Source organism: Paenarthrobacter sp. YIM B13468, from assembly GCF_042788025.1.
In the GTDB taxonomy this organism is placed as follows: domain Bacteria; phylum Actinomycetota; class Actinomycetes; order Actinomycetales; family Micrococcaceae; genus Arthrobacter; species Arthrobacter aromaticivorans.
In genome coordinates this window covers 56523-114193 of record NZ_JBHZPI010000017.1, presented here as the reverse complement: position 1 = coordinate 114193, position 57671 = coordinate 56523, and the positions used below count along the sequence as shown (strand labels likewise).

Genomic DNA, 57671 nt, shown 5'->3' with positions numbered 1-57671 from the left:
CTTGCCCCGTAGCCACAGGGAGATAACTGCCGCTTCGAGGTCGGTCAGCGGCTAAGGCCCTTACAGATGGAATTCCATCTGTAAGGGCCTTTCCTACGTTTCGCGCCAGCTCAAAGGAGGCTTATGCCATGCAACGGTATGGGCGCTCAGAGTCAGCCTGGGAAGCCTGAAATAGGACCCTTCGCAACAGAAGATGGTATCCGGAAATCCCCTCAGTGGACACGGTCCACCTGGTCCGGGATGAGGCTGCCGTCCTCGCGCACCACCGGCCCCTTGCTGCCGTCCGGGTTGGCGTAGGCCTTGGTGGCGCATGGATACGGCTCGCTACGCTGTGGTTTGGGGTCGATGAACATTGGCGTGATGAGCCACTTGCCGTCCTCGTTGTCGTACGCGCGGCACATGATCTCGGCGTTGTTCCGGTTCACCACCAGCCTGGCTTCGGTGGCGTCGGCAACGAAGGTTACGTCCGTGCCGGAGTCACCGGCGGCCAGGATCTGGCGGCGTTCGGCAGGCAGCTGCTCAAAGGCTGAAGGACCCTCGACGCCGAAGATCACCTGATTGGCCCAGCAACGTTTTCCCTCGATGTAGGTCATGACTGAATCTTCGCCGTCGGGTATTCCGCCGCAGCCTTTCAGGTGGGAAGTTTGGATGCCGTCCTCGTATACGCTGCGGACGCCTACGACGTGCCCGGCGTCGATGCCGACCTCGCCAGCCCATGCCTTGACCACCGGCTCTGGCGAAGCGGAGACCACCCAGGTTTCGATGCCGTGAGCCTGAAGGACGCCGATGAGGTCCTTGATCTGTGGGTATATCCGGATGTAACCGTCCACCTGCTGGCTTCCAACGGTCTGCATGCTACCTTGTGCTGCCAGCAGGTTCTCCTGCTTCATCGAGAGAGCGAACTGGCCGAGTTGCTCCTCGGTATATCCAGCAGACAGGGCCGTACCCCAGGCGTAGGCGCCTATGAGGTGGCGGGCATTGAAGCCCTCAAAAGCCGGTTCGCCGGAACGCGTCTTGTCCTCAAGGATGGCGAGGATTTCATCGGCACACTCCGTGTTGATGCTGGTCTTGAGCGGTTGGCCTGCGGGCGTGTCGGTACCGCATGCCGCTGTCAGCGCTCTCGCTGCAGCATCTGTCAGGTAACGGTTTGTGCTCTTCCAATCCTTATTGGCCGGTTGCAGGACTTTGTCGTGCCTGAGCATCCAAAAATTCGTGCCGTAGCCAATGTCGTTCTTTACTACCGTGTTGTCCCAGTCAAAGATCGCCACTGGAGCTTTGTCGCCGCGGGCTGTTCCGGTGCAGCTGCTGTGGGCGTCAATGGTCTTTTGTAATTGCCCACGGACCTCGCTTGGCCATGCCAGTTGAGCGTCAAGTTGGCGGCATTCGGCTGCTGGCTGAGTGTTGGTGGCAGGAGCTGTGGCGCACGACGTTGCCGACATGAGGGTCGCCACTACGGCCGCGGTGGTCGCAAATCGGAAATACTGTTTCCTGCGGGATTCCTTCCTGCGGTTGTTGTCATCCTTGACTAACCCTAACGAAAATGTGGACATGCTTCCCCCGATTCTCAAGATTCTCAATGGTCTGTAAGTAGTCCAAAGTTCTGAGTAAGTGTGTGCCACATCACGAGTACTAGTCAAGAGATAGAGGTGAATTGCTAATAATAAGACCACTCTGATAACGCCGTATTGGCATGTTTTCATGCCATGTAAGGGTCAGGCGTCGACGTAAACCGCCAAGTGCTTGCCGGTCAGCGTCGAGCGGTCGGCCACCAGATCAGCGGGCGTGCCAGAGAAAACGATCTTGCCACCATCGTGTCCGGCGCCCGGTCCGAGGTCGATAATCCAGTCCGCATGTGCCATGACGGCCTGGTGATGTTCGATGACAATGACGGACTTTCCCGACTCGACCAATCGATCCAGCATGCCGAGCAAGTTCTGGACGTCGGCTAGATGGAGCCCCGTGGTCGGCTCGTCCAGGATGTAGATGTCGCCTTTCTCCGACATTTGCGTAGCAAGCTTGAGCCGCTGGCGTTCCCCGCCAGACAGCGTAGTGAGCGGCTGTCCAAGCGTCAGGTAACCGAGCCCGACGTCGGCGAGGCGGTCCAGGATCTTGTGTGCGGCCGGTGTGCGTGCTTCCCCTTCGCCGAAGAAGGTCTCAGCCTCGTTGACAGACATTGCAAGCACCTCTGCAATATTGCGTCCGCCAAGCTTGTACTCCAATACCGAGGCCAGGAAGCGCTTCCCTTCGCATTCCTCACACGTTGATTCCACCGTCGCCATGACGCCCAGATCTGTGTAAATGACGCCGGCGCCGTTGCAGGTGGGGCACGCGCCCTCCGAGTTTGAACTGAAGAGCGCCGGTTTCACATTGTTGGCCTTGGCGAATGCCTTGCGTATGGGTTCAAGGAGCCCGGTGTAAGTTGCAGGATTGCTCCGGCGGGAACCGCGGATGGCACCTTGGTCGATCACCAGGACGCCGTCACGTTTGGCCACCGACCCGTGAATCAGCGAGCTCTTGCCCGATCCGGCCACACCCGTGAGTACACACAGCACGCCCAGTGGAATATCAACGTCCACGTTTTGAAGATTGTTGGTGGAAGCTCCCCGGACCTCAAGGGTGCCGGAAGCTGTCCGTACCTGCTCTTTTATGGATGCGCGATCGTCGAGGTGGCGCCCAGTGATGGTGTCACTCCCCCGCAGCCCGTTCAGATCGCCTTCGAAGCAGACCGTGCCGCCGCCCGTGCCTGCACCAGGACCGAGATCCACGACGTGGTCAGCGATCGCAATCGTTTCGGGCTTGTGCTCGACTACCAGCACGGTGTTGCCTTTATCGCGCAACTGCAGCAGCAACTGGTTCATACGCTCGATGTCATGCGGATGCAGGCCGATAGTTGGCTCGTCGAAGACATAGGTGATGTCCGTCAGGGATGAGCCCAGATGCCGGATCATCTTGGTTCGCTGCGCCTCTCCCCCGGACAAGGTACCGGCAGGCCGATCGAGGGACAGGTATCCGAGTCCTATCTCGGCGAAGGAGTCCAAGAGGTGCTGCAGTCCCTTGAGAAGCGGAGCCACGGAGGGTTCATTGATTTCCCGGATCCATACAGCAAGGTCACTGATCTGCATCGTGCATACATCCGCGATGCTCTTGCCTCTGATCTTGGAAGAACGTGCCTCCGGGCTCAACCTGGTGCCCTCACACTCCGGACAGGTGGTAAAGGTGATAGCCCGCTCCACGAAAGCCCGGATGTGTGGTTGAAGTGCGTCAACGTCCTTGGAGAGCATCGACTTCTGGATTTTTGGGATGACGCCTTCATAGGTGAGGTTGATACCTTCGACCTTGATTTTGGTCGGTTCCCGGTAAAGGAGGTCGTGGAGCTCCTTTTTGGTGAACTTGGCAATTGGCTTATCCATATTGAAGAAGCCTGAACCGCTGAAGATCCGGCCGTACCAGCCATCCATCGTGTACCCGGGAATAGTGAGCGCGCCCTCGTTCAAGGACTTGGTGTCGTCATACAGCGCGGTGAGATCGAAGTCGTTGACTGAGCCCATTCCCTCGCATCGCGAGCACATGCCGCCCAGACGGTTGAAGGTGGCCTTCTCCGTTTTGGTTTTGCCCTCGCCGCGATCGACCGTGATGGCCCCGCTGGCCTTTACGGTTGGCACGTTGAACGAGTACGCGTTCGGCGATCCGATGTGGGGCTGCCCGAGCCGGCTGAAGAGAATACGAAGCATGGCGTTGGCATCAGTCGCAGTACCCACGGTCGAGCGCGGATTTGAGCCCATCCTCTCCTGGTCCACGATGATGGCCGTTGTCAGGCCTTCCAGCATGTCCACGTCCGGCCGCGACAATGAAGGCATGAAGCCCTGAACAAAAGCGCTGTATGTCTCATTGATCATTCGCTGGGACTCTGCTGCGATGGTGCCAAAGACCAACGAACTTTTGCCCGAGCCGGAGACACCCGTGAACACCGTGAGGCGACGTTTAGGGATCTCGACACTGATGTCCTTGAGGTTGTTCTCGCGCGCACCCTGCACCCGTATGAGGTCGTGGGTGTCTGCTACGTGCGACGCAGGAGACTGTGTGTCGGTGCTCGTGGCAATGCTCATGATCTCTCCATCTGTTAGGCGGCAACTGCTGGCCGACATCTGTTGGTCGGTGCTGCCCAACAGTCCCCCGTCGGCACCGCCTGCCCGTACTACCAACCTCGGTCAGTACGTCAAATTCTCGTTCGTCGTCGCGAATGCGGCAACGGTCATTGACCACACTAACGGCCTCTGCCGCAGGCCATTGGGAGGACGCGAAGCCTGAGCGGCTCCAACCATTGTCATCAGCCGCCGACTCGCTAAGAATGAAGCATGCCGGTATACATGAGGTCCCTCGAAACCGCAGTTCCGCCAACCATCCTCGTGCAGTCGCAGGCACGCGACGTCTTCGCAGCTCAACCAGGCCTGACAAGGCTCGGATCGCGGTTGGTATCCACTTGCTTCGACTCAGCTGCAATAGATACCCGATATACCGCGGTGGAAGAGCTGAGCCTCGACGCGCATCCGGAAAATCCACGATTCTTTGACCCCTCGACCAATCAAGTGCTGAGCCCCAGCACCAAAGTCCGGAACGAGATTTTTGCCACGGAGGCCACCAAGCTCTTTATCGAGTCCGGCAAGGCTGCGGTAGCACGCGTGCCGGACATCGACCTCGATGACATTACTCATGTCATCACGGTGTCCTGCACGGGATTCTTCAACCCTGGTCCCGACTACAAGGTCGTCCGGGCGCTGGGACTGAACCCCGCCGTGCAGCGTTACCACCTCGGCTTCATGGGGTGCTATGCCGCGTTTCCAGCCCTGAAGGCAGCCAAGCAGTTCTGCCTGGCAGATCCAGCCGCGGTCGTACTGGTTATCTGTGTGGAACTTTGTTCGCTACACGTGCGTACATCCAACGACCCCGACACCATCATGGGTTCGGCCATCTTCGGTGACGGTGCTGCCGCGGCCATTGTGACGTCCAAGGAACCCCAAGGGCCCGAACCGGTGATCAGGCTGGACCACTTCGAAACGGTCCTCACCCCCGTTGGTGAAGAGGCAATGGCCTGGAATATTGGCGACGAGGGTTTTGAAATGGTCTTGGGTTCCTATGTGCCCCACATCATCGAGGAGCACATCACCGGGGCGTTGGAGCCGTTGCTCGCGAAAGAGCCGCGACTGGCAGAACTCCCCTATCGCGATATAACGCACTGGGCCATTCACCCCGGTGGGCGCAGCATTCTGGACAAGGTCGAATCCAAGCTCGAACTCACCGCAGAGCAACTGGTCCCAGCAAGGGAAACACTCAGGGAATACGGCAACATGAGTAGCGCCACCGTGCTCTTTGTCTTGAAGTACATGCTCGGGCAGCCGGCAAACCAGCGGGAGGAACCAATCTGCTCCATGGCGTTCGGTCCCGGCCTCACGGTGGAGACTGGCCTCTTTACATTGGTCTCTCCCACCCTGTGAGCCCGTGGGGATCCCTGAAAGACAGGGACGTGGATGCCATCGAGGACATGGACCGGCCTGATTGTGACCTCCGGCGCCTGGATCGCAGTTACGCCCGCTTCCCCGCGGTTAACCGACTCCTTTCCGGATGGCACCGGACGTACCGTGATCGCTTCCGTCCACTTCTCGCAGTTCGTGGCACGGCGTCGGTTCTGGACATCGGGTGCGGTGGTGGGGACGTCGCCCGAAGCCTGGCCGGATGGGCCGCCAAGGATGGATATACGCTGAAGGTAACTGCCATAGACCCTGACGAACGGGCATACAATTTTGCGACCCGGGCGCCAGCGATCGAGGGCGTCACCTACCGGCAGGCGCACAGCACCGATCTTGTCGCGGAGGGCAGGAGGTTCGATATCGTCCTCTCGAATCACATCCTCCACCATCTCGATGCTGACCAACTCGCCGGAGTTTTGAAGGACTCAGAAGTACTGTGCCGGAAAGTAGCCCTCCACAATGACCTCAAGCGGAGCAACATCGCATACCTTCTCTTCGCGGCCGGCTTCTGGCCTTTGGGCGTTGGCTCTTTCATCTGCGGTGACGGTTTGGTCTCGATAAGGCGCAGCTTCACTTCCCGGGAGCTCCAGGCGGTGGCCCCGGAAGGATGGAGGGTGGATCCGAACGGACCCTGGCACAACCTGCTCGTCTACGAGCCTGCCGGCAATGGATCCCGGAGATGAGCGCCGGACGTGCTTGACGTCATCATCGTGGGTGCCGGTCCGGTCGGTTTGTTCATGGGTGCCTTGTTGCTCAAACAAGGGCACCAGATCCGAATCCTGGAACGCCGTCTGAACAGGAGCCACCGTTCCAGGGCAATAGGGATTCACCCCCCGGCGCTCACTGAACTGGACCGGGCCGGTCTTTCCGCGCCGTTGTTGGCTTCCGGTGTGCGGATCGAGCGGGGCGTTGCGTACAGCAAAGGCAAAAAGATCGCCGAGCTGCCCTTTACAGGGGACCCGGACTTTCCCTTTATCCTCGCCGTGCCGCAACCAGTGACGGAACAGGCACTGGAGCAAGCGGTTCTGGCGTTGGACTCCGAGGCGATCATCCGCGGCGCAGACGTGCGCGATTTTGCCGACGACGGCGGCACTGTCAGCGTCCGGGCGGCCTCACCTTCCGGAGAACACACCTTCACCAGCCGCCTTTTGGTGGCAGCTGACGGAGCGCACTCGCTGATACGACGACGTCTTCTCCCTGGCGTTCCGGCACGTAGCTATCCGGATAGTTATCTGATGGGAGATTTCATTGATGGGACAGGCCACGGAGACAACGCGGTCCTGTATCTGGAGCCCGAGGGGATCGTAGAGTCCTTCCCCTTGCCTGGGGAAGTTCGCCGGTGGGTGGTGCGGCTTGGAGTCTCGGCCGATGGAGCGACGGCGGCAGACCTGGCTGCCTTGGTCCAAGCCCGGACCGGCGCCGTGCTGGATCCGGAAAGCAACAGCATGCTGAGCGCATTTGACGTCCAGTCCAGGCTTGCGGGCCGTATGATCCATGGCAGAACTGTGTTGTTGGGCGATGCCGCCCATGAGATCAGTCCCATTGGTGGCCAGGGAATGAACCTTGGATGGCTTGATGCTGCTGCCTTGGCACCTCTCATTGATGCCTCCCTCAGGGGACACGCTGTCGGTCGCCAGCTTCAGTTGTTCGAGAAGGACCGACGCCGGGCAGCCGCCCGCGCATCCTTGCAGGCCGGTTTGAACATGGCACTTGGAAGGCCCCTGCCTCCCCCAGTCATGGCAGCCAGGAACTCGGTTTTTACATATGCCTTGGAATTTCCCACTGTCTCAGCGTTGGTGGAGCGGCGATTCACGATGCGCTAGGGTGCGTGTTCATTCAGGACGTTCCTTGTTATTAAGAAAGTTCCCTTGTTCAGGGAGTGTGTAGTAGCAGTCGTAGGTGTCCTGGCTGACAATTAAACCGTCCCGCAGCTCAAATACAGCAGTGCTCCGCGCACGTACGGTTTCGCCGGCGTCCCAATGCGGGAGGTCCAGGAGCAACGTGGCTGACCAGTTCATCTCCACGACTACCCGGTTGCCTTCGCAAGTAGTGCGGGCTACCTCAAATCTCTGGTTCGCCACAATGTTCTTACTGTGATCCGCGCCAGTGAGGGTCTCCTGAAGGGTCCTGACGGACCCGGTCTTGGACAGGGCGTGCGGCCATTCCGTAAGTGTGAAGTCGTGGGCCAGATACGGGCTGATCTCAGCGGCTCCGCCACCGGACTCAACCGTCCTGATAAACCCGAGTACATGGTCCAGGGGGTTGCTTTCGCTCATCCGACGAGCCTAGCTGAACGCGGAGGCCAAAGCCCGGCAAGGGCGAACCCGGAGCAGGGAACGGGCGCGAAGAGGAGCCTTCGCGTTAGGCTCAAGTCATGACGCAGCAACCTCACTCCGAGGCGCCCAGCCCCGCCACCGACTTCAATCCCCTCCAGATCAGGGACGCAGTCCGGCGGCTACTTGAAACAGAGGAACTTCCGCCGATCGTTCAAGCCGGGCACCCCGTCCTCCGGCAACAGGCGGCGCCATATGACGGCCAGCTTGATGGCGCTGAATTGGAGGCGCTCATAGAGCGGATGCGTGAAGTCATGCATGCGGCGCCGGGGGTTGGACTGGCGGCTCCTCAGTTGGGCATTCCGTTGCAGTTGGCAGTCCTTGAAGACAAGTACGAGGTGGATCCGGAGTCGGCAACGGTCCGGCACAGGGAGCCGCTGGAGTTCATGGCTGTCCTCAACCCGCAATATCGTCCTCTGGGAAGCGAGGCAGCGTCCTTCTATGAGGGATGCCTGTCCGTCAGCGGCTATCAAGCGGTGGTCACCAGATACCGAAACGTGGAACTGAGTTACCTCACGCCAGAGGGACGTCCGGTGGAGGAATGGTTCTCAGGGTGGCAGGCACGCATAGTGCAGCACGAAACGGACCACGTGCAGGGAATTCTTTACGTGGACAAGGCAGAACTGCGATCGCTGTCCAGCAACGCGGAACACTCCCTACGGTGGTCCAATCCGGACATTGAGGACGCGCGCCGGACCCTCGGTTTCCTGCACGGCTAGCTGGTCCGTAGCGGGCTTCAGCCCGTCACGCGGTTTGATGCGGTCGGCAGATACCTGGCCCACCAGGCAAGGATGTGCTCGAACCGCTGCTTGCGGTGATGCGGTGTCCCGGAACGCGACAATTCGTGGTCTTCGCCCGGGAAGACGAGTAACGACGTCTCAATTCCCCTCTCCTTGAGGAGCGCGTAGTACCGCTGCCCTTGTTCGAGGGGACACCGAAGATCGTTTTCGCTGTGGATCACCAGGGTCGGTGTCACGACGGAGTCGGCTACGGCCAAGGGGCTCTGTGCCACAAGCTGACCGGGTGTGGCGCCAGCGTACTCGCCGCCAAAAAACCAGCCGATGTCAGAAGTGCCGGCAAAGCTGACAGGGTCCAGGAATCCGCGTTCGACAATTGCCCCTTTGAAACGGTGATCGTGTGCGATGGTCCATGCCGTGAGGTAACCGCCATAGGATCCGCCCATGATGCCCACGCTATCGGCGTCCAAGATTGCATGGGCGGACAAGGCAGCATCCAGGAAGGCGAGTACGTCCTGCATGTCCGCTGTCCCCATTCGCTCCTTGATAACCCGTCCATGGGATTGTCCGTAGCCTGAGGAGCCCCGCGGATTGCACATCACTACCGCGTATCCTGCAGCTGCATAGACTTGCGCTTCGTCAAAGAAGGCTCCCGTGTATTGGGAAAACGGACCTCCATGGATACTCAGCAGGACAGGGTGTGGTCCGGATCCGTCGGGCAGCACCAACCAACCGTTCACGGGGTATCCGTCGTCGGCGATTGCCTGGAAATCCAGCGGCTCACTGACCCTTGAGCTATTCCGTAGTTCCGCAGAGAAGTCTGTCAGCAGGCGCAGTTCACCACGCTCCAGGGAGCCGACGTCGCCAGCGGTGGACGCATCCAGGAAGCTCACGGCAATTTCACCATTGGCAGCAACTGTGGCTCCGGTGACCACGCGGGCGCCATGCACCAGTGGCGTAAGGCTTCCCGCCGCCGTGACATCGAGGAGCTCCACGCTGCCCAATGCTGTGTTCAGGATCAGGACGCTGTCCGGTCCGCTCGGTTCCAGCGGACCTGAGATGTCCATATGCTCGACGTCGGTGAGGGCAGCGGCATCTCCCCCGGCGACGGGCATTGAATAGAGGACGCTGTTGCGCGCGACAAAATCCCGTCCGGTATCGCCTAGGTCTTGTGCGGTGAAGAAGAGCGAGCGGCCATCGGTGGACGCCCGCACGGCCGTGACGGTCTGCAGTTTTGGGTTGTGGGGTTTGATGAGCTCTGGTTCGCCGCCCGATTCGTCAATCCGGTACACGGACGTTACGAGGTCGTCATCATGCCCGTCGTGTAGGGCAGCTATGAAGTAAACGAACCTGCCGTCGGCGGAGAAACACGGCGCCTCATGGTCTGATTCGCCAAACGTCATCTGCCTGGCATCGGGAACCCCGGTTACCTTGGCACCCGGCCGTTCGTGGGCGGCTCTGCCGCGGGGAATGACCACAGGCTCGCCACCTAATTCCGGCACGTCAACCACAAACAGTTGCTGGCGCTGGTCCAGGACGTACCCCACGCCGTTCATCCGGTACTGGTTCACGGCGATAAGCCGGGCGTCTTCGCTGCCGGAAGTAACGCCGTCGACCGTTCCATAGCGGCCCGGTTCCGCAACACGGCTGGTGAAGACCACCCGATGGGAATCCGGAGCCCACGCAAACCCGTTGACCCCGCCGTGCTGATCCGTTACCTGCTGCGGTTCGCCCCCTGCCGACTCCACAACAAACAGTTGCGCTTTTCCCTCTGCATCACTGCGCAGGAAGGCCAAAACCAGGCCGTCAGGCGAGAAAGCCGGGGAAGTGTCCCTGAACCCGCGGGTGATGCGTCGTGGGCGCTTGTTGGTGTCCAGCGGTACGTTCCACAATTGACCAACGTAAGCATCGGCGTCGAAATCAGGCCTGACCACGGATACCACCGCTTTAGTACCGTCCGGATGGATGGCAGGGGCGGAGACGGAGTTCAACAAAGGCAGCTGCTCGGGTTTCACCTTGGTGAGCCTAGCCCCGCCGTCCTGGCGCAGGCACCAGACACTCCGGCCCACCGTAGGATTGAATCCATGTTGTCCGATGCCGTTGCCGCCCTCCGTTGTCCCGTTTGCGAAGGGCGGTTTCAGCTTGTCGAGGATCCGCAGCGGAGGCTCGTTTGCGGCTCCGGGCATGTATTCGACGCCGCGAAGCAAGGTTACTTCAACCTGCTGACAGGTAAGGGCACAGTCTTCGAAGCTGATTCGGCGGAGATGGTGGGAGCCCGGCATCGATTCCTGGACAGCGGACATTACGCTGCTTTGGCCCAGCGAGTCGCCGGCCTGGCAGCCGCATCGCTGCAGCGACCCGGGGCCGTGGTTCTCGACGCCGGCACGGGCACCGGGCACTACCTCCGCCGTGTCCTGGAAAGCACTCCGGCTTCTGCTATAGGTCTGGACATCTCCAAATTCGCAGTCCGCCGCGCTGCACGACTCAACGGGGATGCTGCCAACCTCGTCTGGGACATTTGGCGTCCGTTGCCCGTCGCCGATAACTCGGTGGACGTGGTCCTGGTGGTGTTCGCTCCAAGGAATCCGCCGGAGTTCGCCCGGGTGCTGCGACCCGGTGGAAAGCTGATTGTGGTGACACCGCAGCAAGGACACTTGGCTGAGATCGCTGCCCGCACCGGAATGCTTAGCATTGAGGAAGGCAAAGCCGAGCGTTTGGCTGAATCCCTGGGCGGCTATTTCCACGCGGATTCAACGTACAACCTGGACGTGCCGCTCACCCTCACGGGCCCCGAGCTGGCCGACATCGCCTATATGGGGCCGGCCGGTCACCACATCAAGCCCGAAGAACTCGCACTTCTGGCCGGTGAGGATAGTGCCGTAGCAACCACGGCGAAGTTCCGTATCAGCCTCTTCACAGTGGGTGCTTCGGCTTCCTGACGAGGAACTCGGCGTCGGGCTAGGATGGAGGAACAGCGACTGTGATCCCGTCTTCGACGGGGTCCGGGACCAAGGGGGAATGATGTTTGAATGGCTCGGCGAGAATTGGTGGGCTCTCTGGCTCACGGTCTTCCTCGCGTTCGCGGTGGTGGAGATGCTCACACTCGACCTCTTCTTCATCATGCTCGGCGGCGGCGCGCTGGCAGGGCTCATTGCCGACTTCGCCGGGGCGGATTTCTGGCTCCAGATCGTCATCTTCAGCGTGGTCTCCCTCTTGATGATCGCTTTCGTGCGGCCGGTCGCCTTGAAACACCTGCATAAGGGACCAGCAGAACAGCGGACGAACATCGACCGGCTTATCGGACAGCCCGCCCTCGTCATAGAAGCCGTCACGGGCACCAGCGGCCTGGTAAAGATCGGCGGCGACGTCTGGAGCGCGCGCAGCACCGCCGGAGTCCTCGACGCCGGCGCCACGGTTCAGGTCACCAGGATTGACGGCGCGACGGCGGTAGTAGCCTCGCCTGCCGAAAACAGCCCGCGCTGATTCGCACCGAAAAACCAGAATTCTGCGGATATCGGGCTGGCAACCTGCCCGCAAAAGGCCAAAGCAAGCCACGCAATTGGGGAATCAAGGAGACGCATGGACGGTTTAGGAGGAACAGCGGCAGCAGTTGTGCTGATTGTTCTCGTCATTTTTGTCATCATCGTGTTGGTCCGCTCGGTAAGGATCATCCCGCAGGCACGTGCCGGCGTCGTTGAACGCCTCGGCAAGTACCAGCGCACGCTCAACCCGGGCCTTACCATCCTGATTCCGTTCGTCGACAGGCTCCTGCCGTTGCTCGACCTCCGCGAGCAGGTGGTGTCCTTCCCGCCGCAGCCAGTCATCACCGAGGACAACCTCGTGGTTTCGATCGACACCGTGGTCTACTTCCAGGTAACGGACCCCCGCGCAGCTACCTACGAGATCGCCAACTACATCCAGGCGGTAGAGCAGCTGACCACCACCACGCTTCGTAACGTGGTGGGTGGCCTCAACCTCGAAGAGGCACTAACCTCCCGTGACCAGATCAATGGCCAGCTACGTGGAGTGTTGGACGAGGCCACAGGCCGCTGGGGCATCCGCGTTTCGCGTGTGGAACTGAAGGCTATTGATCCGCCCCACTCCATCCAGGACTCGATGGAAAAGCAGATGCGTGCAGAGCGCGACCGTCGAGCAGCGATCCTGACTGCTGAGGGAACCAAGCAGTCGCAAATCCTTACAGCAGAAGGCCAGCGCCAAGCGGCCATCCTCGCAGCTGAAGGTGATGCGAAGGCCGCCATCCTTCGGGCCGACGGCGAAGCCCAGGCCATTCAGAAAGTCTTTGACGCGATCCACAAGGGCAACCCCGACCAGAAGCTTTTGGCTTACCAGTACCTGCAGACGCTACCCAAGCTCGCTGAGGGCAGTTCCAATAAGCTGTGGATCATCCCCAGCGAAGTTGGCGAGGCCTTGAAGGGCATTGGGAGTGCGCTCGGAGGCGCCAACGGCGACACCGATGCTGCTGGCTTCTTTGGCGGCAGCAACAAGGCTGCGGCCTCGGAGCCGGCAGCCCCGGTGGACTCCACCGCGGCAGCACACTCAAGGCCCATAGAGTAATTCTGTTGTGAGGCAGTTGAGCGGTCAGCCAAATGGCTGGCCGCTCATCGCGTTTTGCACTGCTTTTGGGTACTGACCATCGATCCGCGTATAATGGGATATTTGTCCGGCTGGTTCAGTGTGGATGGAACATTAAAGCTTGGCCAGGCGTTGCAATTAGTGATGCAAGGTGTGCAGAAGTAGTCCGTAGGGACCGTGAACACGGCTTACGGCTAGCGCGGAGTTCAGGCTCCGCGAACAGACAGAGGGAGTAATCATGAGCGATCGCAGCCTGCGGGGTATGCGTCTTGGCGCCCAAAGCATGGAAACCGAGTCCGGCGTTGAACCGGCACCGCGCCAGCGGGTTGAATACCGCTGCGAGGACGGCGAGCAGGTCTTCGTCACCTTCTCTGCTGAAGCCGAGATCCCCCCTGTTTGGGTTTCCAAGACTGGCAAGGAAGCCTTGCTCGTAGACGGCGAGCGTCCCGTGGATGCCAACGAGAAGGCCGTCCGTACCCACTGGGACATGCTCCTGGAACGCCGCAGCCTTCCGGAGCTGGAGCAGATCCTTGAGGATCGTTTGAACATCCTGCGTGAGCGCCGCGGAGAGCGCCGCTCAGCTTAGTCTTCAAACTCAAGCAAAAAGGCCGGACCGGCTCCTTTGGGAACCGGTCCGGCCTTTTGTTGTGGAAGCTATCTTTACTTTGCGAGGGCAGGCTGTTTTCCGGTGAGCTTGGCCCACCGTGCTGCCAGGCCCCATTTGGTGACGTTGATCATGGCTTCCAGCACAATGTTGCCGCTCATCTTCGATGCACCAAGTTCCCGCTCAACAAAGGTGATGGGACGCTCCTCGATACGCAGGCCGAGCTTGGCCACGCGCCAGGCGAGATCAACCTGGAAGCCGTAACCCACTGAATCCACTTCATCCAACTTGAGGGCTTCAAGTGTGCTGCGGCGGAAAGCACGGTAGCCGCCCGTGACGTCCTTGATTTTCAGGCCAAGCATGATGCGGGCATAGGTGCTGCCGATGCGGGAGATTGCCTGGCGGTAGAGAGGCCAGTTCACAACACTGCCTCCCGGTACCCAGCGCGAGCCCATGGCAAGGTCGGCGCCCTCTCTGACCGCTTCAAGGAGGAGGGGAAGCTGCTCGGGCTTGTGGGAGCCATCGGCGTCCATCTCCACCAGAACGTCATACCCGGCGGCGAGGCCCCACTTGAAGCCGGCGATATACGCCGCGCCAAGGCCTTCCTTGCCCTTGCGGTGCAGTACGTGCACTTGCTTGTCCTCGGCGGCTATGCCGTCAGCAAGTTGTCCCGTGCCGTCCGGGCTGTTGTCATCAACCACCAGGACGTCCGACTCAGGCACTGCGGTCCGCAGCCGACCCAATGTCTTGGGGAGCGATTCCAGCTCGTTGTAGGTAGGGATGATCGTCAGGACACGCAAGAAGAGGCCTTTCCTTGATGGAGCGGTCAGTGTGCCGGGCCAGCCTTAAGGCTGGCGTTCTGGCGCAACTCTCCATTATAGGACGATCCTGTGCACTCCTATGGGCAGCTGTGTCCCCGGCCACACGGACTTAAAGCGCTGCGGGCAGGTCCATAGACCCAGGACCAGTGTTGTCCGGACAGGTAATTTGTCGGACGAACTGTTTTCTGGGGCCCTATGGGCCTGCCCACTCGCGTACCGCCACCAGACTACGTCCTGGCCACGACCAGATAGTTACTCCCAGGGGAACCCCAAGCCTTAACGATCTGTTGAGCCTCAATGTTACGGACTTTACAAAAGCTGTCAACCAGGCGTTGACCTGCGCGTTCGTGCATCGTCCCAGTTCAGGCGGCGCATTCGAAGGCAAGGAAATAGTGCCCTCAGACGCGGAGGGATTCGTGCGCGAAGAGCTCCTGGCCTTCCCTCACGGTCTGCAGGCACGCAGGATCAGTGCCGGTATCCAGGGCAGGGAGCAAGGGGGTCCGGGCACGGGGATCGGTGCTCCAGGATTGCACGCGGCTATCGGCCACCTGCACCATGAGTTCCTCAATTTCCCATACTGCGAAGCTGGCTGGCGCACCCGGGACGAGTTGGCCCATGAGAGGGTTCCTGTGCTTGGTGGCCCGCCAGCCCGCCCTGGTGTGGCCAAGGAAAGCCGCGCGGGCTGAAATGCGCTGGTCCGGGTTGCTGTGTTCCAGGCAGGCCCGGATGCTTGACCAGGGGCTGAGCGGTGTCACGGGGCTATCGCTGCCAAAGGTGATCGGAACTCCGCTGGCGTAGAACGCAGCAAACGTGTTCATGGCCTTGCTGCGGCCGCCTAGCCGTTGCTCGTAGAGTCCTCCGGGTCCTCCCCACACAGCATCGAAGGACGGTTGCATGGAGACCGTCACCGAGTATCTGGCCAACTTGTCCACTGCAGCCTGATCGGCAAGCTCAACATGTTCAAAGCGGTGACCTGCTGCGCGGATCCGCTGTTCCCCCACCTCGGCGGCCGCGGCGTCCAATGCCTCAAGCGCAACATCAAGGCCTGCATCACCAATGATGTGGAAACCTGCCTGGACGCCCAGAAGTGAGCATGCAGCAAGGTGCTTGGCGGCCTCATCTACTGAAAGATACAAATTGCCGCGTTGGCCCGGCGCATCGGAATAGTCTTGCCTCAAGGCAGCTGTTCGCGACCCGATGGAACCGTCGATGTTCAGGTCCCCCGCCAAGCCCAGGACCTCGGGGCCCACGCTCTCCAGGATCCTGCGGGCGTGATCTTCCGACGACGCCAGCTCGCCCCAATACGGCAGCACCTGCGGTTTGCCGGTTTGCCTGTTCCAGGACATGGCCATCTGAAGGTCTTCCGGCCCACAAATGTGTGGGGCGGACATTTCAGCCAAGGCAACGTAGCCACTGGAAGCCGCATAATGCAGGGCCTGTTCCTGATACGCACTCCGTTCGGCGTCACTGAAGCGCCGCGCCGCGAGGCGGGCGGCGGTGTGGGCTGTCCTGACTACGCGCCCACTATCCCCCGTGAAGCCGTCCATCCCGGCAAGGCCTGCCGACGCCGCAAGGGAGGATGAAACGAGGGCGGAGTGTACGTCAACACGGGAAAGGTAGACCCGCCTCCCGCCCGAGGCCTGTTCCAGCTGTTCAAGCGTTGGAAGGGTGGGATCCTGCCAGGTTGTTTCATCCCAGCCATGACCAATCACAGTTCCAGTACCACCAGCGGCAGCAACGGCGTCCAGCAGTTCCCGGGCAGAGCGCACGCCCGTCAAGGACAGTCCAGCCAAAGCGAGGCCCGTCTCCGTCAAGTGCGCATGGGAGTCAACAAAGCCCGGCGCCACGAGGGCTCCCCGAAGATCAATGACGTCCATGGTGGAATCCGCGATGGACGTCGCCGCTTGCTCGGAGCCCACCCACGCGACCGTGTCACCGTCCACCACCATGGCGGTAGCGAACGGATCGGCAGCGGTATAGATGGAACCGTTCCGGTAAAGGGTGACCTTACGGACGTTTTCGTTGGGGCGGTCGCCGGCGGACAGGCCTGGCTGGTTCATGCGGTGTGCTCCTTGAGCGTTTGAAGAAGGTCTGGGGGTCTCTAAAACGGTTCCGGGTCAGGCGCAACTGTGGAGGGTCAGGCGGCTGTGGAGGTTCAGGCGACCGTGGAGTAAGCCACGACACCCCGGCGGACCAGATCGATGGATTCTCGGCAGATCCGCGTCAAGCGGGGATCCAGTTGTGGAATTTTGGCGAGTTGGTCCAGGAGGTCAACCACTTGCTTTGCCCAACGGACGAAGTCGCCTGCAGCTAGGTCAGTGCCGCTGAGCACGTCCTGGAGATGGCGGCCCTTGGCCCACTTATACATGGGCCACATGAGGCCCAGCTCCGGTTCGCCGGTCAGCGGAAGTCTGTTCTGTTCCTCGGTGTCCTCAAGTTGCGACCATTCCCGGACGACGATGTCCACCGCCGTTTCCAGTGCAACCGAAGGCATCCTCGGGCGAAGGCCCCGGTCTTCGCGCTTTGCCTGGTACACCAGGGTGCTGGCCAACGAGGCCAGCTCGGCAGCATCGAGATCGTTGATGGCACCACGCCTGATGGACTGTGAAATGAGCAGGTCCTTCTCACCGTAAATGCGCCGCAGCCGCTGCCCGTCCGTGCTGATGGTGACCGTTCCGGCGTCGTTGGTTTCGAGGTAACCGTAGGCGGACAGGACGTCGCATACGCGGTCGAACGTCTTGGCAATCGTGTTGGTCCTGCTTTGGATCTGGCGGATCAGGCCGTCTGTCTCCTTGCGGAGTTTCCACCAACGCTCCCCCCAGCGTGCGTGGTCTTCGCGTTCACTGCATCCATGGCAGGGATGCGCCCTGAGCGCCCTGCGCAGTTCAGTGATCTTCTGTTCCTGGTCCGGGAGCCGGGACCCCAAGCCAAAGTCTTCATGCCTGCTGTTGCGGCGCGACTTGGGCGCGTCGTCGCTAACTGCATGGCGCATGGAGGAGGCGAGGTCACGCCGCGATTTGGGGACCTTGGCATTGAAGGATTTCGGGATCCTGATCCGCGTCACAGGAGAGACCGGGGCATCGACGTCGTGGACGCCGATCCGGCGCAGTTGATTGTCCGAGGTGAGGACCGAAGGCCTGGGCTCGCGGGCGTTGGCATCGGAATCAAGCACGACGGCGTACCCCGCCAGCCTGCCGCTGGAGACGCTGATGACGTCCCCTGGAATGAGCCGCGTCAGCGAGTCCGCGACCCTGGATTTCCGTGCGCGGTGGTAGTCCCGGGCGGCGAACTGCTCAGTATCACTAAGCTCCCGTCGGAGCCTGGCGTATTCCGTGAAGTCGCCCAGATGGCACTCCATGGATTTCGCGTATCCTGCCAACGACTCCTCGCGGCCACGGACTTGCCTCGCCAGCCCAACCACGGAGCGGTCCGCCTGGAACTGCGCGAAGGAGGACTCCAGGATTTCCCGTGCCCGGACCCGGCCAAATTGGGCTATCAAGTTGATGCTCATGTTGTACGTGGGCCTGAAGCTGGAATTCAGCGGGTAGGTTCGACGAGACGCCAAGCCAGCCACGGCAGCTGGATCCGTTCCCGGCTGCCACAGGACTACGGCATGGCCCTCGACGTCGATACCCCGGCGTCCAGCCCTACCGGTGAGCTGTGTGTACTCCCCCGCCGTGATGTTGACGTGGGCTTCGCCGTTGAACTTCTCAAGTTTTTCCAGCACCACGCAGCGCGCGGGCATGTTGACCCCGAGCGCCAGCGTTTCGGTGGCAAAAACTGCCTTGACCAGGCCATCCGCAAAAAGCTTCTCCACTACCTCCTTGAAGGTGGGAAGCATGCCCGCGTGGTGAGCAGCGAAGCCCCGGATGAGGCCGTCACGCCAGCCCCAGAATCCCAAGACATCGAGATCATCGGCAGGGATTTCGTGGCTAGCTTCATCCACCCGCTGCGCAATGATCTGCTGTTCACGCTCTGTAGTGAGCCACAGTCCCGATGCCGCGCACTGGGCCACTGCAGCATCACAACCGGCCCGGGAAAAAATGAACGTAATAGCAGGCAGCAGGCCCTGACGGTTAAGGCTTTCAATAACCTGGGGGCGGCTTGCCTTCCGGACTGGGCTGCGCTGTTCAGTGGACTGCCGCTCATCCCTATAGCGGTCCTGCCGTCGGCGGCTTCGGCCACCGTGGCCGAAGCGGCCGTTGAAGTTCATCCGGCTCTCGGAGCGGGCCATTGCGAGCAGATCGGGGTTCACTTCGAACTCCGGGCCGGTCACTGCCTGCCGGGCAGGAGATGCCACAGAACTCTTAACTGCGATCTTCCGGGATTCTGCTGGCAGAGTGGCCTCATCCACGGCGTCGTCAGTGTCGCTGAGATCCGGAACTTCTGTGTCCGGTATCTGGGGAGCGATTTCGTCGAAAGTGGTGTCACCGGCAAAGAGGTCCACGATTTCACGGCCCACCATGACGTGCTGCCACAGTGGCACGGGCCGGTGCTCGGACACGATGACGTCAGTATCACCGCGAACTGTATCCAGCCAGGCGCCGAACTCTTCGGCATTGGAGACAGTGGCGCTCAGCGAAGCAACCTGCACTTCACTGGGCAAGTGAATGATGACTTCCTCCCAGACGGCTCCGCGGAAGCGGTCTGCGAGGTAGTGGACCTCGTCCATCACGACGAAGCCGAGATCGCCGAGTGTCTCGGAGTCGGCGTAAAGCATATTACGGAGGACTTCGGTGGTCATCACCACAACGGGCGCCTCACCGTTGATGGTTGTATCGCCCGTCAGCAGGCCAACGTTGGCCGAGCCATACTTGGCGGCGAGCTCGGAGAATTTCTGGTTGCTCAGGGCCTTGATGGGTGTTGTGTAGAACGCTTTGAGCCCGCGTTCCAAAGCCAGATAGATGGCAAATTCGCCAACGATCGTCTTTCCCGCACCTGTGGGAGCCGCGACGAGGACGCCGCGGCCCTCCTGCAATGATCTGCACGCCTCACGTTGGAAGTCATCCAATTCGAAGTCCAGCGTCCGGGCAAAGGCACCAAGATACGTCTTGGCCTCAGCTGCCCGGTGAGCGGCCGCCTGGTAGCGGTCTGATGGTGATGGAGACCCGGAAATGGAGGACATGCACCAAGCCTAATGGCCTGAGGTCTAGAGATTCTCCAGATCCGAGGCCGGGGTGGCAATATCTGCCGTGGCTTCGGTCTCAGCAGCACGCTTGATGGCACGGCGCTCTCGCCGGCGGTCGTTCCAGAGACAAACACCGATGGCAGCGAAGAACAGAAGCAGCATGGGCGCCGCCAAGTAGAACATACTCATGGCGTCGGCACCCGGGGCAGCCATGGCCGCAAACAGGCAGACCAGGAAGATCGTGATCCGCCAGCTTTTGACCAGTTGCTTGCCCTTGATGATTCCCGCCAGGTTCAGCCCAACCAGTACCACCGGCACCAGGAAGGCGATTCCAAAAGCCAGAAGAAGCCTGAGGACGAACGCAAGGTAGATTTCGGCACTAATGAAGTTTGAAGCGCCCGTAGGTGTGAAGTCCGTGAGGACACGCACGGCGTTGGGCAACACCAGCCATGCCAGCAGGACGCCGCCGATAAACAGCGGAACGGCAGCTGCTACAAACGATAGAGCCAACCTGCGCTCCTTCTTGTGCAGGCCCGGGACTATGAATGCCCACAGCTGGTAAATCCAGACAGGACTGGAAAGGATCACGCCAAGGAATACCGAGACCTGGACCATGAGGTCGAATGAGCTGGCTACGCCATCAAAGTTGAGGCTGGCAGCGCGGCCCTCTTTTTGATTGAGGTCCTTGATCGGCTTGATCAGAGCTTCCAAGAGGGGCTGATAGACGATGAAGCCCAGCACCGTCCCAAGAATAACGCCGATGGCAGCCTTGAAGAGCCGGTTCTTGAGCTCCTTAAGATGGTCAAGGAGCGCCATCCGGGCTTCGGGGTTGGCCTTGCGCCCCTTCGTCTCTACCACTTCTACTTAGACGCGGTTGGAGGGCGGAACGTCGGTCTCGCCGTTGTTCTTGGCCTTTACGTCCGGGTGGTCTACAACCCTGCCTTCGACGGCGTCAGAGGGGTCCTGGGTTTCCTTCTTTTCCGAGGAACCGTCCTTTTTCATTTCCCGGACTTCAGACTTGAAGATACGCATCGACTGGCCAATGCTGCGCGCCATGGACGGCAGCTTCGGTGCAGCGAAAAGCACCAGAGCCAGGACGATGATGATGATGAGATGCCAGCCTTCGAGCCTCATATGGGGAGGTCCTTTCCTTTTGGATACATCCTACGTCTATCTGAATTCAATGTCGTGCAGGGATTGGGGCTGACCCCGCTCTGCTTTGCGCTGAACGCGCTTCTGGCGACGAACTTCCTGGCGGAAGGCTTTGGCCGTCAGGTAATCATGACGCATCTGCTCCGGCGAGGCAAAAATTGCGGATCCCGGCTCGGGTCGGCGTTCCGGCGCCTCAACATCGGAGGTTTCTACGGCAGGAGGGACATGGCTGAAACGTTGACCAGCGTCCCCTAACTCGTGAACAGTGGCCATGAATTTCCTGAACAGCCGAAAACCCAAGGTCACATGAAGGAGCAACGACAGTGCTATGAGCGCGATCCACAGCAGGATCCAAAACCACCAAGGCATCTGAGTAGTCTAGCCAGCCATGTTGTCCGAGGAGGAAATGGCACCGTCGTATTGGTCAAGCGCCGCCGTGAGCCACGCCTGGACTTCCTGGCGCAGCTCCCCAGGGTCCAGCACCCGCACCGTCCCTCCATGTTGGGACACAAACATTGGTAACCACTCCGCATTTCCAAAGCGCACCTCAGCGAGCAGTCCGCCGTCGGGCAATTCCGCCGTGCGTTCGGCGTAGTAGTCATCAGCCAGGCCAGCGCCCTGCCGGGTCAACTCAAGCACCACCAGGACGTCGTCGTCACTGGGGGTGAAGAGCCTTGCCGGAAAGTCTGCATCAGCAGTTGCTGTTCCGGAGACTGGACGGCCATTGGGTTCCAGGGATTGCACGCGGTCCAGCCGGAAATTCCGGAGTCCTGACTTGCTATGGCAGTAGGCCTCGAAGTACCAGGTGTTGTCCAGGGAGTACAGCCGGAGGGGATCCACGTCGCGCTCTGTTACTTCATCCCTTTGGGGGGAAAGGTAGCTCAGGTGCAGTTGTTTGCCGTCCCTGATGGCGTGCGTAATGGTGGCGAACGCCTCCGATTGCTCGGGTGCCACGGACTGGCCTGCAACTGCACCAGCCAGGCGTCCGGCCTGTCCTGCTGCGCCCGTCAATTTGATGGTCACAGACTCCAAGGCGCTGCCCGGTTCGTCTTCGGGCAAACCTGCAAGCGCAGGTAGATCGCCGAGCATCGACAATCCAGTCAGCAGCGCGGCTGCTTCGTCCTCGCTGAAGCGAACCGGACGGTTCAGGTCCAAATGTTCCGTGATGTACACATGGTCGTTTTCCCATTGGATGTCCAGGAGATCATCCGGGTAGCCTTCGGGCAGCCCGGAACAGATCAGGATTTTTAGGTCGTCGATAAGTGCTTTGCGGCTGATGCCGAAGCGATCGGCTACCTCCTGTACGTGCAGGCCCTGATGGTGGACCAGGAAGGGCACTAATTGCAGCATGCGCGTGAGTTGGTCTTCGGAGGTGCGTTTCCTGGGTCGCTGCGCGCGCGCAGCTTCTGGAAATTCCACTTCGATGGCCGGAGACGCATTGAACTCCGCAGCGCTTTTGAGTCGGCGTACGACGGCGGCACGCAGCCCGGCGGGTTCAACTACTTTGACGTGGGGGCCATACGAGGCTAGTTCCTCGGCGAACTGCTCGGGATCCCGGAAGTCCACCACCAGCCTGTCCCGGCCGCCCAATTCCTTCTCAGCCGGTTCCTTCCCGGCACCGCTGGAACCAGCACGTTTGCGCAGGGCTAGAAGGCGTCCGGCGTCTACGTCCATGACAGCTTGCTGCAGGGGAAGTTCGTTCAGCGAATCCAACTCCGCCCGGGCATTGAACCCGGCTGGTGGCTCGAAGGAACTGCCCGGCATGACCGAGACGGCAGTGGTCATGCGTGACAACCTGAAAATCCTCTTGGCTGCCCTCCCCCGGTCAAATCCCACGAGGTACCACTGCCCAAACCGGCTCCCCAGGCCCCACGGCTCCACCTCGCGCACTTCCTCTCGGCCGGTGCTTCCGGCGAGGTACCCGAAGCGGACCGCATGCCGGGCGTGCATGGCTGCAACGACGTCGTCGAAGGCTTGTCCGGCTGGCTTAATCCTCGGCTGGACGCCGGCAGGCAGGTCGACGTCGGTAAATCCGCCTGCGGCCTGCAGTTTGCGGACGGCATTGACTGCGGCGTTGCCGAGAGCAGCGCGCTCCCACAACTGGGCCGCAAGGAGGAGAACGGTGGACTCGGCGGGCGTCAGGCTGACATCAGGCAGCCTGTTGGAGTCCTTGCCGATGCGGTAGCGGGTTGATGCGGGATCCTCGGCGCCGAAACTCCGGGGGTCTGTGAGGGTCTCGATCTCAAAGCCGAACTGTTTCAGATCCACTTTGTCGCGCTCGAACATCCGTCCGAACGCGACGTCGTTTTCGGCGGTGTCGTGATAGACCTTCTCCCGCAGGACAGAGCGCGGCAGGCCCACCCTGGTATTGAGCAGGGCAAGCAGGAGGTTCAGGAGTCGTTCAGTGCGGGATGCGGACACGCCTGCTACGTTACTAAAGTCCTGGGCGAAAGCAGCAAGGCGCGTCACCGGTCCGGCAAAGCCGGAAGGTAACGCGCCTTGGCAGGAAGCTTGCGCCTTAGCGGACAGCTACGAGGTCAACGACGAAAATCAACGCCTCGTTGGGCTTGATTGCTCCGCCGGCGCCACGGGATCCATACGCCAGTTCTGAAGGGATCTCCAGACGGCGACGGCCGCCAACCTTCATACCCAGCAGGCCCTGGTCCCAGCCCTGGATGACCTGGCCCACGCCAACACGGAAGTCCAGCGGAGCACCACGGCCCCAGGAAGCGTCGAACTCTTCGCCCGTTGACCAGGCGACGCCAACGTAGTGGGTGGAAACGGTGTCGCCGGCTTTGGCCTCAGCGCCGGACCCCTCGATGAGGTCCGTGATGACGAGTTCGGTGGGAACGTCGCCTTCGGGGAAGTCGATTTCGGGCTTGGTGCGGTCGAAGTCACGCTGACCAAATGACATGGTTGCTCCTTGGTGTGTGGGGTGAGTGGTGTCAGGATCAAGCTTAGCCAGTCCCGGATCAGGTGGCAGTCTACTTGACGCCGAGGATGTCAACGACGAATACGAGATCGCCCTTGGCTTCACCCTGTCCAGCCGCGCCGTAAGCAAGGTCCTGCGGGATTACCAGAAGGACGCGGGAGCCCACCGTCTTGCCTTCCAGGCCTTGGGTCCAGCCCTTGATGACACCGGAAAGCGCGAAGCTTGCTGTCTGCCCCCGGTCAAAGCTCGAATCGAACTTCTGGCCGCCTACAAGATTGACGCCTACGTAATTCACCGTGAGCGTGTCTGTGGCCTTAACAGCAGCGCCGGAGCCCTTGATCAGGTCCTGTGCGATAAGTTCCTTCGGAGCGGCTGCGCCGTCAACGGAGATCTGCGGGATGCCTTTGTCGTCTTCCTTCACGGTGGGGAGCCCAGCCGGAGGAGTGACGGTCTCACCTTCCGGCTTCGACAGGACCGGAGCTGCTTCCTTAGCTGAAAGCAGCTTGAAAACCACCAACTGCGTAGAGCCGGCTGCCGCGCCCGTAGCTGCCGAACCCGGCGCAGCGAACGCGATGTGGGAACCGATCTTGGCGCCAACAATGGCGTTGTAGATCAGCTCGTTGCCCTTCTTAAGCTCGTCATTCAGCTCAATGGGCTGGGGGCCATTCTTATAGACGTCTTCAACGGTCTTGCCGTCATTGCCATCCACCGCGATGTATGCGAGCTCGGCAACCTGGCCGGCCTTGATACGCTCGCCATTGCCTTCGCTGACTACCTTGATAGTGGGTTCAGCGACGGTGAGCGGCTTGGTGAAGTCCAGACCAGGGGCCTTGTCATCTCCGTTGTCCGTCACCTTCAAGGAATCGAGTTTGGAGACATCGCCGGATGACTGGCTGGTGGGCTCGGCGGCTGGCGTGCCCCCGCCTCCACACGCAGTGATGAGCAGCAGGGCAGGAAGAAGAATTGCTAGGAGTCGGCGCACAAAAAAGACACTTTCGTCGGGGCAAAGGACACTCGGAAAGGCGCATGGCAGATCCAAGGCAATGGCCTCTTGGAAAGAGGCCACAGTCCAGAATAGCCGGTGAAGCTGGGAGTCCGCTCAGAAACCCCTTTAGCCCATGGAGTCCAGGAGCGCATCAACGCGGTCGTCCACGCTGCGGAAGGGGTCCTTGCACAGGATCGTCTGATGTGCGCGGTCGTTGAGTTTCAAGTGCACCCAGTCCACCGTGTAGTCGCGTCCGAGTTCCTGCGCCCTCCGGACGAAGTCTCCCCGCAGCTTGGCCCTGGTTGTCTGGGGAGGAGTGTCCACGGCGTCCTTGATCTCGGTTTCGGGGACCAAACGCCGAGCTGCATCCCGTGATTGCAGCAGGAAGAAGAGGCCGCGCTGGCGCGAAATGTCGTGGTAGGTGAGATCCAGCTGGGCAATGCGTGGCGAGTCCAGGCTGAGGTCGTGCCGACGCATGTAACTGTCCATCAGCTTCTTCTTGATGGCCCAGTCCACCTCGGTGTCGATGGTGCTGGTATCGCCGCTTTCAATCGCGTCCAGAGTCCGCTCCCAGAGATCGAGAATAAGGGGGACGTGGGCATTGTGCGCGCCGTTCGCGGCGACGAACTCTGTCACCTTTGCCAGGTACTCCCGCTGGATATCGAGCGCCGAAAGCTGCCTGCCGTTTGCCAGGCGGACCAGGGCGCTGCCCGTGAGGTCATGCGAAATTTCCCGGATGCTCCGGATCGGGTTTTCCATCCGCATGTCCCGCATTATCACCCCTGCCTCGATCATGCGCAGGATGAGGTCCACCGTGCCCACTTTGAGGAGCGCGGAGGTTTCGGACATGTTGGAATCACCCACGATCACGTGGAGCCGACGGTAGAACTCGGCATCAGCATGTGGCTCGTCACGGGTGTTGATAATGGGACGTGACCTGGTGGTGGCAGAGGACACGCCCTCCCAGATATGGTCCGCCCGCTGTGAAAAGGCGAAAGTTGCACCATGGGGCGTCTTCAGGACTTTGCCCGCTCCCGCGATGAGCTGACGGGTCACCAGGAACGGGATGAGGATCTCGGCCAGCCTTGAGAACTCACCCCGGCGGGGTATGAGGTAATTTTCGTGGCTGCCGTAGGAGTTTCCGGCGGAGTCGGTGTTGTTCTTGAAGAGGTAAACCGTGCCGTTGAAACCCTCCGCGGCCAGGCGGGCCTGGGCCTCATCGACGAGGTCGTCCAGGATGAGCTCGCCGGCGCGGTCGTGGGCGATCAGTTGCGCGAGGTCGTCGCATTCTGCGGTGGCGTATTCCGGGTGCGAACCAACGTCCAGATACAGGCGTGAACCGTTGGTCAGGAAGACGTTGGAAGACCTGCCCCAGCTCACCACTTTGCGGAACAAATAGCGGGCCACTTCTTCGGGGGCCAAAGGACGTGAGTCGGGGCTGGAATAGGAAATCCCAAACTCCGTCTCGATGCCGAATATGCGTTTGTCCATCTCAAGCCTCCTCTGTGAGCAGCTGTGTCATGTCCTCGGGACCCAGACGCCGGAAAGCCCGGCGGGAACCCCGGTGACTCTCAGAAGCGCGGTCCAGAACGGCGGCTTCGACGGCGGTCGCCGGGAGGGCGTCGGCTTCCTTATCTGTCGCCAAAGCGCGCAAAGCCAATCTCATGGCCCCTGCAAAACCAAGCTCAGGCTCCCAGGCCCCGCTTACGACGTCGGAAATCTGATCGGCAAGTCCACCCATCACCACGAAGCCGTTCTCATCGGCAATCGAACCATCAAAGGTGAGCCGGTACAGGTGGTCCTGCTCCTGCGCCAGGCCGACTTCAGCCACCGCCAGTTCCACTTCGAACGGCTTTTGTTCGGCGGTGAACACGGCGCCGAGGCTCTGCGCGTAGACGCTTGCCAATCCCCGGGCGGTCACGTCTTCGCGGTCGTACGAGTAGCCGCGGACGTCCGCGTACCGTACCCCAGCCTGCCTGAGGCTTTCGAACTCGTTGTACTTGCCCACTGCCGCGAACGCGATTTTGTCGTAGATCTCGCCGATTTTGTGCAGCGAAGGTGACGGGTTCTCAGCAATCAGTGCGATGCCATCCGCGCAACTGATCACCACTACGGAACGTCCGCGCGCAATGCCCTTCCGTGCGAAGTCCGCACGGTCCTTCATCAGCTGTTCGGGCGAGACATAAAACTGCTGCGTCATGTCAGGCCTCCCGTCCGGCGATGGCACGGGATTCGACGATGGCACCGGCTATCGCCGCCAGGTCCCGTTCAGGTACCCGGCGATTACCGGCACGGTTGACCGTGTAAACCACTGGCCAGAGTTGGCGGACGGGGTCCGGGCCGCCCGTCGCGGAGTCGTCGTCCGCGGCGTCATAGAGGGCCTCCACCGCGACGGCCACGGCTTGTTCTTCCGTGAGATTGGGCTTCCAAAGCTTTTTCAGCGCTCCCCGCGCAAAAACAGAACCGGAACCCACGGAGTGGTGTTCCTGTTCTTCGTAGCGTCCACCCGTGACGTCGTAGGAGAAAAGCCGCCCGGTGGCTGACACGTGGTCGAAGCCGGCGAACAACGGAATCACCGCCATTCCCTGCATCGCCATGGGCAGGTTGCCCCGGATCATGGCGCCTAAACGGTTCGCCTTGCCAACCAGGCTGAGGAGGGTGCCCTCAATCTTTTCGTAGTGTTCAAGTTCCACCTGGAAGAGCCGGGTGATGTCGATGGCCAGGCCAGCTGTACCGGCAATACCCAGAACCGAATACTGGTCCGCGGGAAAGACCTTCTCAATGTGCCGGCTGGCGATCACGTTTCCCATGGTTGCCCGCCGGTCCCCCGCCATCAGCACGCCGCCGGCATACGTCAAGGCGACAATGGTGGTTGCGTGCGGCGAGGACGGTACGGTGCCGGCCGGCAACGTTTGGTTGAAAGGAAGGAGTTCGGGACGCGAGCGTTGAAGGTGCTCCGTGAATGAAGACGTTGCCTGGGTGGCCAGGGGGCCGGTTGATGGGTCCTGCATTGCTGCACTCCTTCGACTCTGCATTCCGATGCCCGGCGGCCTCGCGCCGGCCGGGCAGTACATGGTTTGTCCGGGTCCGCTTACTGGCCGCCCTTTTGGACGAAGGCCCTGACGAACTCTTCAGCGTTGGATTCCAGGACGCCATCGATTTCATCGAGGAGATCGTCCACACCCTGCGTGGCGTCCGAGGCCTGGGCTTCGGGGGCTGCCGGTGGTGCCTCCGGGACGTCTACTTCGGTCTCGGTGTCCCGTGACTGCGGTTGCTGCTGCTCCTGAGCTGCCATTTCTTTCTCCCTACTGTCAGTCCCCGTTTGTGGGGACTTCCTACTGCCATATTGCCACGCCGTGGGCTGCTGCGCCCGGCTTTGCCGGGGCACCATTTTTCCTGTGCCTGAACGCCACAGTCCCGGGACTGAACGCGTCAGTCCTTGGGCGGCGGCGGCTTCTGGCCCAGCAATTCGGCCAGGAACGAGCCAGCCTCCTTATGCCGGTCAAAGAGGGCTCCTGTGAGCGCCCGGGTGCCCCGCAACGGCTCGCGCGTGGGAACACGCTGCAATTTCCCCAGTCCCGGAACATCGAAGATGACCGAGTCCCAACTGGCACCGACAACATCTTTGCCGAAGCTTGAGACGCACCGTCCGCGGAAATACGCGCGAGTATCCGACGGCGGTTCACCCACCGCCCTGGCGATGTCGGCGTCGTCGACGATCCGGATCATCCTGTCCCTGGACAGCATCCTGTAGTAGAGGCCCTTCTCCGGCCGGATATCGGACCATTGGAGATCCACCAGCCCGAGCCTGGCATCGTCCCAGCCAAGGCCGTCCCGGTTCCGGTACCCCTCAAGGAGGGACTTCTTGGCTACCCACTCCACGGATGACGCCGCAGCAGCGGGGTCGCTGCCCAGCAGTGACAGGGTTGACTCCCAGCGCTCAAGGACGCCACGCGTGTGCCCGTCGCCAGTGACGGAATCGGCAACTCCGGTCTCCTGCGCCAGCTTTGCGGCGGCTTCGTAGTACATCCACTGGATGTCCAGGGCTGTCACCCTGCGTCCGTCCAGCAGTCTTACGGTAGTGGCCAGGGTTGTGTCATGACTGATGGCCTGCAGCGCCTGAACGGGTTCATGGACTTCGATGCGGGGTGCCTGGCCAGCTTCAATGAGGCTGAGGACCATGGCCGTGGTGCCGAACTTCAGGTAGTTGGAAACCTGGCTGAGGTTCGCATCGCCGATAATGACGTGAAGCCGCCGGTACTTATCCGCCGTCGCGTGGGGCTCGTCCCGGGTGTTGATGATGGGGCGTCGGATAGTGGTTTCAAGTCCCACCTCAGCCTCGAAGAAGTCTGCCCGTTGGCTGATCTGGTAGCCAGCTGTGGAACTGTCCTGTCCGATCCCCACACGTCCGGCTCCGCAAATCACCTGCCGGGAAACGAAGAATGGCGTGAGCCCCCGGATGATGTCGCCAAAGGGAACTGAACGGGGCATGAGGTAGTTCTCGTGCGAACCATAGGACACCGATTTGTTGTCAGTGTTGTTCTTATAGAGATTGATCGGCGGAAGGCTGGTGTCTGCCGCCACTTTCCTCACCGTGGCAAGTGCGACGAGATCGCCGGCTGCGTCCCAGGCCACCGCATCCCGTGGATTGGTGACCTCGGGGCTTGAGTATTCCGGGTGTGCATGGTCCACGTAAAGGCGCGCGCCATTCCCGAGGACCATGTTCATCAGGAGCGAACCGGATTCGTCCTGACCGTCCAGTTCCAGTTCCTGGCGGCCATACGCCAACGCCACTGCCTCGGCGTCGAGCACTGGGGGCTGGTCAGTCAACTGGCTGGGATCGGCGGACGCCCGGTCAACGGTCCAACCGCGGGCATCGTGTAAAGGTTCTTCGTCTGTGTAGTCCCAACGCGTTTCCGCTCCCCCGGCGGCACGTTGGCGCGTGACCGTGGCATAGGCCTGGATGATCCGGGCGGACATCATGGTGGCGTTCGCCCCGGGCGCCGATGGCGCATGGATTCCGTACTCGGTTTCGGAACCCATGACGCGCATCGCGCCACCTACAGGCAACCTTTCCCCGGGCACACCCTCGGTTCTGGCCGTCACAGGTACTGACCCGTGTTGGCTGTGGTCTCGATGGATTTGCCAGGTTCCTGGCCGGCCTTGCCTTGCACGATCGTACGGATGTACGTGATCCGTTCACCCTTCTTCCCTGAGATTCTTGCCCAGTCGTCAGGGTTTGTGGTGTTGGGCATGTCCTCATGTTCCCGGAATTCATCCACCACTGCACGCAGCAGGTGATCGATCCTCAGACCCTTCTGATGGTTGGTCAGCAGGTCCTTGATGGCGTACTTCTTAGCCCTGTCCACGACGTTCTGAACCACGGCGCCGGAGTTGAAATCCTTGAAGTAAAGCATTTCCGTATCACCGTTGGCGTACGTGACTTCAAGGTATTCGTTCGACTTCTCGGTGGAGTACATTGCCTCCACCGTGCGCTGGATCATGGCGTCGACAGTGGCCTGGACGTCCCCACCGTACTCCGCCAGATCCTGTGCATGGAAGGGAAGGTCGGTGGTGATGTACTTGCCAAAGATATCTGCAGCGGCTTCGGCATCGGGTCGCTGGATCTTGACCTTTACGTCAAGGCGGCCCGGCCGGAGGATTGCGGGATCAATCATGTCCTCGCGGTTTGAGGCACCAATAACGATCACGTTGTCCAATCGCTCCACCCCATCAATCTCGCTGAGCAGCTGCGGGACGATGGTGGTTTCGACATCGGAAGATACGCCAGTTCCACGGGTGCGGAACAGTGAATCCATTTCATCGAAGAAGACCACCACGGGGCTGCCATCGGACGCTTTTTCCCGGGCACGGGAGAAGATCAGCCGAATGTGCCGTTCGGTTTCGCCGACGTACTTGTCCAGGAGCTCAGGGCCCTTGATATTGAGGAAGTAGCTCTTGAGGTCGGTGTTGCCTGCGCGCTCAGCGGCACGGGCTGCCAGGGAATTGGCCACCGCCTTTGCGATAAGGGTCTTGCCGCAACCTGGCGGACCGTAGAGGAGGATGCCTTTGGGCGCCTTGAGCCCGTGTTCCCGGTACAGGTCCGGATGCAGGAACGGGAGTTCTACAGCATCTCGGATCTGTTCAATCTGGGGACCAAGGCCGCCGATGTCCTGGTAGGTGATGTCCGGAACTTCTTCCAGGACAAGGTTCTCCACCTCAGCGCGCGGGACTTTCTCCAGTGCATAGCCGGTGCGCGAATCCAGGGATAGTGCGTCTCCTACCTTCAGGTGCACGTTTTGCAACGCCCCGGAAAGGCGGACTACGCGTTCCTCGTCCGCACGGCCAACAACCAACGCACGGTCTTTGCCCAGCAACTCCTTGAGCGTAACGAGTTCACCTGCCCGTTCGTAGCCAAGCCCGGCAACCACCAGCAGTGCCTCATTCAAGAGGACTTCCTGACCAACGGCGAGTTGGTTGACATTTACCAGCGGGCTGATGCCAACACGCATCTTGCGGCCTGCATTGAAAATGTCCACAGATTCCTCCGTGGCCGCCTGCCCGGAACTTCCCGGGGCCGGCTGCCTTCGGGGGTTGATCTGAACCACTGTTCCGAAGCTGTAGGGCGGTTGCCCTTCCTGCTCCAAAGCACCCTTCAAACGGAGGATCTCGCTCTTCGCCGTTTCAAGCATGCTGACGAGCTTGCTGTTGTTCTGGGTGGCGGCAGCAAGCTGGCGGTCGATGTGGCGAAGCTTGTCCCGAAGGATGTTGATCTGGCGTTCGGCCACGGTCAATTCACTGGATGGGTCGGGCGGCTGGATGGCGGCAAGCCTCCGGTTTGCTGCCTCTTCAGCAGCGGCGTTAGCTTCCTCCGGCGTCGGCCGTCCAATGTCGTTGTTGTTCGACGTATCCACGATTCATCAGCCCCTTCCTGCGCTTAAGAAGACCTTAGTCCCGAAAAGCTCAGGGTGCTGTGTGACATCCGGAATGCGGACCCTATTGTGACCTTTTCAGTTTGTGACCGGGGGGTCGTCCTGGACGTTGGTTCCGGCGATGGCATCACGTGCGGCGCGCCGGAGTTTCTTATCCGATACGGCACGCTCCCCTACTGCTCCCGGAGTCCAGGCGTTCAGGTCTTCCTCGCTGAATTCGGTCTTGGATGGGCGCCGTTTGACGGATATTCCAGTGACGCCGTCGGCGAGCCGCCTGGTGACAAGGAGGAATCCCGTATGGGCCACCATGCGGTGGTCCGGGCGCACTGCGAGTCCTTCAAGGTGCCAGCCGCGGACCATGGATTCCCAAGCATCAGGCTCGGTGAAGCGTCCGTCAGCCCTGATGGCCTCGGCCGTGCGGGAAAGTTGCGTCACCGTGGCCACGTAATTGATCCAGACGCCACCCGGGGCCAGAACCGTTGCCACTGCGTCAAGGCACTCCCAGGGAGCAAGCATGTCCAGCACTACACGGTCTACGGAGCCGGGCTCCTCGGTGCGGACCACTTCTTCCTGGAAGTCACCCAGGGAGATCTGCCAAGCGGGGTGCGGGCCACCGAAAATCGTCTCCACATTCCCCCGGGCGATATCCGCGAATTCTTCCCGACGCTCAAAGGAGTGGAGGTAGCCGCCGTCGCCTACTGCACGGAGCAAGGAAATGGACAGCGCACCGGAGCCCACGCCGGCTTCAACAACACGCGCACCGGGGAAGATATCTGCCATCGTGACAATCTGGCCGGCATCCTTCGGATAGACAACCGCCGCACCGCGAGGCATGGACAGCACGAAGTCCGAGAGGAGGGGACGCAGCGTTTGATACTGCTGGCCGATGTTATTGCTGACTACCGAACCATCAACCTTGCCGATTATTTCGTCGTGGTTCAGGAACCCGCGGTGGGTATGAAAAGCTCCCCCCACCTCAAGCGTGATGGTGTTCATCCGGCCACGCTCATCGGTGAGCTGCACCCGCTCGCCCACACGGAAAGGCCCACGGCGCCGGGCTGCCCCGGTTGGTTGCGTGGCAGAGTCAGTAGCTGGCTTGTCGATGCCGGTGTCCGCACCCGTGACAGTGCCTGCGCTTGTCTCAGCCGCGGCGGTTTCGCTGCTCATGTGGTGTTCCTCGCTCCTTGCGGCTGGGCCGCCATGTGTTGCTGCCGTATGGGCACCGAAATCTATGGTTTGTTCTACTGACCGGCACGTAACTCTACCGGCAAGGGGGTCAGGCGCGCCCGCTGCCCCGTGCTTCTTTACCTGTTATCGCTGTCACTACCGCCTGTTGGCGGAGCAACCCGGTCACGGTTCCGTTGTGGTCCACCACAGCGTATTCGCCACCCTCCAGCCGCGCCAGATACTGGATCAGCTCCTGGCCCTTGGACCATTCCGGGACGTAGGCGCCGGCAGCGAGGGCATGCGCTACGGCGGTGACCGGCGTCGTCGCTGTGGCTTCGGGAGGAACCGCGGCAACCGCGCCCGGGTCCACCACTCCCTGGGGTTTTCCGTCAGGACCGCAAATTACGACGGCGGGACTCCCGGCAGGTGATACCAGCAGGATGTCCGCCACAGTAGCCGCGTTCGGGAGGCCGACTGCGGGCTCCGCCAGCCCGGCCGCGCTCACCAGGTAAAGGCGGCTGCGGAGTTTTGCATGGTGGATTGAGCTCGATGCGCCCATCCACAGGAAACCGCAAACAAGGACGGTGATGAGCATGAGGCTGATGTCCAGGGGCGCTCCGCTGAGGAACGGCACTGCGATGAACCAAATGACAAGTGCGGCGACGATGACACGGCCTGACCATCCTGCCGCTATGGTTCCCTTGTCCTGGCTGCCTGTGGCCTTCCATACAGCCGACTCCACCAACCGGCCGCCATCCAAGGGCAAACCGGGAAGAACGTTGAAGATGCCAATGAGGAGGTTGGCCCACATCAGGATGTTTGCCAGGATTTCCGCGACGCCACCGAGGATGCCTGAAGTAAGGACAGCCCACATGCCTCCGGCCAGGATAAAGTTCGACACCGGTCCGGCAAGTGCGACGATGACTGAGCGTCCCGGAGATGCGGTGAAGCTTTCGAATTGGGTGTGCCCGCCCCACAGGTTCAGGACAATCTTTTCCGTCGGCCAGTTGAACGCTTTGGCGCTCAGCGCATGGGCAAGCTCGTGGACCAGGACGGAGAGAGCGAGCAGCAAGGCATAGCCGAGGGCAACGAAGTAGGCCCAAATGCCCAGGTTGGGCATTCGAACCAGCAGGGCAGGCCCATAGACGATCACAGTGAAACCCGCGATGACGAACCACGAGTACGCGAGGTACACGCGGATTCCCGCGATTCTCCCTAGTGGAATGCCGTCCTTCTTGGTAACAGCATGGTGTGGCGTGGAGGAGCTGCTCACCTAGTTTGCCCCTTCAAGCAGGTTTCCTGTCGCGAAGCGGTCGGCAACCAACTGGCTGACGTCTGCTGCGGACCGGCCTACCAAGGTTTCCCACATGACCATGCCGGGGTACCCGGGCAACGGAACTTGGTGCGGGATGCCCACAGTCAGTACGCCCGATGCCAAGGCAGCCGTAGCGCCCGGAATGGAATCTTCCAACGCAACACAGTGATCGATGGTCAGGGACGGGTCGTCGAGCCGAAGCCGTTCAACAGCCGTAAGGTAGGCCTCCGGATGCGGTTTGCCGTTGGTGACGGTGTCTCCGGTGACCAGGAATTCGAAGTAGGGCTTGCGGAGGCTTTCAACGATGACGCCGGCGAGCGGGCCCTCGGACATGGTGACGAGAGCACAGCGGATGCCTGCCTCGTGCAATTCGTCAAGCAACTCCCGTGCTCCCGGGCGCCAGGGAACTTCATTGCGGACGTGCGTGATCACCTGTGCGCTGAGGGTATCCACGATTTCCCGGGCTTCAAGGCGGACTCCTGCAGATTGGAGTACAGCGGCGGAGTGCAGCAGGGACTGGCCCACCAACTGCATGGCCTGCTGGTGTGACCATGTCCCACCATGGGCCTCCACGAGTGCGCGCTCGGCGGCGATCCAGTAGGGCTCAGTGTCCACGAGGGTGCCATCCATATCCCAGAGCACGGCTTTGAGGAGGGGCTGACTGGATGACGAAGGCATGGTTTCAAGTCTACGTGGAAGCCGGGGCGCTTCCGGCCGGGCTTGCGCTGTGGGCGAATACAGGACACGCTCCGGCGCGAAATGCCATGCATCCGCAAGGGACTTGGACGTAGGGTGAGTGGATGAACAGTGTGGACGGGACCCCCGAAGGACAGGACAACACCGCGGAGCCCGAGCGTTTCCTTAAGGAACCCGCGGAAGGCCAGCGCGTCACCGTAATGATCGCCGCGTTTGAAGGCTGGAACGACGCCGGTGAGGCTGCCAGCGATGCGCTGCACTATTTGAACAAGCTCTGGGACGGCAAGAAGGTTGCCACAGTGGACGCCGAGGAGTACTACGACTTCCAGTTCACCCGGCCCACCGTGCGGCGCACGTCCTCTGGTACGCGCAAAGTCAAATGGCCGTCAACCCGGATCTACAAAGCGTCAGTTCCGGACAGCAATGTGGACGCTGTGTTTGTTCTTGGCACCGAACCTTCATACCGTTGGCGCGCCTACACCACCGAACTCCTGGTCCATGCGGAGGCGCTGAAGGTGGACTCGGTCATTCTTGTGGGCGCGCTGCTGGCCGACGTTCCCCATAGCAGGCCTATTCCGGTAAGCACCACCACAGAAGACAGTTCCCTTCGGGAACGGTTGAACCTGGAGGCCTCCCAATACGAGGGGCCCGTGGGCATTGTGGGTGTGCTCGCCGAGTTTGCCATGCTGGCAGGGCTGCCAACGGTGTCATTGTGGGCAGCGGTCCCCCACTATGTTGCGCAACCGCCCTCGCCCAAAGCCCAACTTGCCATCCTTCACAAGATCGAGGACTTGCTCCAGGTTCCCTTGGACAGCCAGGCCCTGGCGGAAGAGTCCGAGGCTTGGGAACGCGGAGTGGACGAACTTGCCACCGAGGATCCTGAGATTGCCGCCTACGTGCGCCAGTTGGAGGAGGCCAAGGACACCGCAGACCTCCCGGAAGCATCCGGCGAATCGATTGCACGGGAATTCGAGCGGTATCTGAAGCGGCGCGGTAAGGACCGGCCCTAAAGCTCCACGCCGAGCAGCGCGTCTACAGCATCGCCCATAAGTGCGGCGTCCATCCCGGACACCGGGGCGTTGTTCCGCAATGCCTCCTCAGCCCAGCGATCGACGGCGGCAATGGCTCCGGGAGCGTTGAGGTCATTGGCCATTTCCAGGCGCATGGCCTCGACGAGTGCTGCGGCCGAACCGGCAGGGGCGGCGTCGCGGGCAGTGCGCCACCGGGCGAGCCGATCCTTTGCTGCCCCGAAGTCCGCCTCGGTCCAGGACCAATCAGAGCGGTAGTGGTGCGCGAGGATGGCAAGGCGGATGGCTGCTGGTTCTTCTCCGGCAGCCCGGAGCTTGGAGACCAGAACCAGGTTGCCCTTTGACTTGCTCATCTTTTCCCCATCAAGGCCTACCATGCCAGCGTGGGCATAGTGCCGGGCAAGTGGAACGCCCGCCAGTGAGTACGCATGTCCAGCTCCCATTTCGTGGTGCGGGAACACGAGGTCGGAGCCGCCGCCCTGCACGGTGAAAGGTGCGGGCAGGTACTTCTGCGCGATAACCGTACACTCGATGTGCCAACCGGGACGGCCATCGCCGAGAGTGGCCCCCGGCCAGCTGGGTTCGCCTTCACGCGCTACCCGCCAGAGCAAGGGATCGAGCGCTTGGCGTTTGCCGGCCCTGTCCGGATCGCCGCCACGCTCTGCAAAGAGGGCAAGCATTTCCGCTTCGCCGAGGCCTGAAACGTCGCCCAGGGTCCATGCATCCGTGGCGTCGGATCGTTTGCCGGCCATTTCGACGTCGTAGTAGACATCGCCGTCGGGCTCACCATCTGTGCCTAGGACGCGATAGGCCACGCCGTCGGCAATCAGCCGCTCGATGGCGGGCACAATATCCGGAATGGCTTCCACCGCGCCGATGTAGTGATTTGGAGCAAGGACGTTGAGGGCGACCATATCCGTCTGGAACAGGTCAATCTGGCTCTGCGCCAGCTCACGCCAGTCCACGCCGGTGGCGGTGGCGCGCTCAAGCAGCGGGTCATCGATATCCGTAACGTTCTGGACGTAGGCCACCCGGATTCCGGCATCGCGCCAGGCCCTGTTGAGGAGGTCGAAGGCCACATAGCTGGCGGCGTGGCCCATGTGCGTGGCGTCGTACGGCGTAATGCCGCAGACGTACATCGATTGTTCCGGCTGCTGCTCTATCTCCACGACACGGCCGAGGGCGGTGTCGAAGAGGCGTAGTTGCGGCATTGTGCCGGGCAGCTCAGGAACAGGGCGGGAAGTCCACGATTTCACGACTCAACCTTAGTGCTAGGCGCTGATCACATTGAAACCGAGCAGGACATACAAGGCCAGGCCAAGGAGGATGCGGTACCAGACAAAGAGCCTGTAGCTGCGTGTGGAGACGAACTTAAGGAACCACCCAATGATCACGTAGCCCACCACGAAGGCGATGACTGTGGCCAGGGCCGTCTCCGGGAGGCCGAAGGGACCGGCCAGGCCCTCCTTGGAAACCGTTTTGTAGAGCTGGTAGAGGCCGCTGCCGAAAACCGCCGGAATGGCGAGTAGGAACGAGTAGCGGGCCGCTGCTTCACGCGTGTACCCCATCAGCAGGCCGGCGGTAATGGTTCCGCCTGACCGCGAAACACCGGGAATCAGGGCCATCGCCTGGGCAAGGCCATACAGAATGCCGTGTTTGTAGCTGAGCTGTGTGAGATCACGTTCCTGGCGGCCTACGGCATCGGCGACTGCCAGGATCATGCCGAAGACAATGAGCATGGTGGCGACAATCCACATGCTCCGCAGGACCGATTCGATCTGGTCCTGGAACAACAAGCCGAGCACGATGATGGGAAGGCTGCCCAGGATCACCAACCATCCCATTCGGGCGTCAGGATCGTTTCGTGGCACTTTTCCGCCCAGGGACCTGAACCAGGCTCCAATGATCCGCACAATGTCGCGCCAGAAATAGACGATGACCGCCGTTTCCGTACCCAGTTGGGTAATGGCCGTGAAGGCGGCACCGGGATCGGCTGCATTCGGCAGGAATGAGCCCACGATCCGCAGGTGTGCGCTTGAGGAGATCGGGAGGAATTCGGTGAGGCCCTGCACCAGGCCCAGCAAGGCTGCTTCTATCCAGTTCACGTGAATAGACCCTACGTCATGAAGACTGGTAACTCCCCGTAAGCTATCAGCATGCAGCAGCGTTATGTCGGGAACAGCGGGTTCCGTGTCTCCTCTTTGTCCCTCGGAACAATGTCCTGGGCGCAGGAGACGGATGAGCAGGACGCTGCGGAGTTGCTCCACGCTTTCGTGGACGCAGGTGGCACCGTCATCGACACCGCTGCATCGTATGCCCAAGGCCAGGCTGAGGCGATGTTGGGCTCCATGTTGGGTGACGTCGTGGCTCGCTCCGAAGTCGTGATATCTACCAAAGCCGGTGTCTCGGCGTCGGAATCCAGGCGCAGCATCAACGCATCACGCGGTGCCCTGTTGTCAGCGTTGGACGCCAGCCTGGCAAGGCTTGGAACCGATTACCTCGATATCTGGTTCGTTCATGAGTGGGACCCGAATGTTCCCTTGGACGAGACTCTGTCAGCGTTGGAGCTCGCGCAGAGGACGGGACGTGCCCGATACGTGGGAATTTCCAATTACAACGGTTGGCAGACAGCCAAAGCGGCGGCAGTGGCTGGTTTCACGCTGGTAGCCAACCAATCCGAATATTCCCTGGTGCAGCGAAAGCCGGAGGAAGAGCTCATTCCTGCCGTGGAGGATGCCGGGCTCGGCCTGATGGCCTGGGCGCCCCTGGGCCGTGGTGTGTTGAGCGGAAAGTACCGGGGCCAGATTCCCGCGGATTCACGTGCTGCGCAGAGCAGGCTCGCTGCGTATGTTGAGACGTACCTTGAACCCAAGGCATCACGGGTAGTGGAGGCCGTCGCCATGGCGGCGCGGGGTTTGGGACGATCGCCGGTGGACGTATCGCTGAGTTGGTTGCTTTCGCGTCCCGGCGTTGCCACGGCGATAGTGGGAGCCCGGAACGCCGTCCAGCTCAAGGAACTGCTGGATGCCCAGTTGACGGTTCTCCCGGCCGAAATTTCGCGCGCTCTGGAGGATGTCTCGGCGGTATAGCCTTAGAGGTCCTTACTGGCGGTCGAGGATGTCCAACAGGTAGCTGCCGTAGCCGCTCTTGGCGAGCTTGGACGCCTGTTGGCGGAGTTCGTCGTCGTTCAGGTATCCCATTCGCCAGGCCACCTCTTCAGGCGCTCCGATCTTCAGGCCCTGCCGGTTCTCGGTGGTGCGGACATAGTTCGATGCATCGTTGAGGTCGCTGAATGTTCCCGTATCCAGCCAGGCGGTGCCGCGGGGGAATTTCTGCACATGGAGCCTTCCGAGCTCCATGTACTGCCGGTTGATGTCCGTGATCTCCAGCTCCCCTCGAGGGGAAGGTTTGAGGTTTTTTGCCATGGCGACAACGTCATTGTCGTAGAAATACAGGCCCGGGACCGCGTAGTTGCTCTTTGGGGACGCTGGCTTTTCCTCGATGGATACGGCAAGACCATCGTCATCGAATTCCACGACGCCGTAAGCACTTGGGTCCTTGACCCAGTAACCAAAGATCGCGCCGCCTTCAACGTCGGCGTACTTGCGGAATTGGTTGCCCATCCCCGGACCGTTGAAGATGTTGTCCCCCAGGATGAGCGCTACTTTGCCGCTGCCAATGTGCTGCTCCCCCAGGATGAATGCCTGGGCCAATCCATCAGGCGTGGGTTGTTGTGCATAGCTGAGGTTTATGCCGAATTGGGATCCGTCGCCCAGTAAGTTCTCGAACTGGGGCGCATCCGTGGGTGTAGTAATCACCAGAATGTCCCGAATGCCGGCAAGCATCAGCGTGCAAAGCGGGTAATAAATCATGGGTTTGTCGAATACGGGGACTAATTGCTTGCTGATTCCAAGCGTTATTGGGTGAAGCCGGGAGCCCGTGCCGCCTGCAAGAACGATGCCGCGCATATTAGCTGTCCCTTCCCGCTGCACATAGCCGCAATTGACGGCTACGCTATGGCCATGCAGAGAATCCTTGTCACCGGCGGGGCCGGATTCATTGGATGCAACTTTATCCACTACATCATGGAGCACACAGGCCTCCATGTCACGGCCCTGGACAAACTCACCTATGCCGGAAACATCGAGTCCCTCGCCGGTCTGCCTCCTGAACGTTTCGAATTCGTCCAGGGCGATATCTGCGATGCCCCACTGGTAGACCGCATGACAGCAGGCGTTGACGCCGTGGTGCATTTTGCGGCCGAATCCCACAACGACAATTCGCTGCAGGATCCCCGGCCGTTCGTGGACACGAACCTCGTCGGCACGTTCACGCTCATTGAAGCGGCGCGGAAGCACAGTACCCGCTTCCACCACATATCCACAGATGAGGTGTATGGGGATTTGGCCCTGGAAGATCCGCAGCGGTTCACCGAGTCGTCGGTCTATCGGCCCACCAGCCCCTACTCGGCAACCAAAGCCGGTTCAGACATGTTGGTGCGGGCCTGGGTCCGTTCCTTCGGCCTCCAAGCGACCATCAGCAACTGCTCCAACAACTATGGGCCCTACCAGCACGTGGAAAAGTTCATTCCACGACAGATCACCAACATCCTGGATGGCAACCGTCCCCGCCTCTACGGCAACGGCCACAATGTGCGGGACTGGATCCATGTGGAGGACCACTCCTCGGCTGTGGCGGCAATCCTGGAGCGTGGGCGGATTGGTGAAACGTACCTGATCGGTGCTGACGGTGAGCAGTCCAACCGGGTCGTCGTGGAGAAGCTTCTTCGACAGATGGGACAGTCCCCTGAAGCCTATGACCTGGTGACTGACAGGCCCGGTCACGATCTTCGATACGCGATCGATTCCAGCAAGCTTCGAAAGGAACTTGGTTGGGTCCCCCGGTTTGCAGACTTCGACGCCGGATTGGCTGACACCGTGCGCTGGTACCAGGACAACGAAGCTTGGTGGCGGCCGCAAAAAGCTGCGACCGAAACCAAGTATGCGGGTCAAGGCCACTAACCAATGGAACCCACTGAATTGACAGCCCGTAGCACCCCCATCCCTGGGTTGGTGCTTTTCGAGCTGCCGGTCCACGGTGACCACCGGGGATGGTTCAAGGAGAACTGGCACCGTAGCAAGATGATGGCTTTGGGCCTGCCGGATTTTGGGCCGGTGCAGAACAACATCTCCTTCAATGCCCTCCGTGGAACAACGCGCGGTATCCACGCCGAACCATGGGACAAGTTTGTTTCGCTCGCATCGGGGCGGATTTTTGGTGCATGGGTGGACCTGCGGGATGGGCCAACCTTCGGAACGATGTTCCATGCCGAGCTGACGGCCAAGGACGCTATCTTCGTTCCGCGCGGTGTGGGCAATGCTTTTCAAACCCTGGAGGACGACACTGCCTACACCTACTTGGTCAACGACCATTGGAGCGCCGGCGCCCAAGCCGAATATACGTTCCTGAACGTTGGCGACGAAAACGTCGCCGTCCCGTGGCCCATACCCTTGGAGCGGGCCATCCTGTCAGCGCAGGACCGCAACCATCCGAGGCTGGCAACAGTCACACCCATGCAATCCAGGCGGACATTGGTACTCGGCGCGGACGGACAATTGGGGAAGGCGCTCAGACAGGAGTTCGACGGCGACCCCACAGTCGACTTTGCGGGACGAGCCCAGTTCGATATCTCCGCAGAGAATTCCTATCTCGCCACCGATTGGCGCAAGTACTCCACCATCATCAACGCCGCCGCCTTCACAGCAGTCGACGCCGCGGAGACAGCGGAAGGCCGCACTGCTGCCTGGAGCATTAACGCAGCTGCAGTGTCCCGCCTGGCCAGGACCGCCGTCGAACATTCACTGACGCTTGTCCATGTGTCCAGCGACTATGTGTTCGACGGCACGGCCGCCGTGCACCGGGAGGACGAGGCACCCGCTCCCCTGGGTGTCTACGGGCAAAGCAAAGCCGCCGGAGACGCTGCCGTTGCTGCGGTGCCGCGGCACTACATTGTGCGGAGCAGTTGGGTAGTGGGCGAGGGCCGCAACTTCGTCCGCACCATGGCTGGCCTGGCGGCGAAAGGCGTTGCGCCCACGGTGGTGGGTGACCAATGGGGGCGGCTGACATTTGCCTCTGATATTGCCGCAGGCATCAGGCACCTGATTACCCAACAGGCACCTTACGGAACGTACAACCTCACCAACGACGGCGAGCCGCAGTCCTGGGCGGACATTGCACAGGATGTCTATCGACTCTGCGGTGCGGATCCAGGGAAAATCACCACCATCAGCACCTCCGAATACGCAAAACCCGGGACGGCGCCGCGCCCAGGCAGCAGCATCCTGGACCTTTCGAAAATAAAGGAAGCGGGCTTCATTCCGTCCATGTCGCATGCCCGCTTGGAAGCATATCTGCGTTCCGGAACGTCACTTTGAGACGAAGCTTCCCGCTTTCCGCGCCACGAGGGTCCTGGTCAAGTCCCTCAGCCGCGATGGCTTTCGGAGCAGGCGCAGGAAAATCCTCCAGGCGCCCAGCACCCTGTCCACGCTGCGGCTGAACAGTCGATCATCCACCTCGAGGGAAACAGAAAAGTGTGGGGCAATGCGTTGGGCACTCGTTCGCAGGCCTACGACCTCGTTGAGGACGTTGCCGCCGTGGATCACCTGCAACCACATCGGGTGTGCGGTGCGCACGTTCAGGACAGGGGCATATGCATCGATCCGGTAATGATGTTCAACGAACACGGTGGCGGGACGATGGTTCGCAACCCGCTCTATCAAGCTCGAAAATGGATTCATCGTGTAGGGGCGGACGTAAAGTTTCCGCCCGGCATACTGCGCACCATTCACTAGATTAACGAAGGTTTTGTCCTGTTCGGCGAAACAGTTCTGAATTGTCTCAATGAAGTCGTTTGCTACTGCGTCGTCGTTGTCGACCCGTGTGGTGATGACGTAGGGAGTGACACTAAGTTGGCCAATTGTCCGGCTAAGGAATTCCTGCGAGAAGGCACCCTCAACGTAAACAGCCCGAAAGAGGCCTTGGGATAGTTTGTCTATTTCCTGCCGCAACCACAATGGTGACAGGGAGTCAAGGAAAACCAGCCAAGTAAACCGGGCCTCGGTTTGATTCCGGAAGCAAGGGATGCAGTACATTTCAAATAGTTGAAGGCGCTCGCGAAGCCATTCGTCCGTGGGCTCTGCCTTGTGATAAAAGCTGCGGACGTTGAAGCGTGTCAGAACAAAATGCGTTGCCGAGCCCCGCGAACAATCTGTGATCTCGCTGCCCATGTCCGTCCTCTACGTGGTCAGAGTTGGTCCCTTCGGTGTCGACATAACGCATCCTCTCCCGGCAGGGGCCGGCAGGCAATACCCTGCGACCGCGGACCTTCCCATGAGTCAAACGCGCGCACTGGTGCACGCAGGCAAATCGTCCTAAAGTAGCCCTACGGCAGCCTCGAAACAGTAGGGCCGGGAGACAACTCAAGGAAGTAAGTTCGGGCGGCACCCGCCGTCCGGCATCGGCGATCCGGGAAGTGCAGCAACTTGGATCGCCGGCACATTTTTTGTGCCGTGAGTTGGATCGTCGAGCCTGGAGCCGAGAATGCTGCACCAAGAGACTGCGCCCTCCCGGGTGGCCACCCACCACATTTCTACCCGGCTTCGCCCTGGGGACGCCAGAGGGCATGGTTCCCGACCGCCAACAGTTTCACCAGCAGGGCAGGGTCTGTGGGTGAGCTTGGGCGGAGTTCCCGTCAAGCTCTTGGAGTTTGATGGCGCCCTGCGGGAAATTATGGACCGGGCAACTTCGGTTGGCGCGTCACCTCTTGGCGTTTGTTCTGCGAACCTGGACCATATCCTGCACTTTGGGGCCGGAAGCAGGTGGATGGGTGCCATGGCGGAGCACGCGTCCGTGGAGTGGCTGACGCTGTTGGACGGAGCCCCCTTGGTAGCCGAGGCCCGTCGTCTTACGGATCAACCGTGGCCGCGATTGGCGGGAAGCGATCTTGTGGAGCCCCTGCTGGACGAAGCCGAACGCCGCGGCCTGAGCGTGGGATTCCTTGGTGGCACGGAGCAGGCCCAGGAACTTATCCGCAGCAGGTTCGCAGCGGAGCGTCCGGATTTGGCGATCGCAGGCTGGTGGGCCCCGGAGAGGTCCGTGATCAGCGATGAGCAGGCTTCGCTGGAACTTGCCGCGCAGATATCGGCCACTGCTCCGGACATCCTGGTGGTGGGCATGGGCAAGCCTCGCCAGGAATTGTGGGTGAGCAAGTATGGTCGGCTCACGGGTGCCAAGATCCTGCTGGCGTTCGGTGCTGTTGTCGATTTCCTGGCTGGCCGAATCCGGCGTGCCCCATCTTGGATCAGTTCCCACGGGTTTGAGTGGGCTTGGCGACTCATGCTGGAGCCGCGCAGGCTTGCCCGCCGGTACCTGGTGGATGGGCCCGAGGCATACCTGAAGTTGCGTCAAGTCAGCGCTGCGGAAGTGCCTCCTACCGCACTGCCCGCGGGCCGGAAGCCAGAGGATTCAATAATTGCCCCTGCCCCGATCAACAACCAGGCGCCGCAGCCCTTCCTCCCGGCTGAGGCGAGGGCAGAGGTGGCAGCCATAGTTGTTACCTACAACAACGCCGACGACGTCGGGCCCCTGATTTCGAGCCTGAGGGCTATGACGGGCGAGCAAACCATGAAGGTAGTGGTGGCGGACAATTCTCCTGACGATCGCACCATGATAGAGCTGGGGAAGCATTCGGATGTCATCTCTTTGCGGACGGGCGGAAATCTCGGCTACGCGGGTGGCATTAACGCGGCGATGCGCGTGGCGGGCCCCGCCGACGCCTACCTCATCTTGAATCCGGACCTACGGGTGGAGCCGGGCGCAGTAGCAGCATTGCGCCGAAGAATGAGGCTGTCCCACGCTGGGGCCGTTGTGCCGGTCCTGCTGGAAAATGATGGCAGTGTTTATCGCTCGCTGCGCCGCGAGCCGAGCGTGATGCGGGCCCTGGGGGATGCCGCACTGGGCAGCCATCTGCGCCGTCGGCCCGCCTGGCTCTCGGAAATGGACTTCGACGTGGAGGGCTACCAATACGCTCACCGCATCGAATGGGCCACAGGCGCGGCCCTCCTGATAAGCGACGAGGCAGCCCAGGCCGTTGGGGAATGGGACGAGCAATTCTTCTTGTATTCGGAAGAGACAGATTATTGCCATCGACTCCGTGAAGCAGGGAAGTCAATCTGGTTCGAGCCCACAGCAAGGATGTGGCATGAAGGCGGGGGGTCAGGTACCTCGCCTCAACTGACGGCACTTCTGTCCGTGAATCGTGTTCGCTATGCAGCCAAACATCTCGGGCGGAGCAGGGCTCTGTTCTTCCGGGCGGCCGTGTGCGCCGCTGAGATAGCACGCATAAACAAACCTGGCCACCGGGAAGCAGCGCGGGCCCTTTTGAGGAAGCAGCTATGGCAGACGTTGCCTCATGCCACCCGATCCCCTGGTCTTTCGAAAGGCCTTCCAACCGGAGCCGTCATCATCCCGGCGCACAATGAGGAAAAAGTGATTGGCCGGACATTGGATTCTTTGAAGGACGTCATAGGTACCGGATCTGTAGATGTCATCGTGGCGTGCAATGGCTGCACCGATGATACGGAATCCATTGCCTCGCAGTATCGCGGCGTTAAGGTCCTGCATGTCAAGGAAGCGTCAAAGACAGCAGCACTGAACGCCGCGGACGATGCCACGGAACTGTGGCCGCGCCTATACCTGGATGCCGATGTAGAGCTCAACTCCGAGGCCCTGCACGCCGTTTTCAAGGCCCTGGAGGCCGGGCCCCTTCTGGCTGCACGGCCAGCCTTCCGCTACGACACCAGCGGAGCCTCCGTATTGGTCAGGGCCTATTACAGGGCCCGGAACCGGATTCCTGGAAACGCTCAAGGACTGTGGGGCGCCGGAGTCTACGCAATGAACGCGCATGGACATGAACGGCTCGGAGAATTTCCCGCTCTGACCGGCGACGACTACTACGTGGACCGTTTGTTCCAGCCGGCCGAAAAAGCTGTTCTGGCGACCGACCCTGTGGTTGTCCGGACCCCGCGCTCATCCAGGGCGTTGCTCGCGATTCTTCGGCGCACATACCGCGGAAACCAACAGCAAGGACCCACACGGGGCCCTCTGTCGACGTCATCCGGCGCAGCCACCTCTACGGCGCGGACTTTGCAGGAGCTGGCCGTTTCAGTACGCGGGCCGGTCAGTGCATGCGATGCGCTCGTATACGCTGCTTTCGCCGTTATTGGCCGGTGTGGAGCATTCTTTACGGGGAGAGCGAGCTCTTCCTGGGAACGCGATGAGAGCAGCAGGCAGTAGACCCACTGTGGGCGGACCCGGGCAGGTGGGCTTGCCTTGCAAGCTCGGGCTAGTTCCGGGCGGGCCGGGCTAGTTCCGGACCGACCCCAGCGTTACGCCGCTCCTCCGGGACCAAAAGCTTCTTCTGCTTGGCCGCGCCGACAACTCGAGCACATTGCTCCTGACGTGATCTATGAAGTCTTCCAGACGATGGTTTTGCTCCACGTAGGCGCGACCACGACGCCCCATTTCCTCCGCGGCTTCCGGGTCGGCGAGGAAAGACTCTATGCGACTCCTGAGTGCCGGGGAATCTTTTGTTGGCACGAAAACTCCGGTGTCGCCGTCACGGATAACGTCCACCTGACCCTGGGTTTCCGAGACAATGACAGGTCTTCCCATGGCCATGCCCTCCAGAATGACGTTCACGCCTGCGTCAATGTCGGTGGGCAGCAGCGGGACAACCACCACCTTGGCGGCGGCATAGGCGTCCCGCAGCTCAACGGACGTGAGGGGTCGGACCTGGCAGTTCTCTGGCCAGCCCGGTTCATCACGAACGTCCCGCGTGATGATTTTGTATCCGTCAAGGGCAACCACCAGCGAGGCGGCAATATGAACGGGCGCGTCCAATCCCCGGACTGCGTCTGCGAAGGTTGGAAAGTCCCGTTGGGTTGAGCCTGCTGAAAAGATAATTTCACGCTCGGAATCGACTGGTTTGAAGAATTCCAGATCTACGGGATGGCGAACGAGGACTACGTCGTCGGGCCTGAACCCAATCTGTTCAATCGCCACGGTCCGTTGGATCGAGCTCCATGTCACGATTCTGTCAATACCGGTCCGGACAACCCTCAGAGGCCATCGAACTGCCGGTTTTGAAAGCCAGAACATCATGGCTAAATGCGGAGTCCTGATACGGAGGACGGCGAAGAGTGCCGCAACGGCAACTGAATGCCGTTCCGACCACGTAATAATCACATCGTAGGAGCCGCTGAGCCGCGCGGCTTCGAAGGCCTGGGCGGCAAAGGCCGGTAGACGCTTATAGATGTGTGCCCGGAGGCCCTCCGTGTGTTGAATGGTGTTTTCATCGAGGACATCGCAGTGCAGGGTTTCTTCAAACAGGAGACTGCGGGGCTCTGCGCCAGAGGACTCCAGGCGTTGTCGGTCAGCCCGCTCCACTGTCGAGCGTCCCCTGGTCTTGACGAGGAGGATTCTCGGCGCACCAACACGGAAGGCCTCATCTGTTCGAACCATCATCAACTCCGTCTCGATACGGGTGCAGCCATCCAAATCCAGGGGTCTTCCCGATGGTTGGCGCGGCCAGCTTTCCTGCGGGAAGGCCTCCTCGTTCTTCCTGCACGATGCGCCACAAGGCGCCCGCGACTCCAAGCATGAGGAACAACATCGCGGCGGCCATGGGAAAAGAGAGCCCGTCGAAGAACGCAAAGGTGACAGCTACGGCTGCCAGGGACGCAAGGACTGCTTGGCTCAATTGGCGCATGTCGTTGTCCACCGCCAGATGCCGCGCGCGCCAAGCACACGTAAGCCCACTGACGATCAGGGCCAGGAACATGGCCAGTCCCAGGACTCCGAGTTCCACAAGCAGTCCCAAATACTGGTTGTCGACGATGACGTACTCGGGCAGGAACGTTCCGAAGGCCCGCCCAATGACGGGGTTGTTTTCCAACATCCCCAAAGCAGTTGAGTACCCATTTGTCCTGGAAGTAATGCTTGTGTCATCGCCCCCCACCGTGAACAGTCCTCGAAGCGTGCCAAGCAGTCCAGGAGTGAGGATATAGATGGCGCCCACGAGGCCTATCGAGGCCACATATGCACGACGCCGCATTGACTTCGACCAAGCAGGGATGAGGATTACGAAGGCGATGGCGACCGCGATCAATGCAGAACGGGAGACGGACAAGACGGAAGCAACGGCGATAGCCATGACCGGTAGCCACCGGAGCAGCCAATTCCTGGTGGTCTGCGTCAGTGCCAAGGTCAAAGCAATGGGAAATGAGGTCGAAAGTACAACTCCGTACTCGAGCGGGTGGGACGCCATGGCGGCGGCCCGAACAAATCCGCCCCTTACGTCGATGTTGGAGAAGTCGGGGCTGGATGACATACCCGGGATGGTGATCCAGTCGATGAGCGACGCTCCGGTAACAAACTGGAGAAGTCCAAGGACTGCGGTGAACGTCCCCATCATGACAACACTGCGCATGATGATAATCAGTCCACGTCGATTCTTGAGCCCATCGTGGATCAGGAGGAGAATCCCGGCCCAGGCAAGCAAACGAATGAGTCCTCCATCTGCAGGACTGGATTCCTTATCGGGCAGGCCGTGGAGCATCGCCACGGCGTAACTGGCTATCGCAACAGCCAAAAAGAGGGCAAGGGCGAGACGGACGGGGCGGCGACCCACAGCCTCCGGCGTGGTCCTGTGCACCTGGTACAGCACCCACCATACGAGTGCCAAGAGGGCCCACAACGTAGTCAATCGTCCTACCGTGCCCAAGGCCGATATCGTCAGGTTGGAAGGAACGGCACACGTGAGCACCAGATATACGGTGACGAATGTGGCGACATCCGAGCGCTCGCGCTGCGGCTCCATTTGGGCCGCAGCCTGGACCACAGTTCCTTCACGGGGGTGCCAACTATTTGCTGAGTCCCGCATATCTACTGACCTCCCCTCGACGTACCCCACGGCGTCGGGCGACCTGGCGTTCAACAGTGGCGGCCACGGCCATGGCGGCAGCGCAAGCGAGGGCGAGCCAGGCGCTGGCACCCTTGACGCGGTCCGTCGGCGTACCGCCGCCGAAGATGATCTCGGGGCTTGACGGCGTGGTCACCGTGGTTATCAGGGCGCCATGAACGTCCGTTTCCTCCTGCAGTGCCGTGGACTCCTCCTGGATTCGCTTAATGACCGCGGACAGTACTTCGTTCACCCGCTCCGCGCTTGAGTCCACCACCTGAACCGCAAGTACCGGCCTGGAATAGCTCTTGGTCCACTGACCTCCAGTGTTGGGCAGCGTCACGGAATACCCGTGCTTGACCCCCGCTCCATAGAGGGTGCCCCGGGACAGGACCAAATTGACTGAGTCGGAGTTGTCGTTGACCCGCCGCTCCACCAAAGCGGCGAAGGGGACAAGCGAGGCCACATCTCCCCCTGGTACCCAGTAGGCAGGTTCTCCATTAGGTGCAACGAAGGAGACTTCTGCTTGCGTCCAATACACGGGATCCAGGGACCGGATAGCCCCCAATCCTGCGAAGCCAATCAGCAGAACAGCGACGGCGGCATACCACCTCCTTCGCAGGACCTGGAGCAGCGTCTTGGGCGTCATGGCTATGAGGGCCTGCGGGAAAGCGGCAAGGTGACCGGGACGTCGTCGTGCGCTGGTTCCGGCGCTGGCGCTGTAGCCGGCACAGTATGGTTGGTTTCCTCCGGAATCCGGGAACCCTTTTCCCTGCGGCGGCGGGCATTGCGTGACTTAAGCAGGCTGTCCAACAGAACGGTAAGCACCAAGGTCAGCCCTACTCCCCCGGCTGCCGCCACGAGGAGGACCTGGGTCCTTGCCTTGGATTCGGGTGTTGCCCGGCTGTCGACCAGAAGGGTCATGGTTGAAATCCGTGACTCCTCTGGAACGTTCAACGCGCCCTGCATGTTTTCCAGCACGAGTGGGGCTTGGTCCATGACCGCGCGCATGGTACCCAAGGACTCATCCGGGTTCGGTGACGTGGCCGTGATGAGAAGAATAGCGCCGCTCGTGCCTCGATCGGTCTCGGCCGTATAGCTTGCGTTGGCGAATTCGTCCGCGATCTTGCCACGGATGTCTTCGGCCGAGAGCCGGCGCGTAAGGATGTCCAGCGCCTCACCCATCCCGCCCAGATTCAGGTACGGATTACCGTCGACGCCAACGCTATGCGCTGATGGCATGATCACCAGGCTGGCTTGGGCTTTGAATTTCTCGGGGGTGTTTTGTTGGACCTGAAAACACAGAACCAACGTCATGACCAGGCCGATGATCACGAAGTACCATCTGCGTCCCAGGCTTCTTAGAATCGTTCTAATTTGCATTATTCGATCTCCCGCCTACTCTGTCCCAGGAACACTTTCACCCTGTCGATTCCGCTTCTGCCAAGGAGCCTGATCGTGGCCGCTTTGATTGCGCTGCGAAGGCCGTCACGCAGCAGGCGCACCGGCCCCTCAACCAGGGCGTCGCGCACTAACTCCAGCGTTCGCACTGTGGCCACGTCGTCGAGCAACCCAGGAAACCTGTCCGCAAATGGATCAGCGGCCACAAGCCGTCCCCGGATTCTGTTGCTGACGTTTAACCCGTGCACGACCTGCAACCATGCTGGCGGGCCACCGATTTCCTCCGTGGCCATGATCTCGCTCAGCTGGTTATGCCAGGCAGACCAACAAGTTACTGGAGCACTCCAACTGGACCGGACCGAGCAAAAAGCGTTTCGGTCGTCGTGCCTCAAGTACACCGAGGCGTCTCCTTTTATCAATCCGGAGGAGAGATAGATAGCTGACGGCAGCTCGGAGCATTGGACATCCTGCACCTGGGCCACAAAGTCTGCTGCCAGACCGTCGTCGTTGTCTACGTTGGTGGTCAGCAGATTTTGTGCCTGCCGCCCTGTGACCTCCTCGATGTCCGAGAGGAGCTCGTCGGCAGAAACTTCCGCCCGGAAAATCGGCGTGAACAGACCGTCGGCACTTAGGTCCCGAATCCTGTCCAACAACCACTCAGGAGACTCGGGATCGAAATAGACAATCCAATGAAAGCCTTTGCGTGTTTGGGCACGAACCGAGGGAAGACAATATCTCTCGAAGAGTTCAACACGGTTGTGAAGCCACCCGTCTTTGGCCCGGACAAGGCTCTCAAAGCCCTTTGACGGAAGGTTGAACCGGGTCAGGAGCGCGTGGTCTACCGTCGGCCGCACGTCATCCGCCAGCCCCTCCACGGTAGGAGCCGACAGGAGCCCCCGGATTTTGGCGCCCCGTGAGTCCCAGCTGTGCTGCCTGGCGGTTGCGTCCATATCTTTGCGGAGTTCCCGTGTCATAGGCTCACGCAGGGCCTTGAGAACGAGTTGAGAGAATTCGGTCGGTGTCCGGGCCGCCGCAATGGCGGGCGAGTCAATCCATCGGGTCGAGGGCAGGTCTGTGGCTACTACCCGGAGCCCTGCAGCAAGGTATTCAAGGGTCTTCAAAGGAAAACTTGATCGGTTGAACTCTGTGTCCGCATAAGGAGTGATCCCGACTGACACGCTTTGCAGCAATAGGGCAACGTCCTCCTGGGCCACCAACCCCCTCCAATCCACGTTTGGCCTGGACAAGAGGGCATCCAACCTGGAGCGGACAACTGGATCACCGTCCGCCCGGGGACCAATGATGAGCAGTGGGACCTCCGTTGCTGCTACGGATTCCAGGGCGTCCAGGTCCAACCGGTTGTTGAGCTGACCAACCAGGGCCACAACCGGACTGCGGCTGGAACCTGATGGCGTGGTCGCGGGAGTGCAGCCATTGGGCAAGACTTCGACGGGCCTGCCGGAAAACCGGGAGATCTTGGCTGCCAGTTCCTCAGAGACTGCGCTAATAGCGTCGGCAGATCGGATGTTCTCTTCCAATACGCGGATCAAATGGGACGAAGTGAAGCCCATGAGGTTCGTCCCCGCCAACCAATCATCTGTCACGTGCAGGAGCCGTGTCCCTTCCGGGCGGCGGGACGGAAACAGCATGATCGGCGACGAATTGACTATGCCGGCAATACGCCTGGCACTCCGATCCAACGCTGCACCCACACAGCGGCGTACAAGGACATCCGTAGAGCGACGCACCATTGGTTTGCTCACGCCGGGCAGAGCCGGGATCCGGAGGCGGCTGATATTCGTCGCCACATCTTCGCCGACACCACGAAGGCTCCGGACGAGGTGGCGTCGGACATCCTCGTAGCTGGTAAGTGGAACCGGGTGATCAACCCAGAGGATATGGTGTGTCTTGGCCAACGAGGTGGCCAGCATCTTGTCAGTACCCGAAAGGCTGTCCCAGCGGGTCCCGGACAAATAGACGATCGTTTCCATCAGCTGTCCCGTCCACGCACGGCCAAGGAAGGCATCGATGCCACCGGCTTGGCATTGAAGTCATCGGCTGCGTTGTGTCCGAAATAGCGGTGAAAGCGTCGACGCCCCACGTAGGCGGCATATTGAGCACCAGCTAGCGCCTCGGCCCTCAACGAAGAGAATGTACCTGTGCTTTCTTCCAGTGAACGCCGGTAGAACTGCACCTGTACCCGGGCTGCGTTTGTGAGCGAAAACCTGTCCTGAACAAGTTCGCGCCCAAAGGAGCCCAGCTGGGCTCGTTCCTGCTCGTTGTCCAGCAGGAATCCAAGGATGGAAATCAAGTTTTCCCGCCCCGCTTCCGTGCCGCTGCCTACGCCGTACCATCCCTGCCAGAGGAAGCGGTCCACAGATTCCGGGGACAACAATTCCCAGAAGCCGCGCTCCCCTTGAACCACCAGCGGCTTCCCAAAGGAAAGACCACGCAAGGCCGAGCCGCCCATCCCCAGGACAACATCAGCAGCCGCGTACGCTGGCCTGGGGTCCTCAAGCTCCCCTGTTAGCAGGACCACGCGACGTCCCAGCCCGTCATTGATAGCGGAAGCCTTGGCAATCGCGTCGCTCATCCCTGGCCCGTCGCCAACGATCACTAGGCGAACGTCTCTCAGCCGTGCCAATTCAGCGATGGCGTCCATCGAGGACAAGATGCCCTCAAGCTTCAACTCCCGGGCAAGTCGTGAAACGCAAACAACTAGTTGGGCCTGGTCATTGAGTCCAAACCGTTCCCGGAATTTGACCGGCCCTGCAACGGCTGACGGACTGTTTGCGATGACATCGACGGGAGGCTCCAGAAGCCCCACGCGCTGGCGACCGGAAGCTGACTCTGCACCTAGAATCTGTTCAGTTCCTACAAGAAGGGGCATCGTCCTGGGGATAAACGGCGCAACGGCCATGGACATGACAGTCGCCATGCTGCTGCTGCCGGGTACCAGTCTTGAAGCAATCAAGCACTCAAGGGCCGGTGGCCACTCGTAACCATGGAGTACGTCAAGCATGCGGCCCCGGGCGAGCTTGCCCAACGTCGCGCACACTGACGGGGATGGCCGCTTTCGGGGAGTCGGTGCCTGAATGAACTCCAGATCAAGCTCCCGCACCTTCCGGGTAAGCGTTCCGGGCTGCCCAAAAATGACCACGCTGTGGCCAAGATCCCGGACAGCGGCTCCCAACTCAATGGCATTGACCTGGCTGCCACCGATTCGAAGGTCATGCGGATAGATAAGAATCTTCACCGGACAGCCTCCTGCTCCCGACCCATTCGACGCAACTGATGAATGTCTCCCAGCCGGAGGAACACCGAGACCGCGAGCGCCAGCAAACCAACCAACAGGCTGGCACCAACTGCCAGAAACGGCGAAGGAATCGAAGAGGACAGCACAAAACACGCCACTCCGGCGGCGAGCGAGATACCGGTGGACACGCTCACGCTGACTGCAAGGCTCCTCAAGGGAATGCCAGCCCGAGAGAGCGCACCTAAATAGAGCGGCGAAGTTACGGCCGCCGCAATGAACAGCGGAACTGCCGCCAAGCCTTGGAGGCCGCCCAGTTGTGCGCCCAGCACAAGTGCCGGAATCAAAGCAAGGAGGGACAAGAGTTGGACCCTCAGAATGGGAACAGACTGCTTTATCACCACCAGGTAGTCATAAATGAGTTCGTGAAAAACCCTGAAGACCGCAACCGGCGCCAGCCAAGCCAGGGCCCCGGCAGCCGGCCCCCACGCCTCCCCATACAGCAGCGTCACCACCGGAACCGCGCAGGCAGTCAGGACGGCCGAAACCGGCAGCATGGCTGATGCCACCACCGCAACTATTGACAGCATGGCGGCACGCATCTCCGTGGGAGCATCCTGCAGTCTGGCAAATGTCGCAGGTGCCACGCTGCGCAGAGGCTGCGACAACAAGCTGGCTGGCCAACCGGCCATATTCGTGGCCATGACATAAAAACCCAACACCACCGGACCGAGCATCTTTCCAGCAACCAGTTGGTCAACGTAACCCACGCCGAAGACCACTATGCTCGCGCCCGCCAAAGGCAACCCAAAACCCAGCAGCTGTTTCGCCAGCTTCATGGAGAACCCAAAGCGATAAGGCAACGGAGAGTAAACCAGGAAAAGGACAGCGGAAACAAGGCTGGCCAGCACGCGTCCAACGGCGAGACTCATAGCGCCCATCCCCATAATGACGAGAACAAGGGAGACGCCTGCCCCAAGCCAAACGTTGACCTGGTCAATGATCATTCGTTGGCCCTGGCGAAAGTTTCGTTGCAGAACGGCCGCAGGCGTAGCCACCAGCCCGTTGAGAATGATGCATAATGCGAGCGCCCTGACCACGTCGGTGGCAGCTTCGTTTCCCATGGCTGCTGTGAAGTATGGCGCCATCACATAGGAACCTGCGAAGAGAACAATGCTGCATGCCGTCGAGATCGTCGTCACGGTCGCTGCGATCTCCTTCGGATCCCCTGGCCATCGAACGATTGCCAGGCTGACCCCAAGTTCGTTGAAGCTCAGTACAGCCATGAGTGCCACAAAGGCCACAGCGTATGTTCCGAATTGCTCGGGCCCCAGTAACCGCGCGAGTGCTATGCCAATTGCGATCGTTCCCAGGCGGGTCACGACTGCGTTCAGCACGCTGATGACAAACGCCCGTGTTGGAGTGGGCGTTCGCGGGATTGCAGGACGGCTGCGGAGGGTCACAGGGCGTCCTCCAGTTCGGGGGAAAAGCCGCGGCGGATGACGCGTGCGGGCACCCCAGCCCAGGTTTCCTCGTCGGGAACATCGGTAAGCACGGCCGCCCCCATGCCGATGGTTGCGCCGGCGCCGATGGTGCGGCGCTCGCGGACGCTGGCGTTCATGCCGATGTAGGCTGCGCGCCCGATGTGGACGTTGCCGCCGAGGGATACGCCTGCGGCCAGGGTGGCGAAGTCGCTGATGACGTCGTCGTGGGTGAGTGTGACTCCGGGCATGGCTACGACGTGGCTTCCCACTGTGACGGAGGCTGTCATGGTGACATTGGCCAGGAGGATGCTGCCCAGGCCGATCCTGCATCCTTCCGGCGGATGTACTGATGAGTCGATCGCTGAGGCGTAGCGGTCCTCTGCGAGGCCCAGAGTGCGTAAGCGCATGACGACGCTTTCGCGTCCTCGGCCGGATCCAATACAGACAAGCAGCATGGCGTGTGGGAAGGTCAGGGCATCGCGGATGGGGCCCAGTACGTGGGCGCCGTCCACGACGCGTCCGAGTTTGTCTTCGTCGTCGTCGAGGATTCCGATGACGTCGTATTGTCCGGTGTTGCGGACCATGGCCAGGACCTCGCGGGCGAGTCCGCTGGCGGCGATGAGGAGGAGTTCGGTCATCTTCCCTGTCCTGCCGCGCGAAGTACTGCGTCGATGACCCGGACCTGGTCACCCAGGGTGAGCTGGTGGTAGAGAGGCAGAATCAATGTGTGCTCTGTCAGCCATTCGGTTGCTGCCAGTGAAACCGCTCCTTTGGCTGTCCGGGCGTAGGCAGGTTGCCGGTGTGCGGCCATGATGCCGCGTCGTGCCGATATTCCGTCCTCTGCGAGGCGGGTCATCAGGGCGTCTCTTCCGAGGGGGAAAGCTGTGCCTACTTCCAGCCAGCAGGACTGGAAGTTGCCGGTTCCGTATCCGGGGTCCTCCACTAGACGGAGGCCTTCGATGCCAGCGAAGGCGTGTGCGTAATTGGCGGCCAGTTCACGCCTGCGTTGTACTGCTTGGTGCAGGCGGCCGAGTTGGACGATCCCGACGGCGGCCTGGAGGTCAGTCATGCGGTAGTTGAAACCTACTTCGAGGTATTCCTCGGCGGGGGCGAGGATGCTTGCATGACGGTCTGCGGCTGAGACGCTCATTGCGTGTTCGCGGAGGCGGCGGGACCGGTCTGCGAAGTCCTGGCGTGGTGTGGAGAGCATCCCGCCCTCGCCGGTGGTGAGGATTTTGCGGGGGTGGAAGGACCAAGCGACCAGTTCGGCGCCGGCTCCTACCGGGCGGCCGCGGTAGCGGGAACCGATGCCGCAGGCTGCGTCTTCCACGACGGTGATGCCGAGGGGGTCGCACAGGGCCCGGATGGGATCGAGATCCACGGGTACTCCGCCTTGGTCCACGGCTATGACTGCCCGTGTGGCAGGAGTCAAGGCAGCGGCAATCGTTTCAGCGGTGACACAACCGGTTAGTACGTCGACGTCGGCGAAGACCGCCCGGGCGCCTACATAGGTGGGGGCGTTTGCCGTGGCAATGAAGGAGAAGGAGGGAACGACGACGTCGTCTCCCGGACCGACACCTGCGACGGCGAGTGCCAGGTGCAGGGCTGAGGTGCAGCTGGAGACCGCGACGGCGAAAGCGGCTTGTTGCTCCAGGGCGAAGGCTTCTTCGAACTGCTTGACTTTGGGGCCTTGGGCCACCCAGCCGGAAGCGATGACCTCGGCCACTGCTTGGGCTTCTTCTTCCCCCAGCCACGGTTTCATGACGTCGATGCGCGCCAGGGAGGTTTCGGCGGTTGTCATCGTGCACCCACTGAGGGTGCTTCCGGCCGGGCAAGCTGCCGGGAGGCTGCGATTTCTTCACGGAGCGGACGCCACCAGGTGACGAGTGAGCGGAGTCCGTCTTCAAGTTCTATCGCGGCTTCGAAACCGAGGTCCCGCTTGGCGGCGGTGACGTCTGCGAGCCGTCGGGCAACGCCGTTGACTGCACGTTCAGGTCCGTGGTCAAGGTGCAGTGGGGACTGCATGACCTGTAGCAGTGTTTGCGCGAGTTCGGCCAAGCTGGTTTCCGTGCCGCTGGCCACGTTGTAGACGCCCTCCCGGACGTCGCTGGCGGCTGCGAGGATGTTGGCCCTTGCGACGTCGACGGTGTGGATGAAGTCCATTGTCTGGTGGCCGCTGCCGAAGATCAGGGGCGGAAGGCCATCGACTATCCGCTCCATCCAACGGACGAGTACCTCTGTATAGAGGCCGTGGACGTCCATACGGGGACCGTAGACGTTGAAGTACCTCAGGAGGACGTAGTCCAGGCCGGACATGGCCCGGAAGCTCCTCGCCATTCCCTCATTGAACGATTTCGCGGCCCCGTAAAAGGTGTCGTTGTTGTGGTGGTGGTGTCTCTCGGTGGTGGGGAATTCTTCTGCCATTCCGTAGACGGAGGCACTGGACGCCGCGATGACCTTTTCCACATTGTGCTCAACGGCGGCTTCGAGCACGTTGAAGGTTCCATCCACCAAGACCTCAAGCGCCAACCGTGGCTCCTCGGCGCATTGGGTGATACGGATCGCAG

50 protein-coding genes (2 of these 50 cut by a window edge) are annotated in these 57671 nt (G+C 60.9%); 14 read left to right on the top strand and 36 right to left on the bottom strand.

What is annotated here, in order from left to right; translation table 11 throughout:
- Nucleotides 1-12: the final stretch of a hypothetical protein gene (locus ACFX4T_RS16645; RefSeq protein WP_377652709.1), read on the top strand. The gene continues 339 nt to the left of window position 1, outside the view; 12 of the gene's 351 nt are visible here — the last part of the coding sequence; the start codon falls outside the window, past its left edge; its stop codon occupies nt 10-12.
- A gap of 200 nt (nt 13-212) precedes the next feature.
- Here ACFX4T_RS16645 and ACFX4T_RS16640 read toward each other — a convergent pair whose 3' ends face one another.
- Nucleotides 213-1550, bottom strand: a complete 1338-nt coding sequence (locus ACFX4T_RS16640) for an HAD family hydrolase (protein ID WP_377652707.1) — start codon at nt 1548-1550, stop codon at nt 213-215.
- A 162-nt stretch (nt 1551-1712) separates the two neighbouring features.
- Complete coding sequence (locus ACFX4T_RS16635; RefSeq protein ID WP_377652705.1) at nt 1713-4106, bottom strand: ATP-binding cassette domain-containing protein; 2394 nt, start codon at nt 4104-4106, stop codon at nt 1713-1715.
- A 249-nt stretch (nt 4107-4355) separates the two neighbouring features.
- Between ACFX4T_RS16635 and ACFX4T_RS16630 the strand changes: the two genes are divergently transcribed.
- Genes ACFX4T_RS16630 through ACFX4T_RS16620 form a run of 3 tightly spaced genes read left to right on the top strand, consistent with a single transcriptional unit; the run spans nt 4356 to nt 7348 of the window.
- Nucleotides 4356-5492, top strand: coding sequence for a type III polyketide synthase (locus tag ACFX4T_RS16630; RefSeq protein ID WP_216925682.1), 1137 nt, complete (start codon nt 4356-4358; stop codon nt 5490-5492).
- Nucleotides 5489-6208 (top strand): class I SAM-dependent methyltransferase, encoded by a 720-nt coding sequence (locus tag ACFX4T_RS16625; protein ID WP_377652703.1) that lies wholly within the window; start codon nt 5489-5491, stop codon nt 6206-6208. The genes ACFX4T_RS16630 and ACFX4T_RS16625 overlap by 4 nt, the downstream gene beginning before the upstream one ends.
- A gap of 9 nt (nt 6209-6217) precedes the next feature.
- Entirely contained in the window at nt 6218-7348 is a 1131-nt protein-coding gene (locus tag ACFX4T_RS16620) for an FAD-dependent oxidoreductase (protein ID WP_377652701.1), read from the top strand.
- Between the two features lie 9 nt (nt 7349-7357).
- Here the strand turns inward: ACFX4T_RS16620 and ACFX4T_RS16615 are convergent, their stop codons facing one another.
- The gene (locus ACFX4T_RS16615; RefSeq protein WP_216925685.1) at nt 7358-7801 is read right to left on the bottom strand and encodes a nuclear transport factor 2 family protein; all 444 of its coding nucleotides are present in this window, start codon (nt 7799-7801) and stop codon (nt 7358-7360) included.
- A gap of 98 nt (nt 7802-7899) precedes the next feature.
- On the opposite strand from ACFX4T_RS16615, the gene ACFX4T_RS16610 reads away from it, so the two are divergent.
- Nucleotides 7900-8577 carry a peptide deformylase gene (locus ACFX4T_RS16610; RefSeq protein WP_377652699.1) on the top strand — a complete coding sequence of 226 codons (678 nt, stop codon included), beginning with the start codon at nt 7900-7902 and terminating at the stop codon, nt 8575-8577.
- A gap of 17 nt (nt 8578-8594) precedes the next feature.
- On the opposite strand, the gene ACFX4T_RS16605 is transcribed toward ACFX4T_RS16610, so the two are convergent.
- Complete coding sequence (locus tag ACFX4T_RS16605; protein WP_377652697.1) at nt 8595-10610, bottom strand: S9 family peptidase; 2016 nt, start codon at nt 10608-10610, stop codon at nt 8595-8597.
- Nucleotides 10611-10679: 69 nt separating this feature from the next.
- Here ACFX4T_RS16605 and ACFX4T_RS16600 point away from each other — a divergent pair, with 69 nt between their 5' ends.
- From ACFX4T_RS16600 to ACFX4T_RS16585, 4 genes are all read left to right on the top strand, one after another.
- Nucleotides 10680-11534 (top strand): methyltransferase domain-containing protein, encoded by an 855-nt coding sequence (locus tag ACFX4T_RS16600; protein ID WP_377652695.1) that lies wholly within the window; start codon nt 10680-10682, stop codon nt 11532-11534.
- Nucleotides 11535-11616: 82 nt separating this feature from the next.
- Complete coding sequence (locus tag ACFX4T_RS16595) at nt 11617-12078, top strand: NfeD family protein (protein ID WP_216925837.1); 462 nt, start codon at nt 11617-11619, stop codon at nt 12076-12078.
- 96 nt (nt 12079-12174) lie between these two features.
- A complete protein-coding gene (locus ACFX4T_RS16590; RefSeq protein WP_377652693.1) occupies nt 12175-13170 on the top strand; it encodes an SPFH domain-containing protein in 996 nt (331 codons plus the stop codon).
- Nucleotides 13171-13426: 256 nt separating this feature from the next.
- Nucleotides 13427-13774 carry an RNA polymerase-binding protein RbpA gene (locus ACFX4T_RS16585; RefSeq protein ID WP_021470504.1) on the top strand — a complete coding sequence of 116 codons (348 nt, stop codon included), beginning with the start codon at nt 13427-13429 and terminating at the stop codon, nt 13772-13774.
- Nucleotides 13775-13848: 74 nt separating this feature from the next.
- Here ACFX4T_RS16585 and ACFX4T_RS16580 read toward each other — a convergent pair whose 3' ends face one another.
- The 18 genes from ACFX4T_RS16580 to ACFX4T_RS16495 all read right to left on the bottom strand — a co-directional run bounded on the left by ACFX4T_RS16580 (nt 13849) and on the right by ACFX4T_RS16495 (nt 34902).
- Nucleotides 13849-14592 carry a polyprenol monophosphomannose synthase gene (locus ACFX4T_RS16580; RefSeq protein ID WP_377652691.1) on the bottom strand — a complete coding sequence of 248 codons (744 nt, stop codon included), beginning with the start codon at nt 14590-14592 and terminating at the stop codon, nt 13849-13851.
- 419 nt (nt 14593-15011) lie between these two features.
- Nucleotides 15012-16673, bottom strand: coding sequence for an amidohydrolase (locus ACFX4T_RS16575; protein WP_377652689.1), 1662 nt, complete (start codon nt 16671-16673; stop codon nt 15012-15014).
- A 95-nt stretch (nt 16674-16768) separates the two neighbouring features.
- Complete coding sequence (locus ACFX4T_RS16570; protein WP_377652687.1) at nt 16769-19738, bottom strand: DEAD/DEAH box helicase; 2970 nt, start codon at nt 19736-19738, stop codon at nt 16769-16771.
- 24 nt (nt 19739-19762) lie between these two features.
- A complete protein-coding gene (gene tatC / locus ACFX4T_RS16565) occupies nt 19763-20599 on the bottom strand; it encodes a twin-arginine translocase subunit TatC (protein WP_223945933.1) in 837 nt (278 codons plus the stop codon).
- Nucleotides 20600-20605: 6 nt separating this feature from the next.
- On the bottom strand, nt 20606-20875 hold the full coding sequence (gene tatA / locus ACFX4T_RS16560) for a Sec-independent protein translocase subunit TatA (RefSeq protein WP_223945935.1): 270 nt from the start codon (nt 20873-20875) through the stop codon (nt 20606-20608).
- 36 nt (nt 20876-20911) lie between these two features.
- The gene (locus tag ACFX4T_RS16555; RefSeq protein ID WP_216925695.1) at nt 20912-21262 is read right to left on the bottom strand and encodes a hypothetical protein; all 351 of its coding nucleotides are present in this window, start codon (nt 21260-21262) and stop codon (nt 20912-20914) included.
- A 9-nt stretch (nt 21263-21271) separates the two neighbouring features.
- Nucleotides 21272-23314, bottom strand: coding sequence for a helix-turn-helix transcriptional regulator (locus tag ACFX4T_RS16550; RefSeq protein ID WP_377652684.1), 2043 nt, complete (start codon nt 23312-23314; stop codon nt 21272-21274).
- Nucleotides 23315-23411: 97 nt separating this feature from the next.
- Nucleotides 23412-23807, bottom strand: a complete 396-nt coding sequence (locus ACFX4T_RS16545) for an FKBP-type peptidyl-prolyl cis-trans isomerase (protein WP_216925697.1) — start codon at nt 23805-23807, stop codon at nt 23412-23414.
- A 70-nt stretch (nt 23808-23877) separates the two neighbouring features.
- On the bottom strand, nt 23878-24807 hold the full coding sequence (locus ACFX4T_RS16540; RefSeq protein ID WP_377652682.1) for an FKBP-type peptidyl-prolyl cis-trans isomerase: 930 nt from the start codon (nt 24805-24807) through the stop codon (nt 23878-23880).
- Between the two features lie 129 nt (nt 24808-24936).
- Nucleotides 24937-26301, bottom strand: a complete 1365-nt coding sequence (gene pafA, locus ACFX4T_RS16535) for a Pup--protein ligase (RefSeq protein WP_216925699.1) — start codon at nt 26299-26301, stop codon at nt 24937-24939.
- A gap of 1 nt (nt 26302) precedes the next feature.
- Nucleotides 26303-27010, bottom strand: coding sequence for a proteasome subunit alpha (prcA, locus tag ACFX4T_RS16530; protein WP_223945939.1), 708 nt, complete (start codon nt 27008-27010; stop codon nt 26303-26305).
- 1 nt (nt 27011) lies between these two features.
- Nucleotides 27012-27821, bottom strand: coding sequence for a proteasome subunit beta (prcB, locus tag ACFX4T_RS16525; protein WP_216925701.1), 810 nt, complete (start codon nt 27819-27821; stop codon nt 27012-27014).
- 80 nt (nt 27822-27901) lie between these two features.
- Complete coding sequence (locus tag ACFX4T_RS16520) at nt 27902-28105, bottom strand: ubiquitin-like protein Pup (RefSeq protein WP_216925702.1); 204 nt, start codon at nt 28103-28105, stop codon at nt 27902-27904.
- A 137-nt stretch (nt 28106-28242) separates the two neighbouring features.
- The gene (dop, locus tag ACFX4T_RS16515) at nt 28243-29862 is read right to left on the bottom strand and encodes a depupylase/deamidase Dop (protein WP_377652749.1); all 1620 of its coding nucleotides are present in this window, start codon (nt 29860-29862) and stop codon (nt 28243-28245) included.
- 50 nt (nt 29863-29912) lie between these two features.
- The gene (arc, locus tag ACFX4T_RS16510) at nt 29913-31724 is read right to left on the bottom strand and encodes a proteasome ATPase (RefSeq protein WP_216925704.1); all 1812 of its coding nucleotides are present in this window, start codon (nt 31722-31724) and stop codon (nt 29913-29915) included.
- Between the two features lie 96 nt (nt 31725-31820).
- Nucleotides 31821-32909, bottom strand: a complete 1089-nt coding sequence (locus ACFX4T_RS16505) for a tRNA (adenine-N1)-methyltransferase (RefSeq protein WP_377652678.1) — start codon at nt 32907-32909, stop codon at nt 31821-31823.
- Between the two features lie 109 nt (nt 32910-33018).
- A complete protein-coding gene (locus tag ACFX4T_RS16500) occupies nt 33019-34182 on the bottom strand; it encodes a site-2 protease family protein (RefSeq protein ID WP_223945943.1) in 1164 nt (387 codons plus the stop codon).
- Nucleotides 34183-34902, bottom strand: a complete 720-nt coding sequence (locus tag ACFX4T_RS16495) for an HAD family hydrolase (RefSeq protein ID WP_377652676.1) — start codon at nt 34900-34902, stop codon at nt 34183-34185.
- A 122-nt stretch (nt 34903-35024) separates the two neighbouring features.
- On the opposite strand from ACFX4T_RS16495, the gene ACFX4T_RS16490 reads away from it, so the two are divergent.
- Nucleotides 35025-35930: a PAC2 family protein gene (locus ACFX4T_RS16490; protein WP_377652674.1), complete on the top strand. Its 906-nt coding sequence runs from the start codon at nt 35025-35027 to the stop codon at nt 35928-35930.
- Here ACFX4T_RS16490 and mshC read toward each other — a convergent pair.
- Complete coding sequence (gene mshC, locus ACFX4T_RS16485) at nt 35927-37204, bottom strand: cysteine--1-D-myo-inosityl 2-amino-2-deoxy-alpha-D-glucopyranoside ligase (protein WP_377652672.1); 1278 nt, start codon at nt 37202-37204, stop codon at nt 35927-35929. The two genes, ACFX4T_RS16490 and mshC, sit on opposite strands and share 4 nt — an antisense overlap.
- A 15-nt stretch (nt 37205-37219) precedes the next feature.
- Nucleotides 37220-38053 (bottom strand): undecaprenyl-diphosphate phosphatase, encoded by an 834-nt coding sequence (locus ACFX4T_RS16480; protein ID WP_216925709.1) that lies wholly within the window; start codon nt 38051-38053, stop codon nt 37220-37222.
- A gap of 51 nt (nt 38054-38104) precedes the next feature.
- Here ACFX4T_RS16480 and ACFX4T_RS16475 point away from each other — a divergent pair, with 51 nt between their 5' ends.
- Complete coding sequence (locus tag ACFX4T_RS16475; protein ID WP_216925710.1) at nt 38105-39037, top strand: aldo/keto reductase; 933 nt, start codon at nt 38105-38107, stop codon at nt 39035-39037.
- Between the two features lie 12 nt (nt 39038-39049).
- Here the strand turns inward: ACFX4T_RS16475 and rfbA are convergent, their stop codons facing one another.
- Complete coding sequence (gene rfbA / locus ACFX4T_RS16470) at nt 39050-39916, bottom strand: glucose-1-phosphate thymidylyltransferase RfbA (protein WP_223945952.1); 867 nt, start codon at nt 39914-39916, stop codon at nt 39050-39052.
- A 54-nt stretch (nt 39917-39970) separates the two neighbouring features.
- Between rfbA and rfbB the strand changes: the two genes are divergently transcribed.
- Together rfbB and ACFX4T_RS16460 are read left to right on the top strand one after the other, a co-directional pair.
- A complete protein-coding gene (gene rfbB / locus ACFX4T_RS16465; protein WP_216925712.1) occupies nt 39971-40969 on the top strand; it encodes a dTDP-glucose 4,6-dehydratase in 999 nt (332 codons plus the stop codon).
- A gap of 3 nt (nt 40970-40972) precedes the next feature.
- Nucleotides 40973-42382 (top strand): bifunctional dTDP-4-dehydrorhamnose 3,5-epimerase family protein/NAD(P)-dependent oxidoreductase, encoded by a 1410-nt coding sequence (locus ACFX4T_RS16460; protein ID WP_223945953.1) that lies wholly within the window; start codon nt 40973-40975, stop codon nt 42380-42382.
- On the opposite strand, the gene ACFX4T_RS16455 is transcribed toward ACFX4T_RS16460, so the two are convergent.
- On the bottom strand, nt 42374-43234 hold the full coding sequence (locus ACFX4T_RS16455) for a glycosyltransferase (RefSeq protein WP_216925714.1): 861 nt from the start codon (nt 43232-43234) through the stop codon (nt 42374-42376). The two genes, ACFX4T_RS16460 and ACFX4T_RS16455, sit on opposite strands and share 9 nt — an antisense overlap.
- Nucleotides 43235-43547: 313 nt before the next feature.
- Here ACFX4T_RS16455 and ACFX4T_RS16450 point away from each other — a divergent pair, with 313 nt between their 5' ends.
- Nucleotides 43548-46301, top strand: a complete 2754-nt coding sequence (locus ACFX4T_RS16450) for a WecB/TagA/CpsF family glycosyltransferase (protein WP_377652670.1) — start codon at nt 43548-43550, stop codon at nt 46299-46301.
- Nucleotides 46302-46370: 69 nt separating this feature from the next.
- Here ACFX4T_RS16450 and ACFX4T_RS16445 read toward each other — a convergent pair whose 3' ends face one another.
- The 10 genes from ACFX4T_RS16445 to ACFX4T_RS16400 all read right to left on the bottom strand — a co-directional run.
- Entirely contained in the window at nt 46371-47531 is a 1161-nt protein-coding gene (locus ACFX4T_RS16445; protein WP_377652669.1) for a glycosyltransferase family 4 protein, read from the bottom strand.
- Entirely contained in the window at nt 47512-48948 is a 1437-nt protein-coding gene (locus ACFX4T_RS16440) for an O-antigen ligase family protein (RefSeq protein WP_377652668.1), read from the bottom strand. Before ACFX4T_RS16440 ends, ACFX4T_RS16445 begins: the two co-directional genes overlap by 20 nt.
- Nucleotides 48929-49615, bottom strand: a complete 687-nt coding sequence (locus ACFX4T_RS16435) for a hypothetical protein (RefSeq protein WP_223945961.1) — start codon at nt 49613-49615, stop codon at nt 48929-48931. Before ACFX4T_RS16435 ends, ACFX4T_RS16440 begins: the two co-directional genes overlap by 20 nt.
- Before the next feature lie 2 nt (nt 49616-49617).
- Nucleotides 49618-50208, bottom strand: a complete 591-nt coding sequence (locus ACFX4T_RS16430) for a hypothetical protein (RefSeq protein WP_223945963.1) — start codon at nt 50206-50208, stop codon at nt 49618-49620.
- Between the two features lie 140 nt (nt 50209-50348).
- Nucleotides 50349-52358 (bottom strand): glycosyltransferase, encoded by a 2010-nt coding sequence (locus ACFX4T_RS16425; protein WP_223945965.1) that lies wholly within the window; start codon nt 52356-52358, stop codon nt 50349-50351.
- On the bottom strand, nt 52358-53623 hold the full coding sequence (locus ACFX4T_RS16420) for a glycosyltransferase family 4 protein (protein ID WP_216925719.1): 1266 nt from the start codon (nt 53621-53623) through the stop codon (nt 52358-52360). The genes ACFX4T_RS16425 and ACFX4T_RS16420 overlap by 1 nt, the downstream gene beginning before the upstream one ends.
- Nucleotides 53620-55083, bottom strand: a complete 1464-nt coding sequence (locus tag ACFX4T_RS16415) for an oligosaccharide flippase family protein (RefSeq protein ID WP_377652667.1) — start codon at nt 55081-55083, stop codon at nt 53620-53622. Before ACFX4T_RS16415 ends, ACFX4T_RS16420 begins: the two co-directional genes overlap by 4 nt.
- The gene (locus ACFX4T_RS16410; RefSeq protein ID WP_377652666.1) at nt 55080-55742 is read right to left on the bottom strand and encodes an acetyltransferase; all 663 of its coding nucleotides are present in this window, start codon (nt 55740-55742) and stop codon (nt 55080-55082) included. Before ACFX4T_RS16410 ends, ACFX4T_RS16415 begins: the two co-directional genes overlap by 4 nt.
- Nucleotides 55739-56905: a DegT/DnrJ/EryC1/StrS family aminotransferase gene (locus ACFX4T_RS16405; RefSeq protein ID WP_377652665.1), complete on the bottom strand. Its 1167-nt coding sequence runs from the start codon at nt 56903-56905 to the stop codon at nt 55739-55741. The genes ACFX4T_RS16410 and ACFX4T_RS16405 overlap by 4 nt, the downstream gene beginning before the upstream one ends.
- Nucleotides 56902-57671, bottom strand: the 3' portion of a protein-coding gene (locus ACFX4T_RS16400; RefSeq protein WP_377652664.1) for an NAD-dependent epimerase/dehydratase family protein. The gene runs 250 nt beyond the window's last position; the window shows 770 of its 1020 coding nt (coding positions 251-1020); its start codon lies off the right edge, out of view — the gene reads right to left on this strand; it ends in the stop codon at nt 56902-56904. Before ACFX4T_RS16400 ends, ACFX4T_RS16405 begins: the two co-directional genes overlap by 4 nt.

What these genes read in the sequence shown, in the direction of transcription:
- ACFX4T_RS16640 (WP_377652707.1), bottom strand. Translation starts at nt 1,550, where the DNA reads ATGTCCACATTTTCGTTAGGGTTAGTCAAGGATGACAACAACCGCAGG.
- ACFX4T_RS16635 (WP_377652705.1), bottom strand. Translation starts at nt 4,106, where the DNA reads ATGAGCATTGCCACGAGCACCGACACACAGTCTCCTGCGTCGCACGTA.
- ACFX4T_RS16630 (WP_216925682.1), top strand. Translation starts at nt 4,356, where the DNA reads ATGCCGGTATACATGAGGTCCCTCGAAACCGCAGTTCCGCCAACCATC.
- ACFX4T_RS16615 (WP_216925685.1), bottom strand. Translation starts at nt 7,801, where the DNA reads ATGAGCGAAAGCAACCCCCTGGACCATGTACTCGGGTTTATCAGGACG.
- ACFX4T_RS16610 (WP_377652699.1), top strand. Translation starts at nt 7,900, where the DNA reads ATGACGCAGCAACCTCACTCCGAGGCGCCCAGCCCCGCCACCGACTTC.
- ACFX4T_RS16600 (WP_377652695.1), top strand. Translation starts at nt 10,680, where the DNA reads ATGTTGTCCGATGCCGTTGCCGCCCTCCGTTGTCCCGTTTGCGAAGGG.
- ACFX4T_RS16595 (WP_216925837.1), top strand. Translation starts at nt 11,617, where the DNA reads ATGTTTGAATGGCTCGGCGAGAATTGGTGGGCTCTCTGGCTCACGGTC.
- ACFX4T_RS16590 (WP_377652693.1), top strand. Translation starts at nt 12,175, where the DNA reads ATGGACGGTTTAGGAGGAACAGCGGCAGCAGTTGTGCTGATTGTTCTC.
- ACFX4T_RS16585 (WP_021470504.1), top strand. Translation starts at nt 13,427, where the DNA reads ATGAGCGATCGCAGCCTGCGGGGTATGCGTCTTGGCGCCCAAAGCATG.
- ACFX4T_RS16575 (WP_377652689.1), bottom strand. Translation starts at nt 16,673, where the DNA reads ATGAACCAGCCAGGCCTGTCCGCCGGCGACCGCCCCAACGAAAACGTC.
- ACFX4T_RS16570 (WP_377652687.1), bottom strand. Translation starts at nt 19,738, where the DNA reads ATGTCCTCCATTTCCGGGTCTCCATCACCATCAGACCGCTACCAGGCG.
- tatA (WP_223945935.1), bottom strand. Translation starts at nt 20,875, where the DNA reads ATGAGGCTCGAAGGCTGGCATCTCATCATCATCATCGTCCTGGCTCTG.
- ACFX4T_RS16555 (WP_216925695.1), bottom strand. Translation starts at nt 21,262, where the DNA reads ATGCCTTGGTGGTTTTGGATCCTGCTGTGGATCGCGCTCATAGCACTG.
- ACFX4T_RS16545 (WP_216925697.1), bottom strand. Translation starts at nt 23,807, where the DNA reads ATGTCATTTGGTCAGCGTGACTTCGACCGCACCAAGCCCGAAATCGAC.
- pafA (WP_216925699.1), bottom strand. Translation starts at nt 26,301, where the DNA reads ATGGACAAACGCATATTCGGCATCGAGACGGAGTTTGGGATTTCCTAT.
- prcA (WP_223945939.1), bottom strand. Translation starts at nt 27,010, where the DNA reads ATGACGCAGCAGTTTTATGTCTCGCCCGAACAGCTGATGAAGGACCGT.
- prcB (WP_216925701.1), bottom strand. Translation starts at nt 27,821, where the DNA reads ATGCAGGACCCATCAACCGGCCCCCTGGCCACCCAGGCAACGTCTTCA.
- ACFX4T_RS16520 (WP_216925702.1), bottom strand. Translation starts at nt 28,105, where the DNA reads ATGGCAGCTCAGGAGCAGCAGCAACCGCAGTCACGGGACACCGAGACC.
- dop (WP_377652749.1), bottom strand. Translation starts at nt 29,862, where the DNA reads ATGCGCGTCATGGGTTCCGAAACCGAGTACGGAATCCATGCGCCATCG.
- ACFX4T_RS16505 (WP_377652678.1), bottom strand. Translation starts at nt 32,909, where the DNA reads ATGAGCAGCGAAACCGCCGCGGCTGAGACAAGCGCAGGCACTGTCACG.
- ACFX4T_RS16495 (WP_377652676.1), bottom strand. Translation starts at nt 34,902, where the DNA reads ATGCCTTCGTCATCCAGTCAGCCCCTCCTCAAAGCCGTGCTCTGGGAT.
- ACFX4T_RS16490 (WP_377652674.1), top strand. Translation starts at nt 35,025, where the DNA reads ATGAACAGTGTGGACGGGACCCCCGAAGGACAGGACAACACCGCGGAG.
- ACFX4T_RS16475 (WP_216925710.1), top strand. Translation starts at nt 38,105, where the DNA reads ATGCAGCAGCGTTATGTCGGGAACAGCGGGTTCCGTGTCTCCTCTTTG.
- rfbA (WP_223945952.1), bottom strand. Translation starts at nt 39,916, where the DNA reads ATGCGCGGCATCGTTCTTGCAGGCGGCACGGGCTCCCGGCTTCACCCA.
- rfbB (WP_216925712.1), top strand. Translation starts at nt 39,971, where the DNA reads ATGCAGAGAATCCTTGTCACCGGCGGGGCCGGATTCATTGGATGCAAC.
- ACFX4T_RS16460 (WP_223945953.1), top strand. Translation starts at nt 40,973, where the DNA reads ATGGAACCCACTGAATTGACAGCCCGTAGCACCCCCATCCCTGGGTTG.
- ACFX4T_RS16455 (WP_216925714.1), bottom strand. Translation starts at nt 43,234, where the DNA reads ATGGGCAGCGAGATCACAGATTGTTCGCGGGGCTCGGCAACGCATTTT.
- ACFX4T_RS16450 (WP_377652670.1), top strand. Translation starts at nt 43,548, where the DNA reads ATGCTGCACCAAGAGACTGCGCCCTCCCGGGTGGCCACCCACCACATT.
- ACFX4T_RS16445 (WP_377652669.1), bottom strand. Translation starts at nt 47,531, where the DNA reads ATGATGGTTCGAACAGATGAGGCCTTCCGTGTTGGTGCGCCGAGAATC.
- ACFX4T_RS16440 (WP_377652668.1), bottom strand. Translation starts at nt 48,948, where the DNA reads ATGCGGGACTCAGCAAATAGTTGGCACCCCCGTGAAGGAACTGTGGTC.
- ACFX4T_RS16435 (WP_223945961.1), bottom strand. Translation starts at nt 49,615, where the DNA reads ATGACGCCCAAGACGCTGCTCCAGGTCCTGCGAAGGAGGTGGTATGCC.
- ACFX4T_RS16430 (WP_223945963.1), bottom strand. Translation starts at nt 50,208, where the DNA reads ATGCCATCAGCGCATAGCGTTGGCGTCGACGGTAATCCGTACCTGAAT.
- ACFX4T_RS16425 (WP_223945965.1), bottom strand. Translation starts at nt 52,358, where the DNA reads ATGGAAACGATCGTCTATTTGTCCGGGACCCGCTGGGACAGCCTTTCG.
- ACFX4T_RS16410 (WP_377652666.1), bottom strand. Translation starts at nt 55,742, where the DNA reads ATGACCGAACTCCTCCTCATCGCCGCCAGCGGACTCGCCCGCGAGGTC.
- ACFX4T_RS16405 (WP_377652665.1), bottom strand. Translation starts at nt 56,905, where the DNA reads ATGACAACCGCCGAAACCTCCCTGGCGCGCATCGACGTCATGAAACCG.